This window comes from Bradyrhizobium altum (assembly GCF_020889705.1).
In the GTDB taxonomy this organism is placed as follows: Bacteria; Pseudomonadota; Alphaproteobacteria; order Rhizobiales; family Xanthobacteraceae; genus Bradyrhizobium; species Bradyrhizobium altum.
This window is the reverse complement of the sequence record NZ_JACMYP010000022.1, coordinates 1-57,458: the sequence shown is the minus strand read 5'-3', so window position 1 is coordinate 57,458 and position 57,458 is coordinate 1. Positions and strand designations below refer to the sequence as shown.

The 57,458-nt window shown below is 60.9% G+C and carries 51 protein-coding genes and 6 pseudogenes; 19 read left to right on the top strand and 38 right to left on the bottom strand.

Going from position 1 to position 57,458, the window contains the following annotated elements; translation table 11 throughout:
* Positions 1-713: 713 nt before the first annotated feature.
* Both H8B02_RS48860 and H8B02_RS48855 read left to right on the top strand, forming a co-directional pair.
* A pseudogene (locus tag H8B02_RS48860) lies at positions 714-842 on the top strand (Mu transposase domain-containing protein); the annotation flags it as partial.
* A gap of 34 nt (positions 843-876) precedes the next feature.
* Positions 877-1,194: a hypothetical protein gene (locus tag H8B02_RS48855; protein WP_376711628.1), complete on the top strand. Its 318-nt coding sequence runs from the start codon at positions 877-879 to the stop codon at positions 1,192-1,194.
* Positions 1,195-1,206: 12 nt separating this feature from the next.
* Here H8B02_RS48855 and H8B02_RS09155 read toward each other — a convergent pair whose 3' ends face one another.
* From H8B02_RS09155 to H8B02_RS09140, 4 genes are all read right to left on the bottom strand, one after another.
* A complete protein-coding gene (locus H8B02_RS09155; RefSeq protein ID WP_229165898.1) occupies positions 1,207-1,446 on the bottom strand; it encodes a hypothetical protein in 240 nt (79 codons plus the stop codon).
* Positions 1,447-1,499: 53 nt separating this feature from the next.
* Positions 1,500-2,297, bottom strand: a complete 798-nt coding sequence (locus H8B02_RS09150; protein ID WP_229165897.1) for an ABC transporter ATP-binding protein — start codon at positions 2,295-2,297, stop codon at positions 1,500-1,502.
* Positions 2,297-3,151 carry an ABC transporter permease gene (locus tag H8B02_RS09145; protein ID WP_229165896.1) on the bottom strand — a complete coding sequence of 285 codons (855 nt, stop codon included), beginning with the start codon at positions 3,149-3,151 and terminating at the stop codon, positions 2,297-2,299. The genes H8B02_RS09150 and H8B02_RS09145 overlap by 1 nt, the downstream gene beginning before the upstream one ends.
* Positions 3,152-3,302: 151 nt before the next feature.
* Entirely contained in the window at positions 3,303-4,328 is a 1,026-nt protein-coding gene (locus tag H8B02_RS09140; RefSeq protein ID WP_229165895.1) for an ABC transporter substrate-binding protein, read from the bottom strand.
* A 667-nt stretch (positions 4,329-4,995) separates the two neighbouring features.
* Here H8B02_RS09140 and H8B02_RS09135 point away from each other — a divergent pair.
* Entirely contained in the window at positions 4,996-5,541 is a 546-nt protein-coding gene (locus tag H8B02_RS09135; protein WP_229165894.1) for an L-2-amino-thiazoline-4-carboxylic acid hydrolase, read from the top strand.
* A gap of 183 nt (positions 5,542-5,724) precedes the next feature.
* Here the strand turns inward: H8B02_RS09135 and H8B02_RS09130 are convergent, their stop codons facing one another.
* The 8 genes from H8B02_RS09130 to H8B02_RS09095 form a co-directional block, all read right to left on the bottom strand.
* Positions 5,725-6,348, bottom strand: coding sequence for a helix-turn-helix domain-containing protein (locus H8B02_RS09130; RefSeq protein WP_229165893.1), 624 nt, complete (start codon positions 6,346-6,348; stop codon positions 5,725-5,727).
* A complete protein-coding gene (locus H8B02_RS09125) occupies positions 6,345-6,560 on the bottom strand; it encodes a hypothetical protein (RefSeq protein ID WP_229165892.1) in 216 nt (71 codons plus the stop codon). Before H8B02_RS09125 ends, H8B02_RS09130 begins: the two co-directional genes overlap by 4 nt.
* A 512-nt stretch (positions 6,561-7,072) precedes the next feature.
* Complete coding sequence (gene groL, locus H8B02_RS09120) at positions 7,073-8,698, bottom strand: chaperonin GroEL (RefSeq protein ID WP_229165891.1); 1,626 nt, start codon at positions 8,696-8,698, stop codon at positions 7,073-7,075.
* An 86-nt stretch (positions 8,699-8,784) separates the two neighbouring features.
* Entirely contained in the window at positions 8,785-9,072 is a 288-nt protein-coding gene (gene groES / locus H8B02_RS09115) for a co-chaperone GroES (protein WP_028340011.1), read from the bottom strand.
* A 250-nt stretch (positions 9,073-9,322) separates the two neighbouring features.
* A complete protein-coding gene (locus H8B02_RS09110; protein ID WP_229165904.1) occupies positions 9,323-9,541 on the bottom strand; it encodes a hypothetical protein in 219 nt (72 codons plus the stop codon).
* A gap of 31 nt (positions 9,542-9,572) precedes the next feature.
* Positions 9,573-10,526, bottom strand: a complete 954-nt coding sequence (locus tag H8B02_RS09105; RefSeq protein WP_229165890.1) for an amidohydrolase family protein — start codon at positions 10,524-10,526, stop codon at positions 9,573-9,575.
* Positions 10,527-10,594: 68 nt separating this feature from the next.
* Positions 10,595-11,611 (bottom strand): aliphatic sulfonate ABC transporter substrate-binding protein, encoded by a 1,017-nt coding sequence (locus tag H8B02_RS09100; RefSeq protein ID WP_229165889.1) that lies wholly within the window; start codon positions 11,609-11,611, stop codon positions 10,595-10,597.
* A 240-nt stretch (positions 11,612-11,851) separates the two neighbouring features.
* Positions 11,852-12,094, bottom strand: a complete 243-nt coding sequence (locus H8B02_RS09095) for a hypothetical protein (protein WP_229165888.1) — start codon at positions 12,092-12,094, stop codon at positions 11,852-11,854.
* A 130-nt stretch (positions 12,095-12,224) separates the two neighbouring features.
* Between H8B02_RS09095 and H8B02_RS09090 the strand changes: the two genes are divergently transcribed.
* Positions 12,225-12,386 carry a hypothetical protein gene (locus H8B02_RS09090; RefSeq protein WP_229165887.1) on the top strand — a complete coding sequence of 54 codons (162 nt, stop codon included), beginning with the start codon at positions 12,225-12,227 and terminating at the stop codon, positions 12,384-12,386.
* A 100-nt stretch (positions 12,387-12,486) separates the two neighbouring features.
* On the opposite strand, the gene H8B02_RS09085 is transcribed toward H8B02_RS09090, so the two are convergent.
* From H8B02_RS09085 to H8B02_RS09060, 6 genes are all read right to left on the bottom strand, one after another.
* Entirely contained in the window at positions 12,487-13,647 is a 1,161-nt protein-coding gene (locus tag H8B02_RS09085; RefSeq protein ID WP_229165886.1) for an LLM class flavin-dependent oxidoreductase, read from the bottom strand.
* A 52-nt stretch (positions 13,648-13,699) separates the two neighbouring features.
* The gene (locus H8B02_RS09080) at positions 13,700-14,761 is read right to left on the bottom strand and encodes an ABC transporter substrate-binding protein (protein ID WP_229165885.1); all 1,062 of its coding nucleotides are present in this window, start codon (positions 14,759-14,761) and stop codon (positions 13,700-13,702) included.
* A 31-nt stretch (positions 14,762-14,792) separates the two neighbouring features.
* Positions 14,793-15,632 carry an ABC transporter permease gene (locus H8B02_RS09075; RefSeq protein ID WP_229165884.1) on the bottom strand — a complete coding sequence of 280 codons (840 nt, stop codon included), beginning with the start codon at positions 15,630-15,632 and terminating at the stop codon, positions 14,793-14,795.
* On the bottom strand, positions 15,632-16,408 hold the full coding sequence (locus H8B02_RS09070; RefSeq protein WP_229165883.1) for an ABC transporter ATP-binding protein: 777 nt from the start codon (positions 16,406-16,408) through the stop codon (positions 15,632-15,634). Before H8B02_RS09070 ends, H8B02_RS09075 begins: the two co-directional genes overlap by 1 nt.
* Before the next feature lie 305 nt (positions 16,409-16,713).
* Positions 16,714-17,835 carry an amidase gene (locus H8B02_RS09065; protein WP_229165882.1) on the bottom strand — a complete coding sequence of 374 codons (1,122 nt, stop codon included), beginning with the start codon at positions 17,833-17,835 and terminating at the stop codon, positions 16,714-16,716.
* Positions 17,836-17,935: 100 nt separating this feature from the next.
* Positions 17,936-19,084, bottom strand: a complete 1,149-nt coding sequence (locus tag H8B02_RS09060) for a mandelate racemase/muconate lactonizing enzyme family protein (protein ID WP_229165881.1) — start codon at positions 19,082-19,084, stop codon at positions 17,936-17,938.
* Between the two features lie 264 nt (positions 19,085-19,348).
* Between H8B02_RS09060 and H8B02_RS09055 the strand changes: the two genes are divergently transcribed.
* The 3 genes from H8B02_RS09055 (at position 19,349) to H8B02_RS09045 (ending at position 22,387) form a co-directional block, all read left to right on the top strand.
* Complete coding sequence (locus tag H8B02_RS09055; protein ID WP_229165880.1) at positions 19,349-20,056, top strand: GntR family transcriptional regulator; 708 nt, start codon at positions 19,349-19,351, stop codon at positions 20,054-20,056.
* Positions 20,057-20,562: 506 nt separating this feature from the next.
* The gene (locus tag H8B02_RS09050) at positions 20,563-22,086 is read left to right on the top strand and encodes a sodium:solute symporter family transporter (protein WP_229165879.1); all 1,524 of its coding nucleotides are present in this window, start codon (positions 20,563-20,565) and stop codon (positions 22,084-22,086) included.
* Positions 22,087-22,096: 10 nt separating this feature from the next.
* On the top strand, positions 22,097-22,387 hold the full coding sequence (locus H8B02_RS09045; RefSeq protein WP_229165878.1) for a hypothetical protein: 291 nt from the start codon (positions 22,097-22,099) through the stop codon (positions 22,385-22,387).
* 81 nt (positions 22,388-22,468) lie between these two features.
* Here H8B02_RS09045 and H8B02_RS09040 read toward each other — a convergent pair.
* The 10 genes and pseudogenes from H8B02_RS09040 to H8B02_RS09000 form a co-directional block, all read right to left on the bottom strand.
* Positions 22,469-22,603, bottom strand: a pseudogene (locus H8B02_RS09040) (replication initiator protein A); the annotation flags it as partial.
* A 470-nt stretch (positions 22,604-23,073) separates the two neighbouring features.
* Positions 23,074-23,454 carry a DUF2285 domain-containing protein gene (locus tag H8B02_RS09035; RefSeq protein ID WP_229165903.1) on the bottom strand — a complete coding sequence of 127 codons (381 nt, stop codon included), beginning with the start codon at positions 23,452-23,454 and terminating at the stop codon, positions 23,074-23,076.
* A 22-nt stretch (positions 23,455-23,476) separates the two neighbouring features.
* Positions 23,477-23,656: pseudogene (locus tag H8B02_RS49350) on the bottom strand (DUF7012 domain-containing protein); the annotation flags it as partial.
* 278 nt (positions 23,657-23,934) lie between these two features.
* Positions 23,935-25,020 (bottom strand): dimethylsulfone monooxygenase SfnG, encoded by a 1,086-nt coding sequence (gene sfnG / locus H8B02_RS09030; RefSeq protein ID WP_229165877.1) that lies wholly within the window; start codon positions 25,018-25,020, stop codon positions 23,935-23,937.
* 16 nt (positions 25,021-25,036) lie between these two features.
* Entirely contained in the window at positions 25,037-25,828 is a 792-nt protein-coding gene (locus H8B02_RS09025) for an ABC transporter ATP-binding protein (RefSeq protein WP_229165876.1), read from the bottom strand.
* 20 nt (positions 25,829-25,848) lie between these two features.
* Positions 25,849-27,201 carry an ABC transporter substrate-binding protein gene (locus H8B02_RS09020; protein ID WP_229165875.1) on the bottom strand — a complete coding sequence of 451 codons (1,353 nt, stop codon included), beginning with the start codon at positions 27,199-27,201 and terminating at the stop codon, positions 25,849-25,851.
* A gap of 70 nt (positions 27,202-27,271) precedes the next feature.
* Positions 27,272-28,339, bottom strand: coding sequence for a branched-chain amino acid ABC transporter permease (locus tag H8B02_RS09015; protein ID WP_229165874.1), 1,068 nt, complete (start codon positions 28,337-28,339; stop codon positions 27,272-27,274).
* Between the two features lie 3 nt (positions 28,340-28,342).
* Positions 28,343-29,224, bottom strand: coding sequence for a branched-chain amino acid ABC transporter permease (locus H8B02_RS09010; protein ID WP_229165873.1), 882 nt, complete (start codon positions 29,222-29,224; stop codon positions 28,343-28,345).
* A gap of 7 nt (positions 29,225-29,231) precedes the next feature.
* On the bottom strand, positions 29,232-30,002 hold the full coding sequence (locus tag H8B02_RS09005; protein WP_229165872.1) for an ABC transporter ATP-binding protein: 771 nt from the start codon (positions 30,000-30,002) through the stop codon (positions 29,232-29,234).
* Positions 30,003-30,008: 6 nt separating this feature from the next.
* Positions 30,009-31,430, bottom strand: coding sequence for an LLM class flavin-dependent oxidoreductase (locus H8B02_RS09000; protein WP_229165871.1), 1,422 nt, complete (start codon positions 31,428-31,430; stop codon positions 30,009-30,011).
* A gap of 525 nt (positions 31,431-31,955) precedes the next feature.
* Here H8B02_RS09000 and H8B02_RS08995 point away from each other — a divergent pair.
* The 3 genes from H8B02_RS08995 (at position 31,956) to H8B02_RS08985 (ending at position 35,062) form a co-directional block, all read left to right on the top strand.
* Positions 31,956-33,179 carry an acyl-CoA dehydrogenase family protein gene (locus tag H8B02_RS08995; protein ID WP_229165902.1) on the top strand — a complete coding sequence of 408 codons (1,224 nt, stop codon included), beginning with the start codon at positions 31,956-31,958 and terminating at the stop codon, positions 33,177-33,179.
* 84 nt (positions 33,180-33,263) lie between these two features.
* Positions 33,264-34,631 (top strand): styrene monooxygenase/indole monooxygenase family protein, encoded by a 1,368-nt coding sequence (locus H8B02_RS08990; protein WP_229165870.1) that lies wholly within the window; start codon positions 33,264-33,266, stop codon positions 34,629-34,631.
* An 89-nt stretch (positions 34,632-34,720) separates the two neighbouring features.
* Positions 34,721-35,062 (top strand): hypothetical protein, encoded by a 342-nt coding sequence (locus H8B02_RS08985; RefSeq protein ID WP_229165869.1) that lies wholly within the window; start codon positions 34,721-34,723, stop codon positions 35,060-35,062.
* Positions 35,063-35,306: 244 nt separating this feature from the next.
* On the opposite strand, the gene H8B02_RS08980 is transcribed toward H8B02_RS08985, so the two are convergent.
* The gene (locus H8B02_RS08980; RefSeq protein ID WP_229165868.1) at positions 35,307-35,846 is read right to left on the bottom strand and encodes a GNAT family N-acetyltransferase; all 540 of its coding nucleotides are present in this window, start codon (positions 35,844-35,846) and stop codon (positions 35,307-35,309) included.
* Between the two features lie 468 nt (positions 35,847-36,314).
* On the opposite strand from H8B02_RS08980, the gene H8B02_RS08975 reads away from it, so the two are divergent.
* The 3 genes and pseudogenes from H8B02_RS08975 to H8B02_RS47990 all read left to right on the top strand — a co-directional run bounded on the left by H8B02_RS08975 (position 36,315) and on the right by H8B02_RS47990 (position 38,399).
* A complete protein-coding gene (locus H8B02_RS08975; protein WP_229165867.1) occupies positions 36,315-36,791 on the top strand; it encodes an Lrp/AsnC family transcriptional regulator in 477 nt (158 codons plus the stop codon).
* Positions 36,792-37,724: 933 nt separating this feature from the next.
* A pseudogene (locus H8B02_RS08970) lies at positions 37,725-38,162 on the top strand (autoinducer binding domain-containing protein); the annotation flags it as partial.
* A gap of 45 nt (positions 38,163-38,207) precedes the next feature.
* Positions 38,208-38,399: a helix-turn-helix domain-containing protein gene (locus H8B02_RS47990; RefSeq protein ID WP_312000741.1), complete on the top strand. Its 192-nt coding sequence runs from the start codon at positions 38,208-38,210 to the stop codon at positions 38,397-38,399.
* A 126-nt stretch (positions 38,400-38,525) separates the two neighbouring features.
* Here the strand turns inward: H8B02_RS47990 and H8B02_RS08960 are convergent, their stop codons facing one another.
* The 5 genes from H8B02_RS08960 to traA form a co-directional block, all read right to left on the bottom strand.
* Positions 38,526-38,846, bottom strand: coding sequence for a transcriptional repressor TraM (locus H8B02_RS08960; RefSeq protein ID WP_229165866.1), 321 nt, complete (start codon positions 38,844-38,846; stop codon positions 38,526-38,528).
* A 535-nt stretch (positions 38,847-39,381) separates the two neighbouring features.
* Entirely contained in the window at positions 39,382-39,999 is a 618-nt protein-coding gene (locus tag H8B02_RS08955) for a TraH family protein (RefSeq protein WP_229165865.1), read from the bottom strand.
* 11 nt (positions 40,000-40,010) lie between these two features.
* Positions 40,011-41,147: a conjugal transfer protein TraB gene (locus tag H8B02_RS08950; protein WP_229165864.1), complete on the bottom strand. Its 1,137-nt coding sequence runs from the start codon at positions 41,145-41,147 to the stop codon at positions 40,011-40,013.
* Between the two features lie 19 nt (positions 41,148-41,166).
* On the bottom strand, positions 41,167-41,700 hold the full coding sequence (traF, locus tag H8B02_RS08945) for a conjugative transfer signal peptidase TraF (RefSeq protein ID WP_229165863.1): 534 nt from the start codon (positions 41,698-41,700) through the stop codon (positions 41,167-41,169).
* A complete protein-coding gene (traA, locus tag H8B02_RS08940; protein WP_229165862.1) occupies positions 41,697-45,005 on the bottom strand; it encodes a Ti-type conjugative transfer relaxase TraA in 3,309 nt (1,102 codons plus the stop codon). The genes traF and traA overlap by 4 nt, the downstream gene beginning before the upstream one ends.
* 249 nt (positions 45,006-45,254) lie before the next feature.
* Here traA and traC point away from each other — a divergent pair, with 249 nt between their 5' ends.
* From traC to H8B02_RS08920, 4 genes are all read left to right on the top strand, one after another.
* Positions 45,255-45,515 (top strand): conjugal transfer protein TraC, encoded by a 261-nt coding sequence (traC, locus tag H8B02_RS08935; RefSeq protein WP_229165861.1) that lies wholly within the window; start codon positions 45,255-45,257, stop codon positions 45,513-45,515.
* Between the two features lie 4 nt (positions 45,516-45,519).
* Positions 45,520-45,735, top strand: coding sequence for a type IV conjugative transfer system coupling protein TraD (gene traD / locus H8B02_RS08930; RefSeq protein WP_229165860.1), 216 nt, complete (start codon positions 45,520-45,522; stop codon positions 45,733-45,735).
* Entirely contained in the window at positions 45,722-47,653 is a 1,932-nt protein-coding gene (gene traG, locus H8B02_RS08925; protein ID WP_229165859.1) for a Ti-type conjugative transfer system protein TraG, read from the top strand. Before traD ends, traG begins: the two co-directional genes overlap by 14 nt.
* Positions 47,654-47,853: 200 nt before the next feature.
* Positions 47,854-48,066: a hypothetical protein gene (locus tag H8B02_RS08920; protein WP_229165858.1), complete on the top strand. Its 213-nt coding sequence runs from the start codon at positions 47,854-47,856 to the stop codon at positions 48,064-48,066.
* A 282-nt stretch (positions 48,067-48,348) separates the two neighbouring features.
* Here H8B02_RS08920 and H8B02_RS08915 read toward each other — a convergent pair whose 3' ends face one another.
* From H8B02_RS08915 to H8B02_RS08900, 4 genes are all read right to left on the bottom strand, one after another.
* A complete protein-coding gene (locus H8B02_RS08915; protein ID WP_376711627.1) occupies positions 48,349-53,211 on the bottom strand; it encodes a shikimate kinase in 4,863 nt (1,620 codons plus the stop codon).
* Between the two features lie 1,178 nt (positions 53,212-54,389).
* Positions 54,390-54,710 carry a thioredoxin gene (trxA, locus tag H8B02_RS08910; protein ID WP_229165900.1) on the bottom strand — a complete coding sequence of 107 codons (321 nt, stop codon included), beginning with the start codon at positions 54,708-54,710 and terminating at the stop codon, positions 54,390-54,392.
* Positions 54,711-55,462: 752 nt separating this feature from the next.
* Entirely contained in the window at positions 55,463-55,657 is a 195-nt protein-coding gene (locus tag H8B02_RS48850) for an HNH endonuclease family protein (RefSeq protein ID WP_376711626.1), read from the bottom strand.
* Between the two features lie 489 nt (positions 55,658-56,146).
* Positions 56,147-56,593: a DUF262 domain-containing protein gene (locus H8B02_RS08900; protein ID WP_312000740.1), complete on the bottom strand. Its 447-nt coding sequence runs from the start codon at positions 56,591-56,593 to the stop codon at positions 56,147-56,149.
* 147 nt (positions 56,594-56,740) lie between these two features.
* Between H8B02_RS08900 and H8B02_RS08895 the strand changes: the two are divergent.
* Together H8B02_RS08895 and H8B02_RS08890 are read left to right on the top strand one after the other, a co-directional pair.
* Positions 56,741-56,982 (top strand): annotated as a pseudogene (locus tag H8B02_RS08895) (WGR domain-containing protein).
* 108 nt (positions 56,983-57,090) lie between these two features.
* A pseudogene (locus tag H8B02_RS08890) lies at positions 57,091-57,258 on the top strand (HU family DNA-binding protein); the annotation flags it as partial.
* Positions 57,259-57,458 lie beyond the last annotated feature (200 nt).

The window sequence follows — 57,458 nt, the reverse complement described above, 5'->3', positions numbered from 1 at the left end:
TGGGCGAGCCGTCACGGATATAAACTGCTGCTAAAGCACGGATGGCCTGTGTCAAACTGAGCAACACGGCCAAGCGTAAACGCTCCATAGGCATTCCGAGCACTAGACGCAGAAGACGCCTTTCTTGATTTCGTCACCAAAACCGCAGCGACAAGCGCTCTGCCCGCGAACCAAGCCAGATGTCTCCGTTGCTGTTGGCTAAGACGTTCAGCTCGACGACTTCAGGTAGGCGCTGATTGCGATCGGCTCCTTCGATGGCACGTCGTTCGACTGGGGCCACGCGCCGGCCTGGACTCATTTTGCATGTTCCTGGCCCGGTTCGCCGGGTCCGGCGATGTCCCGCTGGGACGGTGGTCGTGGTGACCTCGGTCAATCGGCTGGTGGCGGGGGCTCGCCCGCACGCCGTTGCAAACGATGAGGCACCCGATCCGGACATCATCATGAGGCGCTTGCGACCTCGGAAAGGACCATGACCCCCGCGACGGGCACCTGATCGCATTGAGATTTAGGTAACGGCTAATCGGCCCACGAATACGAGCTGGCTATCGATCTCACAGCCGCGCTCGCCCCGTCTCCGCAACCCCGACCCGCTCCGTCGGGCCGAGCGCTACCGTTTTGCCGAATGGCTTCTGAAAGAAATTGACATCAATCCGCAATTAAAGGGCCGATTGACAGACCGGCCGGCACTCAAGGCCTTGCCGGAGAGCCCTTACGTGTTTGCCGAGTGGCGGATCTGCCGGGTCAGCATCGACTATCACGTCGAGGTCGAGGCGCATTACTACAGCGTACCGCATCGCTTCGTCCGCGCCGAAGTTCAGGTACACGTCACCGCCCGCACCGTCGAGATTATCCACAAGGGTGAGCGGATCGCCGCGCATGAGCGGCAACCACAAGCACACGACCGTGCCGGAGCACATGGCCTCCAGTCATCAGCGCTACGCCGGCTGGACCATCGAGCGCATCCGCAAGGATGCCGCCATCATCGGACCTGCCACCGCGGCGCTGTGCGTTTCGCTCCTTGACGGCATCGGCGCCGGCATTTTCGGCGCGCCGTGTCCGTTTCCTCTGGTCGTCGCCGACGTGACGTGCCCAGTTAGCGTGCGCGTCGCCGCTTGCGATTCAGTGCGAACGAACGTACGGGCTGGACGTCTAATCAATCGCCAGAAGACTTATCCTATTGGAGGAGCTGATTAGGTACCGGGAACACTAAGACCGGCGCGGACCATGCAGCAGTAGGCTCGCCGACGCGAGGATGGCACCGATCCAGAAGGTGCCCCACCAATAGTTGATGATTGAGACCGGGTGCGCGCCTCGGCAAAGCGAGCGGGCAAGATCGCAGATGTCGGAACGACCAACGAGGCAACGCCCCGCCTCCGGGATCGAGAGGTAGGCGTACAGGATGACCTCCTGGTACGTAATCCACCACCAGACGATAGCGAATGCCAAGACAAGAATCCCGATCGGACGAAGGCCCGCCGCTGTCCGCGCCACCATTCGCATCAGGTCGGAAGGCCGAGGGTTGCGAGAATGCTGCGGCGGAGCGTCACCAAATCCGGATCATCGCGATGTCTCGGATACGGTTTGTCGAAACGGAATTCAGCTTTGATGTGTGCAGGACGGTCACTAAGTACGATGACGCGGGACGAGAGCAACAGCGCTTCCTCGACATCATGCGTGACCAGGAGCGCGGTGAAGCCATTGCGCTGCCACAAACCCACCAGTTCTGCTTGCAATGTCAACCGGGTCAGTGAATCGAGCTTGCCCAACGGCTCATCAAGCAAGAGCAGCGCCGGGTCGTTGACCAGTGCGCGCGCCAGTGATGCGCGCTGTGCCATGCCGCCAGATAGCTGGTGGGGATACGCGTCGGCGAACGCCTCGAGCCCCACGAGTGCCAGCGCACTGTCGACACGCTCGTGCTCCTCCCTTAGCCGGCCCCGCGCCTCCAACCCGGTCGCCACGTACTTCCACACAGAAGCCCACGGAAACAGCGTCGGATCCTGAAAGACCAGACCGCGAGATGGATCAGGACGGGTGATGGGTCGGCCATCTGCCAGGATGCTGCCGCTGGTCGGCCTCTCCAAGCCTGCGATCAGGCGCAGCAACGTCGACTTCCCGCAGCCAGATGGTCCAAGCAACGCTACAAAGTCTCCTGGTGCAATGCTGAGATCGAGCGTCTCGATCACTGGAAGTTGCGAACCCGTAAGGCTGAACCGATGGCTAACCGCATGGACGTCGATAGCCATACTGATAGGCCCCGAAATGCCAGGCTCAGCTGGCGCGAGCGCTGCGATGGACATCAGATAAACCCCTCCTGCCAACTCAGCAGGCGGTCACGCACCACAAACAGCAACGGGATGAGACCCGCGCACAATATCGCCATGATGATCAAGGCGGCATAAACATTCGCATAGCCGGAATAGGCAGTTTGGAACTGGATGTACCAGCCGAGCCCGTATTTCGCACCGAGCATTTCGGCCACCACCAGGACGGCAAACGAATAATAAAGGGCCATGAACAAGCCGACAAAAACATGCGGAGTCGATGCTGGGATTGCCACTCTGCGGATCAGGTACCAGTTGTCCGCACCGAGGATGCGGCCGACATCGTAGAATGTGCGATTCACGGAACTGACCCCAGACGCAGTCAGGATTGCCACCGGAATGCCGGAGGCCAGCGCAACGATGAAGACGCTGGCGCCAAATGTGGTCGGGAAGAAATAGAAAGTACAGGGTATCCAAGCAGTCGCCGGAACCGGGCCGATCAGCTTCAGAAACGGCATGCCCCAGTAACTGAAGCGTTTCGACCAGCCGAGCGCTACACCGATTGCATAGCCAGCGAGGATGCCGGAGAGGAAGCCAAGCGTCCACAGGCGCAGCGTATAGCCAATGCAGATCAGAAGGCGTTGGCCATCGGTCACGTAAACATTGAGCAATCCATGCGGCGGGGAGAAGAATGGCTTGGGGAGCCAACCGAACTTCGCGGTGGTCAACTCCCAAAGGGCGAGCCACACGCCAACGGCGACAAACCAAGGCCCGTAATGCAGGAGCAAGTCACGGGTGCCTCCGAGACGGGGCACAATCGGTGACAGAATCACGAACAACACCGCAACGCCACCGGTAATCGCGGCGAACAGGCCCGTACTGCCCCCCATGGCACAACATCGGGAATCCCTATGGTGATCACAGCGGCCGCCGCCCATGCGAGCGCCGCTAGAAGACCCTCGCGCCACAGACCTCCAAAAAACGCCGCCGGCGCCGACAGTAGCCGGCGGCCTATCTGAATCGTATCGGTCACCTCAAGCCTCACGCCAACAGGTTGACCGTGACCCGCTCTGCAAACGTTTTTGGGTCAGTGGTTGAATCGAGCACTTTCACGAGCTTCAAATCCTCTGCGGTAATGCGGATCTGATCGACTAGCGGCTGACCGATCGGATAATCGTGATAAACCAGCGAGCCGAGGATCTCGGTCAGGTCGGCCAGAGACAGGCCAGCCGGTTTCAGCGTCTCGAAATACCACTTCGCCACTTCATCGGGATGATTGGCGGTGTATTCGTGCACCTCAATGTTGGCCTCCGCGAGCCGACGAAGAGCGTCCTTATTCGCGGCCAGAAATGGCCCGTTTGCACCGAGGACACAGCATGTGTGCCCCTCGTATACGTCGGTTTGTGTGTCCGCGAGCTTGATGAAATTGAATTTCTTCTCGATCGAGTACGCCCATGGGTCGAGATGCGCGGCAACGTCCGCCTCTCCCCTGTTGACCGCCTCGCCAACCAGATCGAAGGGCACGACCTTCCACGTGACCTCCGTCTCTGGATCGATGCCGGCCTTTGCTAGCGTGACCTGGAACGCGACCTTCGGGGGTGATACAACATCGTAACTTGCGATCGTTTTTCCCTTGATCCCGGCAATGTCCCTGATGCCGGACGCCTGCGAAGCCAGCAAGCGCTGGCATCCGCCGTGCGACCCCACGAACAGCTTAACATCGAAACCCTGCTCCAGCGGCTTGAGCCAGTCTCCAACAAGGCCGGCGCCCGCATCGGCCTTGCCTGTTGCTAGTGCTTGGATCAGGGTCTGGCCACTGGCGCCCTGATAAAACAATTCGACATCAAGATTGTGCTTGGCATACAGGCCCTTTGCTACCCCGAAACCTAGCGGAGAATGACACGCGGCCACCTCGGTCCAGGCGAGCCGAATCTTGGGTGCCGGCCCGGCCACTGCAGGTGAATAGATATTGTTTCCAACGAAGCCAGCCGATGCCGCCAGCCCTGCCATGCCGGTCGCCTTCAGAACTGTTCGGCGCGAAACATTGTGAGTCCTCAATCTGCTCATACCAACACTCCAATGCAAAACGGTGCCTTACGACCAATGAGCTTGTTCGGGCCCCAGTCGCTGCTTGCGCTGCGGGCGCAACAAATGCGATCGATGTGGAATGATGCGTTCTTATCTCTTGAGTGTCGAGCCACTGTCAGAAATAACGATGCACGCTCTGCCGAGCGATGGCTCGGCATACCGTTTGTTTCCGAGCTATTCTTGATTGCAGTCCATTTTTTCCGGTTGCTTCGTGACTGTTCGCATTCAGCCCTGGTTTCGGTTGTCCGCTGGCATTTCCCTGACGATCCATGTTTCGGGCCATCGAACCGGACAATGGATTTCTCAGGTCGACCAGCGGTCATCGACCCTCTCGGACGGATCGGCGCTACGTAAGCTGGCGTCTCAACTGTCCATCGGCAACAAAAAGCTGCCCCCTAGCCGCCGATCTACGTAGAGCTCCATTGTCCACGGCTCGGAATGCGCCGAACCGAACCACACGTACTTATTTTGTAAACGTTCTTGACCCGCGTCCAAGGAGAATGGCTCTATCAGCCGATCTGATTATGCGGATTCAAGCAGCCTTTGCCTTGCATAAGGCTGCCAGGCCGCAGCCGCGCGTCAGACGACTTCTGTCCCGCCCGGCCCCCAATAGATCCACCGGATCGAGAGCTAAATGGAGAGTTGCATGACCGATCAAACCGAAGCGGCTGACGCAAAGCCGGCCGGTTCTCCGTCGGACAACGAAATTGGAATTCTTGAACGGCGAAAGATTGAGGCGGGCATTATTGCGCCCATCTACGCCGTCATGTGCGAGCACTTCGGCGAGGACCAGGCCAAAGCTGTCCTCAAGCTGGCGATCCGGCGCGCCGCCATCGCCAGCGGCAAGCATTTTGCCGCGCGCTCCCCCGGCGGCACCAACATGCAGTCGTTTCGGGAGCTCCAGCCCCTCTGGACGAAGGACGATGCTCTGACGATCGAGGTCATCGCAGCGACGGACGATCAATTCGACTTCAACGTCCATCGCTGTCGCTACGCCGAGACCTACCGTGAGATGGGCCTCAGTTCCATCGGCCATCTCCTATCGTGCAATCGGGACGGCGCGTTCTGCGGGGGTTACGATCCGCGGCTCAAGTTGACGCGTACCCAGACGATCATGGCCGGCGCCGACCACTGCAACTTCCGTTATCGTCTTGAAGAGGACAAAGAGGCACCTGCCTTGGAGCAGCGCTAGTTCCGGCCATGAAGGACATGTTCATGAAGTGCTGCGAGAGCATGATGAACATGATGCAAATGGGCATGCCGATGATGATGTGCTGCGGCGGCATGATGATGTGCATGCCGATGAAGGCCGCCTGACAGGTCACGCACTGACAAGGGACACAGCGGGCCGGCCTTGCGCCCGGCCCGCTTGCTTTCAGGCTACGGTCTCGGCGTAGGTCATGACGAGGTAGAGGACCGCCTCGCTGGCGACCAGGTTCCTGTACACGTGCGGCACGTCTGCCTCGAACAGGATGGCATCCCCTTCGGCCAATGTCTGCGGCTTGTCGAGGCCGGCCGTGATCTCAACCACGCCCTTGGCGATGAAGAGGTTCTCGCGCGTTCCCGCTGCGTGCGGCTCCGCCGCCTCACGGTGGAGCGGACCGATCCTCAGCTCGTAGAGCTCGACCTGCCGACTGCCATCGAACGGAAACAGAGCGCGCGACGTGAATTGCCCTTGGCTCGATGACAGCAGCTTGGCATCGCTGCTTCTCAGGACCATGGGTCCCCGCGCAACCTCGGTCTGAAGCAGATTGGCGAAAGGCACGCGGAGGGCGTTGGCAACCTTCCACAGCAACGCAATTGTGGGAACGCTCTTTCCGATTTCGATCTGGCCGAGCATCGCTCGGCTTACTCCGGACTGCTTGGCGAGCCGCTCAAGTGAATGCCCCCGGCTTGTTCGCAACCTCCGCAAGTTGCGCCCGAGAATGGCCGGCAGTTCCGGGTTGATGCCGGATGGACGGTCCTGATCCGGCGACGAGGCGACGCTGCCGCCGCTCATGAAGCATCCCAGCGCACGGCCGTCGCTGCCGGCACCGGCGCAGGAATCCACACCCAGGTCGGCCAGAACCAGAAAAGCGGCGTCGCGAAGCTGCCCATCGACGCAGCATCGTTCCGCCAGAATGGCGTGCCGGGTTCAGTCCGCTGCTGGCGTCGTATCGACCGGAACGCGGCCAGATCAATAATCCGCGCTGAGCTTGCTGCTTCTGTCACCTTTTCCGATCCGCATTCGGTTGCAATGTCGGCATCCTAATTCCCCCGCGGGGGCCGGCAAGCTGTCGCCAAACAAAACAACACGCGCACCGTAAAGTCCTGCAGTGTAGCAAAGACTTCTCGAGTCTGCGCTTCACGCAGCAGCCGGCGACCTCTCCCATCGACCCGAGCCTGCCGCTACGACTTTAATGGCCGATCTCGGCTTCATGGCGCAGCTCGGTGACAGCCGGAAAAACAAAACATACGGATGCTGCAGGGACATCAGCTGGACCAAGCGCTTGATTTCTTTAAGTGTACCACGGAAAGCTCATCGCGACAGGTTGAGTGGTTAATTCCGGCCTCCGTGTAACACCATCTCACTTTCTCAATATTCAGTTCAGGCCGTCTCAACGGCTGGTCGTCGCGACGAAGCGACCGTCGCGAGGGATATCCGATCAAAGCCGCCATTCGATCGCGTCCCTCGCGACAGTCCGTTCTGCTCGATCAACCGGCGATGCTGCCGGCTGGGCCGCTCAGAACTCTCCCCCCGCCCCCGGAGCCGCAATTCCCGACTTGTCCTTTGGAAGTTCGGCCACTAACGCTTCCGTTGTCACGATCAGCGACGCGACCGACGCTGCGTCCTGCAACGCAGTGCGCACGACCTTGGCCGGATCGACAATGCCGGCTTCGATCAGGTCGACATACTCCTCGGTCTGCGCGTTGAAGCCGAACGTTGGCGACCTATTCTCGAGGATCCTCCCGACCACGATCGAACCTTCGACACCGGCATTCTCGGCAATCTGCCGGATCGGACTTTCCAGCGCCTTGAGGACGATGTTGATCCCCGCCTGCACATCGGTATTGCCATGGTTCAGCCGGCCGATGGCGGTCTTCGCCCGCAACAGCGCGACGCCGCCGCCCGGCACGATGCCCTCGGCGATCGCTGCCCGCGTCGCATTGAGCGCATCGTCGACACGGTCCTTCTTTTCCTTGACCTCGATTTCGGTCGCTCCGCCGACGCGGATCACGGCGACGCCGCCCGAGAGCTTGGCGAGGCGCTCCTGCAGCTTCTCGCGATCATAGTCCGACGTGGTTTCCTCGATCTGCGCCTTAATCTGCGCGATCCGGCTGTCGATATCTTTCCGCTTGCCCGACCCGCCGACAACGGTCGTGTTCTCTTTGTCGATCCGCACCCGCTTGGCGCGGCCGAGCTGCGACAAGGTCACGTTCTCGAGCTTGATGCCAAGTTCGTCCGAAATCGTCTGACCGCCCGTCACGATCGCGATGTCCTCGAGCTGCGACTTCCGCCGATCGCCAAATCCGGGAGCCTTGACGGCCGCCACCTTCAGGCCGCCACGAAGCCGGTTGACGACCAGGGTGGCGAGCGCCTCGCCTTCGACATCCTCGGCGATGATCAGCAGCGGCTTGCCGGACTGAGCGACTGCCTCGAGCACCGGAAGCAGTGGCTGCAGCGAGTTCAACTTGGATTCGTGGATCAGAAGATAAGGATCCTCAAACTCAATCAGCAGCTTTTCGGAATTGGTGACGAAGTACGGAGAAAGATAACCACGATCGAACTGCAGGCCCTCCACGACGTCGAGCTCGGTATCCAGGCTCTTCGCCTCTTCGACCGTAATGACGCCGTCGTTGCCGACCTTCTTCACCGCGTTCGCGATGATCTTTCCGACCGCAGCATCGCCATTGGCCGAAATCGTGCCGACCTGAGCGACCTCTTCCGAAGACTGCACCTTTCGCGCCCGCTTCTCGATATCCTTGATCGCCTCCGCGACCGCGAGGTCAATGCCCCGCTTGAGGTCGAGCGGATTGAGGCTCGCCGCGACGGCCTTTGCACCTTCCCGGACGATGGCCTGCGCCAGAACCGTCGCGGTCGTGGTCCCATCGCCGGCGAGGTCGTTGGTCTTCGAGGCGACCTCGCGCAACAGCTGCGCGCCGATATTCTCATATCTGTCCTCGAGCTCGATTTCCTTGGCGACCGTCACGCCGTCCTTGGTGATGCGGGGCGCACCGAACGACTTTTCGATGACCACGTTGCGGCCTTTCGGGCCGAGCGTCACCTTGACGGCATTGGCCAGCGTATCCACGCCGCGCAGCAGGCGGTCGCGGGCGTCGACAGAGAATTTCACATCCTTTGCAGCCATGTGCATTGTCCTTCATGCAAAACTGTCCCTACCTCGCGCCGGACCGCGAAGCATGACATCGTGGGGAATAGGGTTGGTAGTGAGTCCTAGGCGATCACGCCGAGAATGTCGGATTCCTTGGCGATCAGCAGATCCTCTCCATTGATCTTGACCTCGGTCCCGGACCACTTGCCGAAAAGAACCCGGTCGCCCTTCTTCACGTCGAGCGGAAGCAGCTTGCCAGTCTCGTCCCGGGCACCGCTACCCACGGCGACGATTTCTCCCTCCTGCGGCTTCTCCTTCGCCGTATCGGGAATGATGATCCCTCCCTTGGTCTTGTTGCTCTCTTCAATTCGACGAATCACCACGCGATCGTGCAGGGGACGGAAGCTCATCAGGACAACCTTCGAAATCTTGGTGTGGAAGCTCTCATATCAATGTCGCAGTCGCGTCGCCGCTCGCAGCAATGATGTGGCCAAAACGTAATGGTCGCGACCAATTCGTGTCCATGGCAAATTGCGTCGCGATCATAGACGATTGCTACCGGCCGAAAGCGGCGCAATGAAATGTTTCGATCGGTGCAATCCGATAAAGCCGGCTGGCCCATCGCGTCGGTGAGAGCAATTCAAACCGTCGACGCGGCGCCTAGGCGGCTTTCGCCTGCAAGCTCCGCACGCGCGGAATCACGTGCTCGCCAAAGCGCTCCATGTTCTCGTCGACCGGCTGACACTGAAGCATGAACAGTTCGACCATGCGGCCGTTGTGGAATACGAGTACCCGGTCGACGAGATTCTCGATCACGCCGAGATCATGCGAAATGAAGAGCAACGCGGTGCCGAGCCTCGTTATCCGCGTGCTTGGCATGTTTCGATCCTGTAAGGGCGCGTCATCCACTTCAAGGGTTAGCACCTTGTCTATGTCGTTCCCATCTCGAGATCGCGACATCGTACAAGCTCAGCGCGGTCAGGCCGAACAATTGGCGCCTGATGTCCGGATCCTCGGTCGCTTCTTCGACGTTGCGGATTGATTTCAGCACCACCGGTGCAGGATCGCGGACGAACCTCCAGACCGGTGACCAATCCGTGCCAAACAGCAGCCGCTTCGGGCCAATCGCCTGCAAGGCTCGCCTCAAATGGCTCGACGACGACCCGGATATCTCCAGATAGACATTTTCGTTCCGCATCGCCACCGACAGGCAATTCTCGAAGTAGTGGTCTATTCCCCTGCCCATCTTGGTCAGGATAACGCGCGCCGAAGGATAGCGGCTCGCTACCTCGTCGACCCATATGGGATCGCCGTAGTAGAGCCCGCCGGGGAGCTGGGTCCACGCCGTGGGAATCTGGACACTGGCCTGGTGACGGGCAATCACCTCCATCATCGGAGCAAGGTCATCTGCAATGTCTTCGGGATGGAGTCTGCGTGTCAGGCGCCTCACGAAGATCTCCCCCACGCCGACCATTCCGAGATCGACAATACAACGCTCCAGTTCGGCGGCGACCCCCTTGGGGGACATCATGTTGCGCGGTTCGCGCGGATCATCGATCGGTGTCGGCCACGGCGTCGGGACGGCAATGGGGATGAGCCGCCCAGGATGACGCGCTGCGATCGCCGCCACCAGATCGTTGCCGACACCCGGTCGGCTTTGCACGATCGCCTTTCCAATCCCGAACCTGTCCATGTCGCCGATCAGCGTCTCGCCATTGTCGAGAGGCTCCTCGTGTGCGAACCGCTCGTAAAGCTCGCGATGACGCGTTCGAAACGCGACGACATCGGGCGCTGACGACAACAGATGTCCGGCGCTTTCGACGGAAGGAAATGTTCCTACGTGAACATGACTGTCGATGATCATCGTCGTCCTACTAACCAGCTGGCACGGTTCCAGCGCATAATCCGGCAAAATTCTACGTGGCGAGTGCCTCAGGCCTGCCAATTCCAGACGGCATCGCGGATCTTGATGGCTTTGGGAATGAGCCCAAGCTTGAAGAACAGATCGGCCACTTCCTGCTGGCTGTCGATGATGTCGTCGGTTAGTGGCGTGATGGCATAGTTGGCGCGCTGCGCAGCGAGGTGCTGGGTTTCCAGCTCGATTCCCGTTATTTCGGCGAGCTGTTGCGCGATTTCGTTACGATGATCCTGGGCCCAACTCCCGATCGGACGAAGTTGGGTGAGGACCTCCCTCAACGCTTCGGGATGCTCATTTGCGAAGCCGCGCCGCACGACGAGGAAATTATACGATTTGATGTCGGGGCCTAGTGCGTCAATGACCTGTCCGTTGAATCGTTGCTCGGCCAGCGCCAGATAGGGATCCCAGACCACCCAGGCGCTGACATCGCCGCGCGAAAGCGCTCCGGGCGCCTCAGATGGCGCGAGGAACACAACTGTCACGTCTTCATACCCGAGACCAGCCTTCTGGAGCGCTGCGACGAGAAAATAGTGAGAGCTGGTCCCCTTTGCCACCGCGACTTTTTTGCCTTTCAGCTCACCGACATGCCGGATTCCGCTCTGTGGAAGGACCACAATCCCCTCACCGCCATCTCCCGATCTTTGCGCCGCGACGTACTGCACATCGAAGCCGGCGGCCTGCGCAAAAATAATGGGAGTGTTCCCCGATGAGGAGAAGTCCATGCTGCCGACGTTGACGGCTTCAAGCGCCGGGTTGCCGTAGGAAAACAGCTTCCAGACAATCTCGGTCGCGTGCGGCTGAAAGAATTTCTCGAGCACCTTCTGCTGCTGCGCAACGACCAGGATGCCGCCGCGCTGGTAGGCGAAGCGGATTTCCTTGGGCCGAGCCCCGCGGCTTCCGCTCGATTCACTCTGCGCAAAAGCCACTCCGGCCGGGAGTGCCACGGATGCGGCCGCCAGGATCTGCAGCAGACGGCGGCGAGGCCAACCGGTCTTTCGTTCAGGAAGCGCGGGATATTGTGTTTCGGTCATGTGCTTCTCTCACTCAGACGTCAATCGAGACGAATTGCGAGCCGTCAGCGACTGGGTCGCGTGTCGCGTGATGTCATGCAGCAAACCAGCGCAGAAGAAGTCCCGCGCCCTTCCGGGGGGTGCACCACTCTCGTTGGGAACATGATATCCGCCCACGTGCGAATGTCCTTCCAAAGATGTCTACCGGTCTGACACGGTTCTGCTATGTTGCCGCTCTCGCGAGCGCTTTTGCATTCGCCTTCATGCACCGACGTTGTCCGGACGATAGTGCTCAACTTGCGACAATCGCTCTGCGATCGAATCACCTTTGAGCAACGGCGTTCTCTCCGACAGGTTCGCGCTCGAGCCAAACTCCGGCGGATTGAAACCGGACTTCTTCTGCATCAACGGACCTAGGATGTCCGACGTGCAGCGTGCGAATCGGCACTTTGCCAGGCGGCAGGCCTTCGAGGACAGAATGCAGACGTTTTCCTGCGTCGTCATCACATCCCCCATACAAGGACAAATAGAGACGGTACGAATCGCGGCGGATGCGGCGCACATTGCTACGCATCAACCTAACTGGAGCACTTGATGACACGATGGATTCCAAACCTCGACCTCGACCGCTTGCTTGAAGCACTGGGCCGAGGAAATCCTTGCCGCGGCCGATGACGACGTGCGAGAGACATCGGGCTTGCAAGGATGGAGCATCGCCAACACCGCCCTTAAGGGATCAGAAACGGTGATCAAGGCGGCGCACGGCGACGTGAGTAGGAGTCTCGATCGTCGTTGAGCGAACTTGATGCCAGGCTACTGCCCATTCATAGAGGCCGCGGCTCGTTGTACAGTCGGCGGCATTGAGCGAGGGGGCATTACTGATTTGAGGAGACTGATCATCGGACCCCGGCTTGGTGCAGCAGCGGCAACACAGATTTGCCGAAGAATTCCAGGTCGTCGCGAAAATCATAGAACGAGATCTGCATTCCGTCGCAGCCCGCCTTGTTTAGGGCAATCAGCCAATCGGCAACCTGCTCCGGGCTTCCAATCAGATGCACGTTTCCGCCGAGAATGCGCTCACGCGGCACATGGTTGGTCCAAGCCTTGGTGTCGCCGCTCTTGAAATGGTTGGCATAGCCGACAGCCGCTTCCATGTCCGCCAGGCGGACGATCTCGTCGTAATAGGCCCTCGCCTCTACTTCCGTCGGACGGCAAACGATCATTGGATTTATGATGGTGCGGATGTTGCGTCCGAAGCTTTGCGACTCAGCCTTGAGCTTGGCGGTATGCGCCGGCAGCGCCTCAATTGCACGCTGGACGTTAGCGCCGGCCGGACTTGTGATGAAGACGAGATCCGAGTGGCGCGCTGCGTAAGAGAAGCCCGCTGGTGACCCGGTTGCGCTCGCAAGAATGGGCCGCCCATAGCGCGGCTTGGGGCGCACGAACGCATCTTCAAGTCGCCAGAACTGGCCTTCGTATGTGAAATTGTGCTCCGATTGCCAAAGCTGCTTCGCGATCGACATGAACTCATCCGCCATCTCGTAGCGAAGGTCATGTTCCTGGCGACGCATGCCGAACATGAGCGGCTCTGTCGGAGAAAACCCGGTCACAACGTTGATACCGAAGCGTCCCTTGGAAATGTGATCGGCGGTGGCCGCGAAACGAGCCAGATGCATCGGGTGCCACGGGCCGTAAAGAATGTGGATAGTCGAGAGCAACAGCAATCGTTTGGTGAGGGCTGCGAGCGCCGTGACGGCCATGAACGGGTCGATCGAATCCTCCCGGAAACGGATCTTGCCGCCATAGCCTCCGGCACGAACCCATTCCGACAGGCCGAACACCAGATCGAAGCCCAGCTCCTCGGCACGAAGCGCGAGTGCCGCGTTGTAGTCGAACTCCCACGATGTCGAGCGGGGCGCAGCCGAGGCGGACCAGCCTCCACTTTGGGTGGGCAGGAACAGGCCGAGGATCATCGGCCGGCGCAGCACGCGCGCGAGCGGGCTCTCGTCGAAGTCCGCCGGGGATGGCGTCCCGTGGAAGCGAGGATCTCGATTCATTTCAGTTCCGATTCAGGCGGCGACGACGCTGCGGCCATCCCATTTCTCACCGTCAGCCCACGACCTTGATCTTGGCGGGATCCGGGAAATCGCCGGCTGCGATCTGCTTTTGCGCGACGGTCAGGGGCCCGCGGTCATAGTAGGATGCAGCCTCAAGGCGCGCTGTGAGCAGCTTCTGCTCGTGCAGGAAGTCAAGGACCTTTTGACTTTCCGAAATCTCAGCATCAGAGACGACAAAGTCGAGCGATTCGACGTCCTTTACTGGCGCGCGCAGATAACGATCGGCATCGGTTGCCGCCCGCAGCAGGCTGGCGTCGAGGCGCGAGGTTTGCGCAAACCATTCGTCAGCCTGGGGAAGATTGTTCGAAGTCCACCATACCGCTAAGATCCATGCCTTGAGAAATCGGATCGCCGCCTCTTCTCCATTGCGGGCGAGCCAGGGCCCACTCAATGCTTGAATCCCGGAGGCGCCTTTTGGATCGCGCCACAACTCCCTGCCGATCTTCTGCTGCAATAATCTTTCATAAGTCGGATCCCACGTGGTGACGGCATCGACGAGCCCACTCTTCAGGGACTCGGCCTGCTCGGCAATATCCTGGTTGATAATCGTGATGTCCTTGAACGGCTCCTTGATCCCGGCCGCGACGACCGCCTGAATGCTTCGGGGAAACACCGTGGTCCCGAACGCCCCTGACAGTTTCGCTCCCTTCAGGTCGGCCAGCGTCGTGCCCTTGAAATCGTTGCGGACGACGATACCAAAGCGCTGATCGTGCGTTCGGTGCAGCACCTTGGAGGATGGAATGCGAGAGATCGCGCGCAAGGTGGGCGCGTCCGCGGCATAGATGTTGTCGATGCTGCCAGCGACGGCCGCCTCACCCAGCGGTCCGCCAAAGGTGAAGGTCTTGAACTCGGCCTCGATCCCGTTGAGTTCGAGAATGTTCGTATGGCGTAATGCCTCGAAGATTTCGCCACCACCGGCCCAGAGGCTCTGATAGCCGAGCGTGATCCTGGTCAACGCCTTGCTCTGGGCCGCGACGATCGCCGGCATCGGGAAGCCTGTGGAAAGGCCGCCAATGGCGGTGCCCGCGCCGATCAGGAACGTTCTGCGTCTCATGACATCACCCCATCCAATGGTCTAAAGGAATTCAATCTGGCAGCCCCTGACGCACCGTAAGTCGGCGCTCGATAAGCAGCATCAGGCTATTCATGGCAAAGCCGATCAAGCCGATCACCAGCATGCCGGCGAGAACTTTCTCGGTCTCGATCGTGGTCCGCGCAAGCTGGATCATGTAGCCAAGGCCTGAGGTCGCCGAGACCAGTTCGGCGGCGATGACGCAAGTCCAGCCGGTGCCGAGCCCTATGCGCATTCCGGTGAGGATATGCGGTACCGTCGCCGGGAGCAGGACCTGGCGAATAAACAAGGCCCGTGGGGCTCCAAAGCAACGCGCGACGCGCACGTAGACATCGGCAAGCGAGCGGGCGCCATCGTACGTATTGGTGAATATTGGAAAGAACGCGCCTAGGGCGATCAGGAACCAGGCGGGTCGGTCGCCGAGGCCGAACCACAGGATCGCGATCGGGATCCATGCGATGACGGAGATCGGACGAATCACCTCGATCAGCGGAAGCACGTACCGGGCCAGCAACGATAGGCGCCCTAAAAGAAGGCCGAGACCGACTCCCGCGAGCGTTGCGATCGAAAAGCCGACCAGAACCCTGAGAATACTGGCAGAGGCGTCGCGCCACAGCATACCGGCGCGCGCGAGATCTATCAGCGCGGCCCCGATCGCGGATGGCGGCGGAAACAGATTTGCGTTGATGATCGCGGACCGGACGCCGATCTCCCATAGAAGTGGCACCACCAGCAGCGGGAGGAAATATTTCGCCTCGGCAAACGGGAACGTGGTCGGTCTGGTTTGGCCAACATCGGTCGGTGCAGCGGCTCCGCGCTCTGGTGAGTGAGCGTTAGCTTGCAACAAGGACATCAATGACGCTCCACGGCCGGAGTGACGCGGCCAAGCAAATCCAGCACCTCGTGCTTGATATCCAGAAATAAGGGATCCCGGACGCGGATCTCAGGTGCGCGCGGCCGCGGGATCGCGACGTCAATGACCGAGTGTATGCGCCCGGGCCGAGACCCCATCACGACGACCCGATCGCTTAGGAACACGGCTTCCTCTACATTGTGCGTGATCAGCACGAATGTCTTCTGGGCGCGGGACCAGATGGCGAGCAACTCCTCCTGAAGCCGGTCGCGTGTCAGCGAATCCAGGGCGGCAAATGGCTCATCCATCAGCACGACGTCAGGATCGGGGGCAAGGGCGCGTGCAATGCTCACCCGCTGTCGCATGCCGCCTGACAATTGAGACGGATACGCTTTCTCAAATCCATCCAGGCCGACCAACGAAATGAAGTGACGCACACGCGCGTCTCGCTCGGATGCCGATAACCGCTGCGCTCCCAAGCCAAAAGCGATGTTGTCGGCAACCGTGAGCCAGGGAAACAGCGCGTAGTCCTGAAACATCATTGTGCGGTCGGGACCGGGACCGACGATTTCGGCGCCCTTCTTCAGCACGCGGCCAGAGGTCGGTTCGATGAAGCCGGCGATAAGGTTCAGCAGGGTTGTCTTCCCACAACCGGACGGACCAATGATCGACAGGAATTCACCCGCTCCTATTTCAAGATTGACCTCTTGAAGCGCAGGAAACGGCTTTCCGCCTCGCTTCTCAAAATGCTTACAGATAGATTGGAGGGCGAACATCCGATCGGCTTATTTGATCTCGAACCAGGATCTTCATTATCCATGGAGACGCGCGACAGGTGTTTTCAATTTTTGTTTGCCGAGCATGACATCCATGCTGAACGGTGGTGGTAGGGAAGCACGAACGCACTTGTTTCGGAAGTACAGCCGAAATTGCTCGACGCTGGAATACGGCAGTGGCCGCACTCGGACCGGCTCGCGCGCGAGCCGGTCCTCCGCGAGCGGGTCCTCTTTACTTCGATTGATTTTCCTGATGTTCATGTAGCAAGCTGCATCGTCTGCAGCGACGGAGCGATCATGTCGCCTCAAATTGAGTCTCCGGACTGCTCGAACGAAAAGAAGATTGTTTCGAGACGTATTCGCAATGGAAGTGAACGCGCTTGGACGGCGGTTGAACGGCACAAACTGCGAGGGTTGATTGGTTGTTTTTCCGCCTCATGCGGAAGCTGGGCCTTGCTTGAAATCCAGGTCGTGACATAGCCGTCCCACATGCCGTCCCAATCGCAGATCGAGGTGTCGTCAATTTCTTCCACGCTGTGGCCAACCTTATCCAGTAGAGCGCCCACAGTTTGTACGCGCTCCGACACCTCGGTTATCGTCTCCGTGCTGCGTCCCCAGCGCCCATTCGATAGGCCGATGCGGAGCGTGCCCGGATCGCGGGAGGTCAACGACAAGTAAGATGCGACGGGGGCTCCCATGGGTATGAACGCGCCGCCATCGGGGATGCGCGTGAGGTAATCATACATGGCCGCGGTGTCGCGGACGCTACGCGTCAGAACGCCGTCTATGGTGTGTCGGCTCATATACTCATTTTGTGCGAGCGGCTGGGGCACTCGCCCGCGGCTTGCTTTGAGCCCCACCAACCCGGAGAATGATGCGGGAATGCGGGTTGACCCTCCTCCGTCCGACGATGTGCCGATCGGAACGATCCCTGCTGCGACTGCTGCTGCCGACCCTCCCGAGGAGCCTCCTGGCGTTCGATCCAAGTTCCACGGATTACGGGTGACCACGACCTTCCCGAGATAATCGGTGGTGGTATCAAATGAATTTCCGAATTCAGGCGTGGTCGATCGCGCGATTGGAATCAGCCCAGCGCACAGGTGGTTCTCGACGACCGGATCGGTCGATGTCGCCACGCGGTTGCGATAGAGCTTCGACCCTGCCTCCTGCTTGCGTCCCTTGAGGCTAGAACCGAGGTCTTTGAGAAGCATCGGCACGCCGTAAAGCCTGCCGTTCTTGTCTGGACCGTCGACGTGGATATCTTCAAGTGTATTTTCATAGACTTCGAGCACGGCGCCGAGCTGAGGATTTAGACGCTCGACCGCCGCCGCTCCCTGCGCCACGATCTCCCGTGGATTGACCTGTTTGGTTCGAATCAGCTCCGCAAGAGCAATGGCATCTTGTTTGATCCACTCTTCCCAACTCATGGCAAGACGTATTGGTATTGTCATAGGCAACCTATGCGACAAGATCTGCTCGCCGGGCGGGATCGAACTTCAACGCCGTGTCCAATCAAATGTGTGTCGATCATTTGACGCGGTAACGTTCGATGACCTCGGGGTCGGGATCAATTCCAAGTCCCGAGCCCTGGGGAACGAATAGCTTGCCTTCTTTCGGGATGGTAGCGCCTCCAAAAAGTTCGGCTTCGAAGTCGCAGTAAAGTCGTTCCAGCAAAGGCACATTGCGTTGTGCGGCGTTAATGTGAAGGGTAGCGATCATTCCCGGGCCAAAGAGGGCGCAGTGCGGCACGAACTCGACCGCGCTTGCTTCGCATAGTGCTGAGATTTTCAACAATTCCGTAACACCGCCCGTCTTGGCGACGTCGGGCTGCGCGATGTCGATCGCCTGTGCATCGATCATCGCAGCGAAGTCGTGAAGTGAGCCGGCATTTTCTCCAGCGGCAATGCGGTGGTTCTTTTCGGCGCGAATGCGCGAAAGGCCACGATAGTTCTCCGGTGGCCAGACGGGTTCTTCCAGCCAGAGAAGACCGAGGTCCGCAAGACGAGCATCCATCGCAAGAGCCTCGGCCACGGACCAAGGACAATTCACGTCCAGCATGATGGAGGCCTTTCCCTCGGCCGCCTGGCAGGCTGCTGCGATCTCCGGGTAATTCACTTCGTGTAATTTGATATATCGATATCCACGGGAGATCGCTTGACGGGTCGCAGTTGCCACGCCTTCCTGGCTGTCGTAGCGCAACAGACTGGCATAGACATTCACATTTTGCGCAAATGCCCCGCCAAGCAGGTCCACCAGCGGCAGTCCGGCTGCCTTACCCGCGATGTCCCACAAAGCAATGTCAACCGCGGAGATGGCATACATTGTCGGGCCGACGCGGCCGAAATTCTGCAGCCCGAACTCCAGCTTGAATTTGATTTTAGAAATTGCGGCCGCATCCTCGCCGACGATCAGAGGGAAGATCTTGGTTTCGATGAGGTTTTTGAGAGCGACATCCTCCGTCCGTGAGAACGCCTCTCCCCAGCCGACGAAACCGTTTTCGGTCTCGATTCTGACCAGCATGGTGTCGAACGTATTTTTTGGCGCGCCGGTAAAATTCCAAACCGGCTTTGCATCGCTCTGAAAAGGAATGGCAACGAGAACGGCTTCGGCTTTTACGATACGACCAGCTTTGAGAGATACGTGGCTCTGGGGACTGAGGATGTGATCGACGTTCAAACGGCTCTCCATGCAGGTCCCACCAAAAACTAGGGAGGCCAAACGCGAAATGGTTGTCTATGGCGCGATGGCGAAAAGCCCTGATCCGCTCTAGGCAGGAACGTCAGAGCTAAAGGTTCACAGCCAGGGACCTCTCTGATTTCTTTATCAGACAAAGTTAATTGTTGACAATTGACAGTTTTGGCGATTTTCATAGAAAAAGTCGACTGAAAAGTTGATTTCCATGGAAAAAGGCAACTGAAAAAGTGGACGCGGGGGAATGTCATGAGTGGAATTGCAGACCTGGAGCCAGCGACGAAACAAAGCCTGGACCGCGTTGCTGCGAACAGATTGCGCGATGCGCTCGTGTCTGGCCGAATAGCTGCGGGCGCACGTCTTACCGAGATCAGTTTGGCTGAGCAGTTCGGTCTGTCACGCGGAACCATTCGGGCCGCCTTGCAACGGCTGGTTTCTGAAGGACTGATCGTGCAGCGACCCTATACGGGCTGGGAAGTAACAACTTTGTCCCCACACGATGTCTGGGAGCTGGGTACCTTGCGCGCGAGCCTTGAGGGCCTGGCGGGACGTCTCGCAGCCGAGCGAATTGATGATGCTGGAAGAACCGCTCTCATGAATGTCTTCCGTGCTATGGAAGATGCTGCTCGCGATGAAAATCAATCCCTTTTGGCGGCTGATCTTGCTTTGCATAGGATGATCGTCAGCTTATCGGGTAACGAGCGGCTTGCTCACCACTATGACCTCATCACCAATCAATTGAGACTTTATATCGCCTCATCTAACCGTCTTGTCGGAATCGAGGGTGGTATCGTCGCACGCCATTATGAACTTATTGAGCCAATCCTGAAGGGCGACGGGGATGCTGCGGAGCAAGCGTTTCGGGACTTCTTCCACCGTTCTAATAGCGAGCTCGCCGAATTCCTTGCAGTGGGTGAGCGGGAGCCAGTGGAAGCCGCTCCTACGTCAAAAAATTAAGCCGAAAGATTAGAGAGCTCCCGATCTTGAGGAGCCGTGACCAGCGCGCGGCTTAATTCGATGGCCAGACGGGCGGGGGTTGTTCGAACGACCGCACTGCGTGTGCGCTCGGACAGCATTTACTCTTCACGTCGGATGATAAGACTCAAGCCCGACCTGCGATTCAATTCGCGGACATGTCTGGGGTCGCTATCCCCAAGTAGATCTGCGTTGCAAGTGGCCCAAAGCCCCCCCCCCGGCGGTACTAGTCCCGAACTACTTGGTATTCCAAAGAGGGGGCCAAGAGTGCGGCGGCCAAGAGCTCCACAAATGCCCGACGCGCGACGGCGCAATGTCAAATAGGACGGTATGAGCCTGCCCTTGACAAACCCATCCATATTGTAGAGCTTTAATTGTTAACAATCATCTGTTGGCAATCTGCCGGTCCCTAGGGGCCGAGCCGGCCGCGGCTGGCTGCGCACATCCGCACATTCTGATTGGGCCAAACCATGTGAGAAGAGGGACGCATGAATAAGGGATTGTTGGTCTCGGGGGGCCTCCCCCAATTTTATGGCTACTTGGAAATGATCGCGCTGGCATTGGTCCTTTTGGCGCTGTCCTACATGATCAAGCGCATCTTCGTGCGAAACACTCATGGTTTCATCATCGCCAATAGACAAGTGGGGTTCGGCTTCGGAGTGGGTGCCGTTATCTCGGCTTGGACCTACGCGATGGCGGTCTTGATGAGCGCGGGGATGACGTTCCAGTGGGGCTTGTCAGGGCTACTCTGGTTCGTCGTTCCGAACGGCTTCGCGGTCATGGCCATGATCCCGTTTGCGCGCATCCTTCGCCGGAGCATGCCGAATGGGTACACCATTGCAGAATTCATCAAGCATCGTTTTGACGACTCCAAGCTTGCGTCTGGCGTGGTGACCTTGTCGGTCATTCTCAGCATTCTGCTGGCGATACTGATTAACCTCAAAGGCCTGTCGATTGTGATGTCTGTCGTCTTTGGGATTAAGCCCGAATTCGCCGCGACCGCCAGCATCCTTTGCATATTAGCGTATTCTTACTTTGGCGGTTTGTGGACCAGCGTCATCACCGGAACATTGAACACGCTGATGCTGACAGTACCGTCCGCCATTGTGGTCGTTGCCGTGTATCACTTTATACCCGGGGGAGCGGACGCAGTGTTTTCTGCTGTGGGTGAAGCCAATCCCCAGAACCTGAGCGTACTGCGAGCCGATGCCGCCGCTGGATTTGGAATCACCTTGGCATTCGGTCTGCTCACTGCCGTCGGGGACCAGGCTCTCTGGCAGAAAGTCTGGTCGATCCGAAGCCGTGAAGTCACACGGGTATTTTTCTGGGCAGGAGCACTCTTCTATCCCATCCCTATCGCTGCGGGCATGCTCGGCCTCGTTGGCATAGCGTACGGTTTGACACCTGCGGATATCGGCGGCGACATCGTTGCAATCGGCCCGCATATCGTGTCTCACCTTGGGTTACCCGTGATCCTTGTCCTTCTTTATTGCCTGACCATCTTGGCCGCATCATACTCCAGCGTTGATGCTGCGAGTTCTGCACTCTCTTCCGTCGTCGCAGTCGACATCGTTCACAGGCTATGGCCGGACACGAACGAGCGCCGCTTGTTCCTGATTACAAAGGTTTCGATCCTTTCCGGTGGAGCGGTCGGCTTGGCAATCTTGCTCACCGGCATTGACTTCACCTCGTTGGTGTTGACGGAGTCCTCCCTACGAACGGCAATCCTGGTGCCATTCGTTCTAGCAATCGTCTGGCCCCCTACCAATACAATCGGCTTCGTAGCGGGTGTCGTGCTAGCGATCGTAGTCGGTCAAACGGCACGCTATTTCCATGGCGAGCTCTGGGGCACCCTCACGACTTTGGGAGTGAGCGGCGGGACGGTTCTTATCGCAGGCCTGCTGGATGGCCGGAAATTCGATATGGCGTCGCTACGAAATGTCCGAAGTGAAATCGGTGGCGATAGCACGGCTCTTGCTTCCGATAGCCAATTCGAAACAGCAAGAACGTAAAGGAGCGGCAATGTCGATATATCACATCGTATTAGCATTGGGCGCGGTCGCGACCCTCCTCTTCTTCATTGGCCTTAAGCAAGGAGCCGTCGCAGCTATTCGAGACGCCGACAAAACTTCCGAGAACGAAACCGTTGAAGATGGTGGTTACGCCTGGACGGCTATCGCGGCCGTAATAGCATCCAGCACAATCATCACATTGGCGGGGACAAGCCCGATATTCATCTATTTGGGGCCTCTTCTGGCTATCGGAAGCGCAGCCGGTATCGGCACCGCGTTCCTCGTTGGGGATCGAAAGTAAATTACGGTCAATTGTTCAGCACAGACTCACGGGCTTTTCGCAATACCCGTGAGTTGCTCATTGCCACCAACGCCGTTTGCATTTGGTTTTGGCGAGCGAGAAGAATGGCCACTCGATCAGACCGCGCTGATCGCGCGGGCTGGCGTCGCCCGTGGCGATGACGAACGGATCGAGCTTGCTTCGCTCGCTCGGCGTGATGAGGCGGCGCGACGACATGAGCAAGCGCAGCCTCAACGATTTGCGTTGCCGGCGGCGCGCGCCTCGACGTGGCGCGGGTCCGACGTTGAGCTGCAAGCAGCCTGATCAGCCGAGGTTTCGCGGTCGGCGATCGCGTAGACAACCCCGCCACCGAGCTTGCGGAAGGTCGGTCCGTTGCGGTGGCAGCGGAGCTTCTCGAGCGCACGCGCGAGAGGCCAAGGTGGCGCGCGGCTCCGGGGGTGCGCACATAGCGCGTCGTGAGCTGCGCGGTCTGGTCGAGCATAGGAGATCTCCGTCTTGCCTTGAAGCGCCGCAGCCAAGTCGCGGCATGTCGGGGCCAGAGTTGCGTAGAGTTTTGGCGTTGGGGATGGACGAAAATTCGGCCTTCGATTGTGTCCCCCCACAGCGCAACCGGGCGAAGCCGAGCGTTGCCAGCGAGGCGCGGGTTGACTCATTGGGCGCACGAATTGCAGAGATCGAAGTGCTGGTCAGAGGCCGCGCAGGAGTTTTAGATAGCCGCGCTCGACGAGCGCGATCGAATCGTGAATGAGCCGGTTCGCCCTACGGCGGGCGTGCGAATCCTTCCAGTCGACCAAACGACGATGGGCGTGGTCTGAGGCGAGCACCTTCGCTGCCACGTCTCGCGGACCGCCGCCGAGGTCGTGGACGTCGAAGGCGTGAAGCAGCTGAATCAATCGCCGCTTCTGAAACGCTGTCAGCCGCAAGGCCGCCGGTAGAGAACCGGTGCGCTGGCCGGCAAGGCAACGCGCGAAATGTAGCGCCACGTGCGCCCGCAGCGCGCCCATGCTGTCGAGCGGTACAAGCACGGCAGGCCGGCGGGGCGGCCTGCTCGTCGCGCAACCGGACATGTAGCTCACCCGAGCAGTCCGCGATCACCAGCTCGCGACGGTCAGCATCGGGCGGCTCGAGGAGCGACTGCCCGAAAACGCTGCGATCAACCGAATGGGGAGTATCGAAGCCCGGCGGCGCGGGCTCCAGGCTCAATGTTCCCGGTGACGCCTCGGCGGAGCCAGATGGCTGGCTCTGGCGCAACCGGAGAGACTGGGTCATGGGCGACACCGCAGCCTCCATCGACGTGCGAAACTCGTTCGGATGGTGTCGGGATCAGCGCCCTCGCGCGCGATCTGGCGCTCAGGCGGCGGCTTCATCGTGCAGGTCGCGCACCGAATCGAGGATGCGGGATCATGATGCGTCGTGATTTCCAGCGTGTCGAGCAAGCTACGAAAATAGCGACGCATGCTCTGCCGATCGCCGTCTCTGCGAGCGCTTCGTTTCGGATTGGCCCGCGATCGCAGCTCATTCCTTTTCCAAATCTTGATGCAGTCGTCTCAAGCAGGCTCGGACTCGTGGACCCAGTCGGCTTTGACCGACTTCAAAAGCGGAATCACCTCGCGCCCGAACGCCGGCAGTTCGTCAGTGAAATTCAGGAAGGCGCAAAGGATCATGTCGACGCCGATCGCCTCATAGGCACGGATACGCTCCGCGATCAGCTCGGGGGGACCGAACAGACGGGTCTTGAAGCCGTCATTGGGCTGAACCAGGTTGGCGTGGCTCGAGTCCGCCCACATCCCGATCCTCTCGGCTGTCGATGCGCCAGCCTGCTTCACCTGGTCGGCGAAGGCCTGCACGATCTCGGGGTCGGCGCCGGCGATGATCGCCTCGAGTTGCTCGAGCGCTTCCCGCTCGGTCGGCCGCTGGATGATGAAGCCGTTGAGCCCGAACTTGACGGTGCGGCCTTCCGCCTTGGCGAGCGCGCGGACCTCGTCGATCTGCTGCTTGGCGCCCTCCACCGTGGTGCCATTGAGAAAATACCAATCCGAATATTTCGCGGCCATCCGGCGCGCGGCCTTGGAATTGCCGCCCTGGAAAATCTCCGGATGTGGCTGCGAGATCGGCCTCGGTTTTAGCCAAGCGTTATTAATCCTGTAGAAGTCGCCCTTGAAGGTGAAACGGTCTTGCGTCCAGAGACCTTTGAGCACCTGGATGAACTCCTCCGAGCGGCGATACCGTTCGTCATGTTCCAGCCAGGGCTCGCCAAAGGCGCGAAACTCGTCCTTGAACCAGCCAGTGAGGATGTTGATGGCAAACCGCCCCTTGGAATAGACGTCGATCGTGGCCCCCACCTTCGCGATCATGGCCGGATGCCAGAAGCCGGTGTGAATCGCGCTGATCAGCTTCAGCCGCTTGGTCTGAGCCGAGAGCACTGCCGTGCAGGTGATGGCTTCCTGCTGCAGCTCCCAGCCATGGCTCGCGATGAAGCGCGCCGGCGCCAGGCCATATTCGAAGCCGAGCGCTTCGGCCTCACGCGCCAGAGAAGCGTTGTAGTCGAGCGTCCAGTCGGTGCGCTGCGGAACGTTGCTGATGACGAAGCCGCCGCTGCCGAGCGGCATCCAATATCCAAAACGAATCGCCATGACGCGCAGCTCCTGCTCATACAGTCGTGGTCTGGACCGGCTCCACGGCCGCCGTTCCGGCCGCTGCGGCACCGAGATAGAATTGGGCAACATCGTCCCGCTCGGCGAGATCAGCTGCCGTGCCTGACGCAGCGACCTTGCCGTTCTCGAGGACGTAACCGTGATCGGCAAATTGAAGGACAAGATGGGCGTTCTGCTCGGCCAGCAGAAAGCTGACGCCCTCGTTTCTGTTGAGATCGCGGATGATGTGGAAGATCTCCTCCACGATGATCGGCGCCAGGCCCATCGAAGGCTCGTCGAGCAGCACGAGGGTCGGACGCGTCATCAGTGCGCGCCCGATCGCAACCATCTGCTGCTCGCCTCCCGAGGTCAGGCCGCAACGCACGCCGCGGCGCTGTCTGAGCCGCGGAAACCAAGTGTAGATGCGTTCGAGATCGTCGGCGAGCGCACGACGGCTCGGCCGGCGCACAAACCCGCCGCTGCGAAGGTTCTCCTCGACCGTGAGCTGAGGAAAGACGTGACGACCTTCCAGAACCTGGACCACTCCCCTGGCAACAAGGTCGGCCGGATCGAGCGCTCTGGTGATCTCGCCGCGCCAGTTGATTGCGCCACGGCTCAAGTGTCCGCGCTCGGACGCGAGCAGGTTCGAGATTGCCTTCAGCGTAGTGGTCTTCCCGGCGCCATTGGCGCCGAGAAGAGCAACGATTGATCCCTCTTCGACCCTGAACGAAACGCCGCGCAAGGCCAGAATCGCCTGACTGTAGAGGACCTCGATGTTATCGACTTCGAGAAACTGCGACGCGGTCATGACGATCCTTCAGGGCAACATCAGTTGGTTGCATCGCGCGGTGTGATGCCCTTTTCCTTGGCGTAGGCGGCAGCGCGCTCATAGATCAGGGGCAGCAGCAAGTCCCGGTCGGATTTCACCCAACCGTTGGACACCACGTTCCACTTCTCACCGTCCCACTGCAGCACCTTGCCCGCGCCACCGCCCTCGTGGTCCTTCGCCGAGAGCTTCAGCGGCTGCTGGAGACCGGTGGCGCCGATTTCCGCAAGGCGCTTCTCGGAGAGGTCGAGATGCTCGAGGCCCCACTGCGCTTCCTCGCCATTGATCGGCCGCACGCCGAAATGCGCCTGTGCCGTCCGGATCGCCTCCACCGCGACGATCGCCTCGTCGACGCCGGAATTGTAGTAGACCGAGCCAAAACTCTTCGGGTCCTTGAGATCGCTGAGACCCTTGTCGAGAATGTATTTCTTGAGCTTCTGATGGATCTCGAAATTCGCGCCGGCGGGGAATGGCGTGATTGCGAGATAGCCCTTGGCCACGGCGCCGGCAGGGCGAACGTCCTCCTCGGAGCCCGACCAGATCCCGCCGACGATATGATCGACCGGAAAGCCCACCTTGGCGGCGGTCTTGATCGCAACCGGCGTCATGACGCCCCAGCCGCGCAAGAATACCCAGTCGGGCTTGAGCTGGCGGATCTTGGCCCATTGCGCCGATTGTTCATTGCCCGGATGCGGCACCGGAATCTGGATGTCCTCGAAGCCGTACGTCTTGGCAAGGTGGGCAAGCGGGACCTGCGTTTCCTTGCCGTAAGGCGAATCGTGATAGACGGTCGCGATCTTGAGGCCCTTCAGCTTGTCCTTGCCGCCGACCTTCTCCGCGATGAAATTGACCGCCGAGGAGGCTTCGCTCCAGAAGCTGAAGACGACCGGGAAGCTGTACGGGAACACCCGCCCGTCGATCGCCTCGGTGCGGCCATAGGCGATCGTGACCAGCGGAATCTTGTCGGCCACCGATTTCTCGGTCAGTGCCTTCGAAATCGGATCGCCATGCGGCAGGAAGATCGGCACCGGCGAACCGTTCTTGCCTGCCTTCACTCGTTCATAGCATTCGACGCCCTTCTCGACCTCCCAGTTGGTCTCGCATTCGTCCCAGACCAGCTTGATGCCGTTGATGCCGCCTTCGACCTCGTTGATGTAGCGGAAATAATCGATCTCGCCGGCCCAGACCGGAATGCCGCTCGATGCATAGGCACCGACGCGAAACGTCGCGAGCGGGAAGTATTGCGTTTTTGCGTCTTCCGCCGAGGCGGTGGTGCCGATGGCCGCCGCCGACAGAACGAGGGCAGCCAGGCCGATCGCCCTGCTCATGATCCGCTTCTGTTTCCGTAAAGACATCTGCTTACCCTCCATTTGATGCAGAATTCACGTCGGGGCTCACGCCCGCATTTGATGGTTTCGTTGCTTGCTAGCGGCCGAGGCGCGCGGCCAGTTGCGTCCATGCGCGCGACAGCAGTGCTGCGAGCCCTCTCGGCTCCTTGATCAGGAACCAGACGATCAGCGCGCCGAACAACGCCTTCTGAAGATTTTCGAGCTGTCCGGGATCGATCGCGCCTCCGAACAACCCGCCGCCGACGTGATCGAGCAGGATCGGCAGCAAGATCATGAAGGCGGCGCCCAGATAGTTGCCGCTGATGCTGCCCATGCCGCCGATGATGATCGCAAACATCACCTGGAACGAACGATCCAGGTTGAAGCTGCGCGCATCGACCGTGCCGAGATAGGCAAAGGCCCAGAGCGCACCTGCGATCCCGATCACCAGCGAGCTCACGAAGAACGCCTTCAGCTTTCCGGCGGATACCGGAACGCCGATCACCGCAGCCGCGGTATCCATGTCACGGATCGCCATCCAGGTCCGGCCGGTCTGACTGCGAACCAGCCGCGTTGCGACAACAGTCACGACGACGACGGTGGCCAGCGTCAGGAAATAGCGACCGGTCGGGCTCGAGAGATCATGGCCGAAGATCGCAAGCCGTGGCGCCGAGATCGAGCTTGAGGTCGAATAGTTCGAGAACCAGCCATATTGATTGAACAGCCATTCGAGCAGAAACTGCGTCGCCAGCGTCGATGCGACGAGGTAGAAGCCCTTGATCCGCAGGCTCGGCAGCCCAGCGACGATGCCCACCAGCCCGGAGATGACGCCGCCGAGCAGCAGGCTGACCGGCAACGGCAGCTCCGGCAGGCGCAGCAGCAGATTGTATGTCGCATACGCACCGACCGACATGAACCCGCCGGTGCCGAGCGAGGCCTGCCCGGCGTAGCCCATCAGCAGGTTCAGCCCCAGCGCGGTGAGCGACATGATCAGGAACGGGATCAGGACGGCATTGAGCCAGTAGTCGTTGGCCACCAGGGGAATGCCGACCAGTGCGGCGAGCAGCAGAACCGCCGAGCCGACGCGCAGCCGATCCCGCGTAACCCGGGCGGTGTCACGCGTAGCGCTGAACCCTTCGATGGCATCGGTGCCGATCGCAGACATGCGTCAAATCCTTTCGATCGGCGCTTCGCCGAACAGGCCAGCCGGGCGGACCAGAAGAAAAGCGACCGCCAGCACATAGGCGAACCAGGTCGACACGCTGCCTCCCAGCAGGCTTCCGAGATAGATTTCAGCGAGGCTGTCGCCGGCGCCGACGATCAGCCCGCCGACGATCGCGCCTGCCATCGACGTAAATCCGCCGATGATGAGCACCGGCAGTGCCTTGAGCACGACGAGGGTGAGCGCGAACTGCACGCCCTGGCGCGCACCCCACAGCAGACCAGCAACCAGCGAGACGAAGCCCGCGACGCCCCACACGATCTGCCACAAGGTCTGGAGCCGGATCCCGATCGAGAGTGCGGCCTGCGGATCGTCGGCGATCGCGCGCAGCGCGATCCCGATGCGCGTCTTGTTGAAGAAGATCGAGAGCGCGATCACGAGAATGCCGGCTGTGCCCGCCGCCGCGAGGTCGAACTGGCTGACCTGGACTCCGCCGATCTCGATCGGGGTATCGACGATGCCGAGGTCGAGTTCATGCACGCTCGCGCCCATCGCGATCTGCGCGACGCCCTCGATCATGAAGGACACGCCCAGCGTCGCCATGAACAGCGTGATCTGTGGCCGGTTGACCAGCGGCCGCAACACGACGCGTTCCACCGCGATCCCGAGCACCACCATGACCGACAGCGTGATCAGCGCGGCCAGCCAGAAATCGAGGCCCTTGTCACGCAGGGTTACGAAGGTGAGCGCCGCACACAGCACCATCGACCCTTGCGCGAAATTAAAAACGCCGGATGCCTTGAAGACCAGCACAAATCCAATCGCAACCAGCGAGTACATGACGCCCGCAAGCAGGCCGCCGACCAGCGTTTCGACGAAGAAGCTCATCTGGACCTCAATGTGCTGTGCCCAGATAGGCGGCGATCACGTCCGGGTTCCTGCGCACCTGCTCCGGAGAGCCATCCCCGACCTTGCGGCCGTAATCGAGCACGACCACGTGATGCGAGAGCCCCATCACGACGCTCATGTCATGCTCGATCAGCACGATGCTGGTGCGAAGGCGCGTGTTGGTCTCCAGGATGAAGCCGCTCATCTCCTGCTTTTCGTCCTGGTTCATCCCGGCCATCGGCTCGTCGAGCAGCAGCAGGCTCGGTCCGCCGACCAGGGCCCGCGCGAGATCGACCCGCTTCTGAACGCCGTAAGGAAGTGTCGCGACCACCTTGTCACGGTGCTTGGTCAAGTCCAGAAAGGCGACGATCTCATCGACCCGCCGGTTGAACTCGCGCGCTTCGCGCCGGTCGCGGCCGATGCCGAAGGCGTGCTCGACAATGGTCGCGCGGCAATGCCGGATCAGTCCGGCCAGCACGTTGTCGAGGACGCTGAGATGCCGGAACAGCGCATTGTGCTGGAAGGTCCGGCCAACGCCCAAATGCGCGGCTCGCGCCGGGCGAATCCGGACAAATTGCTCGCCATTGAAAGTGATGCTGCCACTGTCGGCCCGATAGACCCCGTTGATGATGTTGAGCAGCGAGCTCTTGCCGGCCCCGTTTGGCCCGATCAGCGCGCAGATCTCGCCTCGCTCCACGTTGAAGCTGAGCGCATTCAGCGCCTTGATCCCCTTGAACGAAAGCGAGACGTCACGCAGTTGCAGAACCGGTTCGGCCATCGCACATCACGCCTCGACGGGCTGACGCGGGGCCAGACTGGCCGTCTCGCGCTCGCGGCGCTTGACCGCCTGGATGTCGCGATAGCTTGCTGCCGGATGGCTCGACGGCAGATACGGGCCGTCTCCGAACAGCTTCTCCCGCAGGGTGCCGGGACGATAGCCGGTCGGATAGACGCCACGCTTCTGCAGCTCCGGAACCAGCAGATCGACAACGTCCTCGAAGGTCTCCGGCGTCACTGCATAGGCGAGATTGAATCCGTCGACGTCGGTCTCCTCCACCCATTGTTGCAGGATATCGGCTACCGTCGACGCCGAACCGACGAACACCGGGCCGAGCCCGCCGATGCCGCCCCAGCGCGCAAGCTCCTCGATGGTCCAGGACTTGCTGCCGCTGGCGAGATGATCGACCACGGAAACGATCGCATTCGTCTCGACCTTCCTGACCAGATCGGTCGGTGCATACTGTCCGAAATCGATGCCGCTCCATCCGGACATGAACACGAGCGCGCCGTCATAGGAGGCGTATTGCTGATACTCCCTGAACTTTGCCTCCGCCTTCGCGTCGGTTTCATCGACAATCACCGTGACCAGATTGTAGGTCAGCACCTTGCGCGGATCGCGACCGGCCTCAGCCGCGAGCCGCCGCACCTCGGCCACATAGGACTTCAGGACCGGCTTGATCGGAGCAGCGACAAACACGCATTCGGCGTGCCCGGCAGCAAACGCCTTGCCGGCACCGGAGGCTCCGGCCTGATACAGCACCGGCGTCCGCTGCGGCGACGGCTCACAGAGATGATAGCCCGGCACGTCAAAGTATCGGCCCTTGTGGGCGATCTCATGAACTTTCGAAGGGTCGGTGAATATCCGCTTCCCGGCATCGCGCAGAACGGCCCCCTCCTCCCAGCTCCCCTCCAGCAACTTGTAGAGCACCTCGGCATATTCGGCCGCCACCTCGTACCGGTTGTCGTGACGGCGTAGCCCGCCCTGGCCGATGTTCTTGGCTCCACTCTCCAGATACGAGGTCACGATGTTCCATCCGACGCGGCCCTTGCTGTGATGATCCGCGGTCGAGAGCCTGCGCGCGAACGTGTAGGGATGCTCAAATGACGTCGATGCCGTGATGCCGATGCCGAGATGCTCGGTTGCAAGGGCAATCGGCGCGACCAGTTGCAAGGGATCGTTGACGGGGATCTGCGCCGCCTGCTCGAGCGCATGGAACAGAGAGTTCTTGTAGACGTCATAGTAGCCGATCACGTCGGCGATGAAGATGCCGTCAAATATCCCCCGCTCCAGCGTTCGCCCGAGATCCTGCCAATAATCAAGATCCTTGTACTTGTAGGAGCGGTCTCGCGGATGCGCCCAGACACCGGGAGACTGATGACCGACACAATTCATGTCGAATGCATTGAACCGAATCTGTCGCGCCATTCACACATCTCCGTGGCGTCGCTCAGCGCGACACCGTTGGCTCTTTCGCGCGACATCTCGCCACAACACGCGATCCATCGTCCATCGCGTTTATCGATCTTTTTCGACACGCATCTTTCGTGGTATCCCGTTGCAGGATGAAGAATTCGCTCTTGGCTCCTTTCAGCTTTGCGTCGCAGGTTCAGATCATGCGGCACACTCGATGTAAGCTGCGACAACAACGTGCTTCGATCGATCGCGTTTCGACACGATCCGACGCGTCGATCGGGGGGTCACGGAGAAGACTTCATTCGCGATCGATATAACCGCGAGCATCGCAGTCTTTGTCGCCGACCGTTGCGTCACTTCAGGCGACATCGATCGGCAAGCTCACACAGCAGATTTTCCTTCGCGCGACGCGAAGCCCCAAACGATTGTGTTGCATCCGAACAGAAATTCAGTCTGGCCCTCGCACGCGAGCGGGGTATTCTTCGAGACAACAATTCCATCCATCCAAGAACTCATGTAACCAGCAAACGCAGCACGATGACCATTCATCCTGGCAGACCGAGCATCAGCGACGACGCCCTTCACAAGCGTTTCGCTCCAATTTTCGAGACGATCGCGGCAGGTGCGGTCGCGCGCGAGCGAAACCGCACGCTACCGATCGAGGAAATCAGGCTGTTGAAGGAAGCCGGCTTCGGAGCTTTGCGTGTGCCGATCGAGTTCGGAGGGCTCGGCGCGACGCTCCGCCAGACGTTCGAGCTGCTGATCGAGCTCGCGGCCGCGGATTCCAACCTGCCGCAGGCGTTACGCGCACACTTCAACCTGGTCGAAGACTTGCGGCTGAACAAGGATGAGGCAGTTAAGGCACGATGGCTCGGAGCTATCGCGAACGGCGCGCTTGTCGGGGTCGCCGTCACCGAGCCAGGCGTTGGTGCGGTCGATCGCTACCGGACCGCCGTCACATCGGAAGAAGCCGCGCTGCGGCTCAACGGGCTGAAGTATTACACGACCGGCACACTCTACGCCGACCACCTTCTCGTCGCGGCCGACCAAGACGGCAAGCGGGTTACTGTTCTGGTTGACACCAGCCAGCCAGGCGTCAACGTTGAGGACGACTGGGACGGCTTCGGCCAGCGGCTCACTGCAAGCGGCACGGCGGAGTTCAAGAATGTCACGGTCACCCCGGATCGGATCATCGGTCCCGGCTACGGCACGGAAGGCCGGGTATTTGGAACGGCCCATGTTCAGCTGATCCTGCTCGCCACGCTCGCAGGGATCGCGAAACGCGCCGCGGCGGATACGAGCGACTGGATCAAAGCACGAACGCGCACGTTCACCCATGCCGTCGCCGACCTGCCACGCAACGATCCCCTGGTGCAGCAGGTCATCGGCCAGCTCCTCAGCGCCGCGTTTGGCGCGCGAGCAACGGTTCTCGCCGCGGTCGACGAGCTCGCGCAGACGCTTGATGGTCGCCACCAGGACCCGCAGCAGCTCGATGCCTCCGAACTTGCGGCGGCGCAGGCGCAGGTGACGGTCATCAAGCTCGTGCTCGACGCCGTGACCACGCTTTTCGAGGTGGGCGGTGCCTCCCTCAGCTCGGAGAAGCTCGCCATCGATCGGCACTGGCGAAACGCACGTACCATCGCTTCCCACAACCCCGCGATCTTCAAACTCCGCGCAATCGGTGCGTACGAGCTGAATGGCGCGGCGCTTCCATATGCCTGGAGTGCCGGCGTTCGTTCCACACGACAACACGCCAGTTAGCAGGCGCTCGTTTGACCGCTTTACGCCGTGCCGAGAGGCACGCCCCCCATCGCCACCAATCCATTATTCCATCAGGAGAGCCAAGTGTCCAACAAGCGGACAGTCGCAATTATCGGAGCGGGTCTAGCCGGAACGACGGCCGGACTTGGCCTCGTCAACGCAGGATTTGACGTCACCATTTACAGCGACCGGGACCGCGCGTCGCTACGCAACGATGTGCCTCCTACGGGAACGGCTGTCTATTTCGGCAAATCCCTCGAATACGATGCCGAGGTCATCGAGGACCTCTATGACGCCGGAACCAGCACAGGGATGAGCGTCCGGATATTCTCCGGCACCGGCGAAACCCGAACACCCGTTATCGAGTTCGACCGTCCCTTCAACTATCGGGCGCAGGCGGTGGATACGCGGCTGCGTGCCGACGACCGCCTCGGTCGCTTCCTGGCGCGAGGCGGAAAGTTCGTCGTGCGTACGGTCACGACGGAAGATCTGGACGCAATTGCAGCAGACGCCGATCTTACCCTCGTTGCGACGGGCAAGGGCGGATTGTCGACCCTGTTCCCGGTTGACCCCGATCGCACTGTCTACGCCGAACCGCAGCGGCACCTGTTGCTCGCAACATTCAAGGATCTGGATCGTGCCGATCATCAGTTCGCCTATCGCAGCTCGGACGGCGCCAGGCACAACTGGTTCAACATCCATGCCGATTTCGGGGAGACGTTCTTCGGTCCTTATCTGCACAAGGATCTCGGCGCCACCCGGGCGTTCATTGGCTTCGCCAAGCCCGGCAGCCCCTGGATCGACATCTTCAACACCGTAAAAGATCCTCAGAGCGCGCGCGACGCCGTGGTGAAGCTGTTCGCAACCTATTTCCCGGAAGATGCGGAGCTGATCGATCAGCTGAAACCCTTGCACGAGGATCCACACTCCTGGCTTCTCGGCGCGGTCTCACCGACTGCTCGACGCGCCGTCGCCCGCACCAAAAACGGACACGCTGTTGCAGCAATCGGAGATGCGGCAGTCTCCTTTGATCCGCTCGGCGGTCAGGGCGCGCAAAATGCAGTTGTCCAATCCGTGCTACTGATCCGCGCGCTGAAGGAGCACAAGGACAGGATCACCTACGAATGGCTGCAGGATCAATTCGACAAGCATTGGGACCACCGCGCCAAGGCCGCGACGGAAGTTACTCGGCTGTTTCTCGGCGATAAGAAATACGCAGCGCATGCGGAACTGCTATTTCCAGCCGCTGCTGTCAACGCAAAGATCGGAAGCGCGTTCTTCGATTTTCTCTCGGAGCCACAGCCGTTGCTCGGTATCCAGAGCCGACAGCAAATAGTCAAGTTCATTTCGGATCTGGCGGGTGAGCCAGCGGACAAGGTCTTGGCAACGTTCAAACCGCCGGAGCAACTTGCGCACGCGCAAGCGGTCGAGCCCGCGCTCGTCTCATCATAAGCGACGGAGTCCACTACCTGGGCGATGTCGGTCGCTGCCAGGAGATGGACATGGTCCATCATCACGCATCATGAGCACACTCCGTCGCAATGGCCCGACGTGCGCGGCACAATATCCTCAAGCTCAACCCCCGCGGCGGTAGCGGCGTGAAAATAGGCTCGTATGAGGCGGTCGCTCAGTATTATTATGAAATCGACAACAAGGAGCGCGCTATCGAATTGGTGGAGCTGTCGCTGGGGTCGCTTGGCACTCTGGATGTGATCGAAGAGGACTGGAAGGAGCGTGCGGCATCGCAATTGGTTCAAACGCTGGCCAACTACAAGGGTAAGAGGGTATGCCATGGCCGATTTTGCGCAACTCCGGAACAAGCGGTTACGGAGGGTAACCGGCGGGCAGCAATACCGATGGAGCCCCATGACGCAGGACCATGACCACGCGATGGTCTACCCATTCCGTCGGGCTTTCGGGTGCAAATTTCAAATTGAGGCAATCTGCAGTTGCGGGCCCAGCAGCATGAGCGCGCGCTGCATCGCCCTGACCTCGTCCCGGGAGCGCGCATCCATAGGTATCGAACGTCCTGGCCGCCCGTCAGCATAACCGGCGTCGGCTGACCGGGCCTCGTATCTGATCAGGTGCCCCGTGTCGTGGCAATCCGGCCGCGTGGTGCGTCGAAATTCACAGCTCCATGTATATGACCTCAATAGGCATGCCGCCGAGACCGTGAGAGAACGAGCCTCGGCCCACGCTGCGAAAGCCGCATTTTCGGTAGAAGCCTTCGGCGTTGATCGTCGCCTCAAGCCTGATTGGCCCGCTATGGCCCAAGCGCGCTTGCGCTATACCGATCTCGAGCAACCGCCGGCCAAGTCCGACGCCTGCTGCCTCGGGCAGTATGAACAATCTGGTTACCTCGCCAGGCTCGACGTCGACAAATGCAACCACGACGTCTCCGCGCTGACACACGGTCATCCGTCCCTTGGCAATAAGGCCTTCGTAAAATATCGGCGTACGCTCCCCCATCCAATTCTCGATTTGAGCCCGCGAGTAGGATGCGCCCGCAAGCCCAGCGATCGACGCCTTGGTGATGTTGAAAACCGTTTCCGCATCTTCCCGACGTGCGGGCCGAAAGGAAAATTTGCCGTCGGCTATCATGAAAACCCGCGTTCCAAATCGCTTCGTCTGCCTTTCAATCTGCGAAATCGCCGTGGCGTCAGTCAACAGTGCGCGTCAGCCGGTGGTGATGTTCCGATCCGCTGAGAGCGCGAAGTGCCAGAGGCGCTAACGGCCCCGACCAGCGAAGTCGAAGCAATTGTCGACATCGGAACCGTTCGCCGAAGACCGAAGTAAAATTCTTGAACGGCGGCGCATCGAGGCGAGCATCCAGCGTCCACTTTTGCTGTTAACCGCGAGGTGTTCCGGCTCCGTCGCAAGATCATCTGTGAGCTTCTTGTCTCACCAAGTTGACATGACCTGATCGACGTAGAAGCTGCGCACGTTGGTGATGCCCTGCCCGCCTTACGCCAACGGCAACCGTGCTCCCACGGCTGTTCCAGTCTCGCCCGCACCATCCCTGCTCGTTAGCTTGCTGTTCGAGCGCAGATTTTCGTCGTATTATTCTATCTTGGGATGATTTTCTGCTTCTTGGCAAGTTTTCAGAACTAAATCCACCTTAGGCTGGAGCGGATTATGCCCTACGACCGAATAGATGCCCGTATCCTCCAGATCGTGCAAAGGAACAACCGTCTAACCTCCGATGCGATCGGCGAGATGGCGGGGCTTTCTGCCACCGCGTGTCAACGACGACTGAAGAGACTTCGTTCCGAAGGTATCATCGAGGCAGACGTCTCAATCGTTTCGCCGAAGGCAGCGGGAAGGCCAATTCAAATGCTTGTGCTGGTGACCTTGGAGCGCGAGCGTTCAGACATCATCGACAGGTTGAAGAAGGCGATCAAAACGAACGATGAAATCGTCAACGGGTTTTACGTCACCGGCGATGCCGACTTGGTCCTGTACATGACCGCCCGCACCATGGAAGATTATGAGGAGTTCACCCAGCAATTCTTTTACAAGAACCCAGACATTAAGGGCTTCAAGACGATGGTTATCCTGGACCGCGTAAAGTCCGGCTTTGCCATTCCAATCGAAGCTCCAGCCCAGGATTGATCACCCCCCGCGACCACGAGAGCCGGACATCTCACTGTCGGACCAATCGCGAGCGACGCCTCGAGACTACGTCCTCGCCGACTGCAACGCTCGTCATCCAGCCGACGGACGTCGGCATTCGTGGCGAGTCCGAGAGGCCACCGTCGCAAAACAGCCATGGCATGGTTATCTGACGCCGCGAAGTCAGGACCTGTTAGCGAAGCCGACAGCCCTTCCCGGTAAACCCAACTCCGACCGGCATCAACATCAGACCAAGATGACCACGGCAACATTTCTGATTGGATCGCCGCACAGCCAGCTCCCTGAAGCGCGCATCCTCGTGCTGCGCTCCAGCTCGCGCAGTTCGTCTGTCGCCGGTGATGCTCCATGCAGACTCGCATTCCGCCGTCATATCCATGTTGAATGTGTTAGCCGATCAGGACCCATAAGGCGGCTGCAGGATGCGGCCATCTTCGGCGGTCATCCGCCATCAGCGCCACCACCGAGACATTCCCCATAGGCTTCTCCTATGACCGACCCAAAAGTGCCTATTTGTCTGTCCGGGCAGCGCGCGTTACTGCTTCAGCACGAAATGGTCGCGTGGTGTTGGCACCCGGCTCGTCTGCACGACGCAAAGCGCTATAGCCTTCACGCCGAGGACCAACGCAGACCCGAGCGTCCGATCCGCGGCAACCATTGAGCCTTGAGTTGAAGAGCCAGGTTTGGGGCTGCGGCCGGATCAGAACGCAGAGGGCCGGGACGCACGATTAGATGCGGGGTGAATAGTAAGCAAAGCAGGGAGGTTGAATTCCGTCGAGTCGCTCAAAACGGTCATCAAATCAGAACAATGACAGAACCGTGACGCTCATCCGACGAGCAAGGTCGCCATCGCGCGGACGCTCGGAAGATGAAGACTGGGAGGAACTTAAATTGGATGGGCAATTGCAGGCGTTAATGGACGCCATCGATCTCGCACGCGACGAGCGTTCCATTCGCAACGCGATCAAAAAGTTCACTGTCTCATCTGGCTTCGATCGCTATGCCTACATTCATATCAACGCCGATGATGTGGTCGCTTTGAGCGATTATCCCGCGGAATGGCAGAACCTCTATCTTCAAAGCATTACACGATCATTGACCCTGTCGTAACGACCGCCAAACGCAGCATGCGGATGTTCGCCTGGTCAGGAACGCGACGTGCGCAAGAGTTCGCGCGAGGTCAGGCAATTCTATTCCGAGGCAACTGACTTCGGCATTCGCTCCGGCGTTTCCATTCCGATCAGGACAAGCTATGGCCGCACCGCGATGATCACGCTCGCATCAGATCGTCGGCGGGTCGAGGTTCCGCCATGGGACCCGATGCAGGCGGCATTGGCGCTCGCCTACATTCATGTTCATCTTAGCCTGGCGTCTGCGTCGTCGTTCAAAACGGGGGATGTGACGTTGTCGACGCAGGAAGCGATTTCACTCAGCTGGTCTTCATATGGCAAGTCGATGAACGTGATCGCCGACTTGCTTGGGATCAAGCCACGAACGGTCCAATTCTATCTGGATAACGCGCGCGACAAACTCGGCGCCAGCAATCTCCAGCACGCCGTCCGCATCGCCATGGAGAAAGAGTTGATCTAGATCCGGCGTGAGCGCCCCGGGGCAGCACTCACTCTCATGTTGGGTAATGCCCCGAGCGAGACAAAGACGGAAGCCACGACGCCCACACCGGTGCGCGCTGATTCACGAAGTCTGCGAGTTTGCCGATTATCCGGCCGGTACCTTTGGAACGTAGCCGAGCCGATCGATCAGGTTGTTCAAGACAAGCTGGCGCGCCCGATGTTCGGCTTCCGCGTGTTCATGAATTCGTTGGAGTTCCGCCCGGCGTTCTGGGCCACAGTTTGTGTCAGTCTCTGCGGCTGCCCAGTCCAGTCGGGCGGTCTCTGCGAGCGCGACGCTAACCCGGTATTCGCGAATAGCATCGACGGTCAGGTGTTCAATCTCCGGTTGCGTCATTCCGCCAAAGATGCGATCGAGATCGCAATTGAGCCCGGTGCCGGGCGATTCATCATCCTTGATCGATACCATAACTCTCACACGGGCCTGGTCCGCGGTGCGCCCCCGCCGACGATAATCCTTTGATCCCTAGCCGGGGGTTGGAAACTGTGTCTAGACAGCCCTGCGACCTTTAGCACCGAGGCACCTGGACATACGTCACAGGCCCCCGGCCAATAGGTCAGAGGATCCTGATGCCGTCACGGCCGGCACCAACCGCTAGACAGAGGTTTCCACACCTCCAGGCAGTGCGTACTGCCCTGTGATTCCTTATAGATCGATCGGGGGTCTGGCGCCAGCCGTGGAGAATATGGCGGATTCAATCAAACCGGCTCAGTCTGAGCCGGCCAACAGCCGACCGAGATGAAAGGCGAGCCGGATGATTGACGGCGTACGACACCTGCTGATGAGCATCGGAAAAGAGTCCCCCGCGCCGGAACAGAATTGGCTGGATCGCCGAGCGGCTGCATCTCAGCATTACGGAGCTGATGGGCGATAACGCTGCTTTGCAGCTCCCCTATACCAGGCTTGGCTGTCCAGCCCCCATTGTCGCGACCCGCAGGCCGGCCTATTTCGGTTTGCTGACACCAATGCCGGTCAGATCGATCCGGATGCCCGCCTTGTTTGGGTTGTCCGGCTCCTGCGGGGTCCCATTGACCGGACCGCTCGCGGACCTCGCCGCGTCATTCCCGTCCACGGGCTCGTCGCCAGAGTCCGGCTGAGGCTTGCGGACCGGCAGACTACCGGGATCGGGTTCGTCGAACACGTATTTCCCGTCGAAATAACCGGTCTTCCACGCGTCAATCGCATCGCCGAACGCCTCGTCGACCGGTGCGCCATACCACTTCGTAACGATGCGATAGACCTTGCCGAAGAGTGCGGTTCCCATCCTGAGATTGGCACAGGCATCGATCAGATCTGGTTTGAGTTCGGCGACGTCGCTGATGCCGAGCCCGGCCGGATATTGGGTCACGCCGACGCGGACCATCGCTTGGCCGACGTAACGGCGGACCAACTCCATGGCGTCGTCTGGCGTCTTGGGCGGCGTCACGAGGATGACGCGGTTTCCAGTGCGGATGGTGACGGCAAGCGGATCGAGCGATCCGACGGCGCGGATGAACTTCTCGACGATCGCCGGCTTCAAATCTGGATCGGCACATTGATGAATGGTGGCGGCATCGATCATGATGAACCCCTTCAGGTGTTGAACGAGAGCACGAGCGGCAGGGCGAACAGGCGCGCCCAGGCTTGGGTGGTCGCTCTTTGAATCGGGAGGATGCCTGTGCCGGCTGTCCACCAATCGTTGCCGATCGCGACAAGCACGTCGGGCGAGTGGAGCATCGACTGCAGGACGGGCCAGACGAGCAACTGCTCGTAACAGATCAGCGGCGCGACGCGCCGGCCGGCCGACTCCACGATGGGGTTGCCGAAGAACGTGGCGCTGGCGCCTCCGCCCTGCCCCGTCCATGCGAGCCAGGGTTGCCACATCGAGATCGGCACCGGCATGCGCTCGCCATAGAGCCGGCGCGCGCGACCGGCGCTCATCTCCATCATGGTGTTGTCATAGCCTTGGCGATCGACGATCGCGGCACCGGCGATCACCGTGATGTCGGTGCCGCGAAGGCCGTCCATCCAGAAGGCGCTCGTGGTCGGCGTCCACAGCCCGGCGGCACTCTCGGGAAGCACGACAACGCGGGCTTCGACCGCGCCCACTTCGCGCACGCGCTGGAGAAGCGCTTGGGATTGCTCGAGGTCCGGGGCCCGGCCGAGCCCGCGTCCAAGCTTGGTATCGAGACCAGTCCATCCGTCTGGTTGGGCCGGCGCAATCCAGTGCGCCGCCGACCAAGCCCAGAAGCCGGCCGCGAGGATCGCTGCGGCAGGCCATGTGCCTGTCGTCATGGTGAGCAGGATAGCCACAGTCGCCGCCAGTCCCCACCATCCCCATCCGGGAAACAGGACACCGGCCGCCGTGATCGGCTGCGCCCATCCGACGACCCCGAAAGGCGGCACGCTCATCAAGACCGCCCCGAGCCCAAACCAAAGCGCCATCCCCCATCCCGGCCGCCTTTGCCACAGCACGGCGTGGACCAGGGCGAAGATCGCCGCCGCGCCGATCCACAAGGCGATGCCAACACCAAAATCTGTATCGTAGAAATTGACGACGCCTTGCGGCAGCCCACGCGAAGCCGCAAGGAAATAGGCCGCGCTCACTGCCGCTGAGATCAACCGCGACGGCGCGAACGCCCAAAGCGTCGGGAAGGCGCAGGCGAGCGGCAGAGCGAGTGGGTGACCGCACCAGGCAGCAGCCCCGACTGCGGCCGCGGCGCCGGCCATCGCCCCGCCGCGCCAGGAGCTATGGGCCGATGGCGAGGACCGGCCGGGCGAGGCCGAGAATGCCCGATGATGGGATCGGGCCAAAGTAGCGGGAATCATAGGAGCCTGCGAAGTCGGAGTGGAGATAGAGCTCGCCGGCGGGAATGACGCCGCCGGCAAACGGCGCGAGAGGACGGCCGGCGGCATCGGTATGCCGGACATCGGAATCGGGGAGCTGACGGCCGTCGATCGAGACCTGATCAGCCACATCGAGGCGTTGGCCGCCGATCGCGGCGACGGTCTTGATGAGGGGGCTTAAGCCCCCGGCGCAAAGTCCGCGCCGGAGGTAGCCGCGCGCAAAGGCGCGCTCGAACTCGGCCGTGTCCGGCGGACAGATGAAGACGAGATCGCCGACGGCGGCCTCACGATCCAGCGGCTCGATCCGCCAGAGACCCCGCGGATAGCTCGGCGTCATGTTGATGCGCAGTCCGGCGCACCAGCCAGCGCCCGCGAAGGCAGCGACGAGTCCGGCGCCCGCCGCCAGGATCAGCAAGGGGAGGTGCCGAATGCTCATTTCAGGGTCTGCCCCGGGCTTTCGGTTAGACGCTGTGCCTCGGCCTGCTTGAGGGCCTGCGCGGCACGCTCCTGGGCGGCGAGTTGCTGTGCCGCACGCATCGCAGGCCAGGCTTCCTTGAGCTGGTCACGACGCGCTGGATCCATGCCAGCCGCCGCCTTCTCGAAGGCCTGCCCCTTCGCCTCCCCGGCCGCGTTCGGCAGGAATGTGCGATCGCCAAAACGCTCTGCGACAGCCTTGTTGAAACCGTCGATTTCCGCTTTCACCATCCTGTCCGCGAGCGCGAATTCGAGCGCGCTGGGCAGGTCGTTGCGGTCGATGGCATCGCGCACGCGCTCGAGTACGCGACGCGCGTCGCGTGACAACGCGGGGATGTCGATCGCGACCCGCTGCCGGGTCGCGCATTCCTCGGCTTCATGCTTGTGCTCGGCCTCGGCCCGAAGACGTAAGTAACGCTCGATGTCGCGCTTGAGCGCCGGCACATTGGCCTCGGCGCGCTGGCGCTCCTGTTTGTCGGCCTTGCCCGCCAGCAGGCCGGTCTTGCCGCGCAGCGCCCCGAACGAGTCAGGGTTCGAGGCGAGCAGGGCGAGCGTCGAAGTCGCCGCGGCGGAATCTTTCAGCACGGCGTCGAAGTTCGTCGCGCGGAACGCGCGCTCGGGATTGGCAAAGACGAGGCGGAAGCGAGTGGAGACTTGCTCCCACTGCTGCTTGATGGCGGGATCGGCGAGGATCCTGTCCTCGACGGTGTCGATGAGGGATTTTGGAAACGTCATCACGCCGGCGACCATGGGCTTCTCCTCCTTGTGTGCGGTGCTGATGATGGGTTTGCGGCTGTCGATGAGGCCTAGTTTTTCGCCGAGCGCGCGCAGCCGACGGCCGACGTCGGCAAGGCGCAGCTTCTGACGAACCGTCCAGCGCAGGCGGTCGTTCAAGAGCGTGCGCGCCACCTTGACGATGTGCAGTCCGCGGTTCGCGGCGAAACGCAGCGCATCGCGATAGAGACTGCCGCGTTCGTAATCGAGCGTGGTTTCTTTCGCGCGGCGCTGCGACAGGATCGGGATCAGGCCGCCTGCCTTCTGGAACGAACGCCGGCCGTAGTAGAGCGCCACATCCTCGCGGTGGCGGGTCAGCGCGACGTAGCTCAGGTGCTTGTCGAGGGACAGCGTTGCCAGCACCTTGACCCGGTCGACCGTCGCTCCTTGCGCCTTATGCACGGTCGTCGCATAGCCGTGGTCGACATTGCGATAGAAGCGCTGATCGACCTCGACGCGGCGGCGGCCCTCGCCCTCGCCGATCTCGGCGACCAGGCGCGCCGGCTCGGCTTCCACGACCCTGCCGATCATGCCGTTTTTGACGCCGAGCGAGCCCTCGTTTTTCAAGAAGACGATCTGGTCGCCCGGGGCAAACCTGCGCCCGCCATCCTCGGTCCGGAAGGCATGTCCTGCTCCGACCAGACCGCGCTCGACGAGTTTAGCCCGCGCCATTTCGTTCAGCGCGCGGACGTCGCGGCGCAGATGCGCCAGGATCAATGTCGACTTGGACGGATCGTAGTCGCGATTCCAATCGGCGATCAGATTGTCGATCGCCTGCGCCTTCAACTCCGAGCCGAACAGACGTCCATGGTGACCATAGGCGGACAGGGCCTGCGCCGTCCGGCCACGGGCAAGATCGAGCGAGGCGTCGCGCATCCATTGCTGGCGCTGGCGATAGATCGTTTCGAGTTCAGCATAGCCGACGCGCTCGACGATCGCGCGGAATGCCGCCCCCGCTTCGATCGGCTGAAGCTGCTCGGGATCGCCGACCAGGACGAGCTTCGCTCCTGCCTTTGATGCTGTTTCGACGAACAGCGCCATCTGCCGCGAGGCGACCATGCCGGCTTCGTCCAGAACAAAAACCGTTCTATCATCGAGGCCGTCGCGCCCGTTCTTCCAACGCAACTCCCAGGAGGCCAGCGTGCGCGACTCGATGCCCGCCTCCTTCTCCAATCCCTCGGCCGCCTTGCCCGCCAAGGCGCCGCCAACGACGCGGTAGCCGGCGGCCTCCCACACCTCGCGCGCGGCCCGCATCATCGTGGTCTTGCCCGCCCCAGCCCGGCCGACAACCGCCGCGATCCTCTCTCCGGACGCCAGATGCTCGATGGCGGTGCGCTGCTCGACCGAGAGGTTGGTGTGCCGCGCGGACACGGCGGCGATGATTGGTGCCTTCACCGCGAATTCCTCCCTGCCCGAGAGGTGGACCGCGCGCCGCGCCATCTCCGCTTCGAGCCGGATCAGCTCGCGTGTCGTATATTTCGCCGGTACCCGCGCGCCCGTGGCGAAGTCGATCGTCTCGCCTTCCAGCCGCAGCGCATCGGGGCTTTGCAGCACCCGCGCCATCAAGTGCTGGAAGGTTCCGGCATCGTCGACATAGCGATGCAGGAGCTTGCCGACATCCCGCTCATCGAACACGCTCTTTTCCCGCGAAATCATGTCGAGCACGATCTCCGGACGGCGCTGGATTCGCCTGAGAGTTTCGGCGCGGTTCTCCTCGAAGACGCGCAGCCGTTCGAGGTCGGGATCGCGCCCCTCGCGCTCCGCCCGGCGCTGGATGGCTTTGGCCGCAACGCCGATATGGGTGGTTGGCACGACATCGATCCCACGCTCGGCGTAGGACCGCCCATCGACCCGAATCTCGTGACCGTTCAGGGCGAGATGCTGGTTCTGCAACTCGAGCCAGCCGTTGCGCTGCTCGAGGAACTCCTGTTTCTCGCCGGCCCAAAGCCGGTAGACGATCTTGCCGGACTTCATGCGCAGCGGCTGCCCGTCCTCACCGATAACCGCGACCCGCTTTGGCCCGAATCCACCCTCGGTGAGAGGCCGCAGCGTTGTCATGAGGTGGACATGCGGATTGCCCGGCTCGTCATGATAGACCCAGTCCGCAACCTGTCCGCGCGACAGCACCTGCTCCGCCACGAACTGGCGCATCAGCGCGATGTTCTGCTTAGGTGTCAGTTCGACAGGCAGCGCGATGATGAACTCCTTGGCGAACTGCGCATCCGCGCGCTTTTCGAAGGCCTCGACCTTGTTCCAGAAGGCCTCCGACGCACCCGCGATGGAGCGATCGGCGATCATCGTCCGAAGCCAGGCGGGCGCGTTCGGCGGAACCTGGAATTCCTCGTGGATCATCCCGCCCTTGTTGGAATAGTCGACGGTGCGGCCCTCGGCCTCGAATTCCATCTTCGCGCAATGCCGGTAGGCGGCAGCCAGCACGGCGCTGCGGCCATCGCCGCGTCCGATAAGCTGGGGCGTGAAATGGGTGATGGCCACGGCTGGAGCGATCCCGAAACGAGTGAACATGCTGTTCGTCGGAACCGGCCGCCTGTTCGAGGCGGGAAGCAGGACGTCGCGTCAGCGACGTATTACTGCGCCCTTGGGAAGCCGCTCCTTCGGAACGGCGGGATGATCTTCCAAAGCGTCGGCTTCGCCGACCCCGTTAATTACCCGGGTCGCGCTTCGCGCTCTCCCTGGCTTTCTTGTCACGCGCTTCGCGCAGTTCGATAGGAAGGGTCTTCCGGAATGAAAAAGCCCTCGCGGCAAATCAGGGACGAAATCGCACGGCTCCAGGACCAGCTGAAGCAGGCTGAGACGCGGGAGGCCGAGCGCATCGGCCGCATCGCGCTCAAGGCTGGGATGGGAGAGATCGAGATCGAGGAAGGCGCGTTGCTGTCTGCATTCGAGGAGATCGCTGGCCGGTTTCGCAAAGGCGGGAGCCGACCCGCCGAGGCGGCCACGGCCGTCCCGCCTGGCGCGTTTTCGGGCGTGGCTGAACAGGGCTGAACGCATGCGCCGCTCCGATGCCAATGACGCCCGCAAGAAGGACACACGGGAGAAGATCGAGCTCGGCGGCCTGATCGTGAAGGCCGGGCTGCGCTACGAGAAGCGCGCGCTGTTGCTCGGCCTGTTGCTTGATGCCGCCGATCGTTTGCGCGGCAACGAGGCGGAACGCGAGCGCCTGATGGCGATCGGCGCGAAGGCGTTTGGCCATGAGAACAAATAAGATCGCGCTGGCGCTCGCGCCGGCCGTGCTGATGGCGGGCTTGTGCCTTGCCCTCACCGGCATCGAAGCGTGGCTTTCGAAGTTCGGAAGAACCCCAAACGCGCACCTGGTGCTCGGCCGGATCGGCATCGCCCTGCCCTACGTGATCGCTGCGGCGATCGGCGTGGTCTTCCTGTTCGCGGCGGCTGGTGCGACAGCGATCCGCTGGGCCGGTTGGAGCGTCGTGTTCGGCGGCCTGCTGGTGGTCGCGATCGCCGCCTCGCGCGAGATCGCCCGCCTCCATTCCTTTGCCAATGCCCTGCCCGCTGGAGACCGGCTTGTCGCTTATGCCGATCCCTCGACCATCACTGGAGCGACGATCGCTGCGCTCGCGACCGTGTTCGGGCTGCGGGTGGCCATGAAGGGCAACGCCGCCTTTGCGGCCACAGCGCCGCGCCGCATTCGCGGCCAACGCGCCATCCATGGCGAGTCGGACTGGATGACGATGACCGAGGCTGCGCGGCTGTTCCAGGAGGCGGGTGGCATCGTGGTCGGGGAGCGCTATCGCGTCGATCGGGAAGCGGTCGCCGACCAGTCCTTCCGCGCCGACGACCCTGAGACATGGGGCAGCGGCGGCAGGTCTCCCCTCCTCTGCTTTGACGGGTCATTTGGATCGTCGCACGGCATCGTGTTCGCCGGTTCCGGCGGCTTCAAGACGACATCCATGACGGTGCCGACGGCGCTCAAATGGGGCGGCGGACTGGTCGTTCTCGACCCCTCAGACGAGGTCGCACCGATGGTCACGGGACACCGGCATGGTGCGGGTCGTCAGGTCTTCGTGCTCGACCCGCGCTCCTTAGGCGTCGGCTTCAATGTGCTCGACTGGATCGGCCAGCACGGCGCAACCAAGGAAGAGGACATTGCCGCCGTCGCCTCATGGATCATGACCGACAATCCACGCCAGGGCTCGGCGCGGGACGACTTCTTTCGTGCCTCGGCGTTGCAGCTGCTGACGGCGTTGACCGCCGATGTCTGCCTGTCTGGTCACACGGAAAAGAAGGATCAGCACCTCCGCCAGGTCCGCGCCAATCTCTCCGAGCCGGAGCCGAAGTTGCGCCAACGCCTGCAGACGATTTACGAAAACTCCGGCTCTGGATTCGTGAAGGAGAATGTCGCGCCCTTCATCGCCATGACCCCGGAAACCTTTAGCGGCGTCTACGCCAACGCCGTGAAGGAAACCCACTGGCTCTCCTATGCCAACTATGCCGCGCTGGTGTCCGGCTCGAGCTTCACGACGGCCGAGATCGCGGAAGGCCGGACGGACGCCTTCATCAATCTCGACCTGAAGACGCTGGAGAATCATGCCGGCCTCGCCCGCGTTATCATCGGATCGCTGCTCAACGCCATCTACAATCGCAATGGCGAAGTGACCGGCCACACCCTGTTCCTGCTCGATGAGGTCGCCCGTCTCGGCTACTTGCGCATTCTTGAAACCGCGCGCGACGCGGGTCGCAAATACGGCATCACCCTCTTGATGCTCTACCAGTCGATCGGCCAGATGCGCGAGGCCTATGGCGGACGTGATGCCACCAGCAAGTGGTTCGAGAGCGCGTCCTGGATCTCCTTCTCGGCGATCAACGACCCTGAAACGGCGGACTACATCTCGAAGCGCTGCGGTGACACGACCGTCGAGGTCGATCAACTGAGCCGATCCTCGCAGATGTCGGGTTCCTCCAGAACGCGGTCCAAGCAGCTTACGCGCCGGCCGCTGATGCTGCCGCATGAGGTCCTGCGCATGCGGACGGACGAGCAGATCATCTTCACGGCCGGCAATCCGCCGCTGCGGTGCGGACGCGCCATCTGGTTCAGGCGAGCTGACATGAGAGTGTGCGTCGGCGAGAACAGGTTCTACCGGAGAGAAGCTGGCGGGCGTAGCTGATGATCGTAGAATACGGCGACGAGGCAAAGTCCCTGGCGGGCCGTACAAGATCGGCTGGCTCCCAGGTAGCCCCTGATGTTTTCTCGCTTTTTCGCCGTGGGCGGGCGTCTACCGCGCCCAACTTGCACGCATTCAGCGCCCCAGAACCTAGCGCCGGGTTCCTTGTTGCCGTATTGTCATAGCTCTCCGGGAGCGGGATCATGGTCGAGCGGAACGGGATTGCGAGGACGCCGCGCGAGCATTTCAGGCGAACTGCAGAAGACGAACTCGAGAAGTTTGTCCGCAAAGAGATTGCATTCCAGCAAGCCGAGCGCATCGAGCGCGCAAGGGAGCTGCGCCTTCCTGTTCAGAACGAGATCGTACCTTCCGGGTCTGGACCGAGTTCGAAATTGATGGCACGACGATCTCCCTGACTGGGTCCGAGCTCAAGCTGGCTGCCGTGGGCGCACGGCAGCGTACGTGATCGTTGCAGTCAAGGACTGCTCGGGCACACGCCCCCCCCCCCCCCCCCCGGCGCAATTCCTTTCTGGGGGCAGAGCCGTCTTCTGATCTGCATCATCGACGGCACACTGTTGACTGCGCCCGCTGTTCTGCGGGCCGGCGACGAACATCGAGGAGCGGCGGCGTTCCCCTTCACTCCGATGGTGCCGCCGGATGGGTTCCATGACGCCGCCCCAATCGTAGCCTTCTGATGATCATCGTGCATGCGATGATGGGGACATGCTGATGGCGGCGCCGGAAGTACCGGAGACATTTGATATCTCGGCAGCGGGCAGAGCGGCTTCTCTGTCGCTGCACAGGAAAGCGTAGAGTTCCTTCACGCAAATGCGGGCGTCCTTCTTTTCTTTTTGAAAGGGCGGGACGATGGGCAACCTGATATCGGCCTTTTGGTAGAACGGACTGCGCTCTTCGTACAGCTGGTTAACCTTCTGCTCGATGTCGACGCCTTGCAGCAGCGGCCGGGTGGTGTCCCCCTTGAGGCGCCTGCGGAGCTCTTTCGGCTCGGTGTCGAGCCAGATCGACCTCGCCTTATCAAGGATCAGGGCTTGATTGGTTTCCTTGGCAAAGCAGCCGCCGCCGGTTGCGATGACGATGGGCCCTCTCTCCAGCTGCTTGGCGAGCTCTTTGGTCTCCAGGTCCCTGAAGTGCGCCTCGCCGCGGCCAGGGTCGTCGAACATCTCCTTCAGATTGCCGTGCGCGGCGACGATTCGCTTATCGATGTCGACAAACTCCACCCCCAACTCCTTGGCAAGCTGGGCGCCGATGCGCGACTTGCCGCTCGCCGGCATGCCGACGAGCACGACCGGCCGCGTACCGAGGGCCGCGAGGATCTCGCCGGCTTGCGGCGAGCGAGCGATTGCAATCTGTTGTCTTGCGACGGTGCTCGACCTGGAGGTCCCTGCCGCCCTCGACCTGCTTTCTCCTGACGAGCCCCAGTGTAATATGTCAAAGGCACCGCGCGGAATGGGGACCAGCTCGCATTCGCTCTGCGCGCGCTGCGCGAGCTCGGCCCGGTAACTGGCCGGCGTATGGAACTCGACCACGAAGCGATAGTTCTGCGCGGTTCTGAACGCCGTGTGAACGCCGCGTAACCGCGGCGTGTCCATCCTGATGAACCAGTTGGTGGTCTCGACCTCGTCGCAGTCCCGCTCCTCGAAGGCCACTTGCGCCCTCCTGAAGCCGCGCGTAAAATCCTCCTCCGGGATCTCGAAGACATGGCGCACGGCATTGGTGACCAGTTGGGCCTCCGGCGCCGCGCTCACGCTCTGGCCGGTCAACTCGTCGGCTACCGAGACCTGCCCGCGCGACCGTTGGTCAAGATGCGGCACCTTCACTTCGATGCCGTTCTGCCGCAAAAGCTCGGCAACCGCATGCACAGTTTCGGTAATCGCGCTTTCTTGCGCTTCGGCGGGGGCGGCTTCGAGCCTGGCGCGCTCCAGGGCCTCTTCGACGCTCAGCGTTATCCTGCTGGCGGGGTCGTCGTCCGCCGAGGTTGCTAAGGCGCTGGGCAGGATGCGCTTCTCGACGGCGAGTCGGACCGAGGCCTCCATGACCGAGGCTGCCAGCGTGGGGTTCTCCTTCAGATCCGCCAGGCTGCCAATGACGTCAAACCGGCCCTGGTGGAGCTTTGCCGCCTGCGCCTTGACATAGGGCGCCGGCCTGAAGCCCGGCCTCCGCTCCAAGAGCCGCCGCAATTCGTTGGCTTTTTGCGTGAACACCCGCGTACCGGTATCGGACTTGTAGGCATCCGTGCCGACCTTAATGCCGACGCTCAACAGATTGATGGCGCTTTCACGCAGATCGTCCGGGTTGTAGCCGTCGGGCCGCGGATCGATGCGCGGCTGGTAGTGGTTGAGCAGGAAGTCGATACGCTTCCTGGCGTCAGCGGCTGCCGGATAGGATTCGCTGAGTTTCGGGAAGAGCGCGCCGGCGTCGGCGCTGACGGCAGGCTTCGCGCCGGTTGAGGCCACGGATCGCGCTAACTGCTGCTTGACGTCCGACTGCTCATGAGCGGGCTCGCTATTGAGCTGCAGGTTCCAATCCTGGAGCTCGGCCACTAGCAAGGCGGCCAGTTCGCAGGCCACCGGATGCCTGGCGGCCTTGCTGTCTTCCCCCGCCCTGGCGATGAGCTCACGGAGAGTCTGGCCATCCGGCCGATCTTCCTGCAACAGTGCGAGGATGTCGGCCTTGAGCTCAGGATGAATGCCCTCGTAGGTGCCGAACATGGCACGCTCAGCAAACCAGCGTTGCGCCTCCAGCGGCTGCGCCAGCATGTTGCGCTGCAGGCAGCTGTAGGTCTCCAGCACGGGCCCGGAGGCCGACAGGATTTGCTTGGACCGGCTGAACTGGTAGCCGCCTTTCTCAATGGCCGGCGTGTGCGACTTCGGCGGCTTCAGCGAGGCGATGTCGCGCGCCTGCAGCTGCGCGTCGAACTGGCGCACATGCTCGTAAAGGCGAGGCCGGTCGCCGACGATGACGACGGCGTCGCCGTCAAAATCGCCGTCGAGCTTTTTTTGTTCGGCGCTCGGAATCGCAACCAAAGAGCCGGGCGCGAACACCTCCGTCGCCTGCAGGATCCCGACGCACTCGAGCGCGGTGTCGGCCTTGACCCGGTCCTTTTCCCCCAGCCAGCGCGAATGGCACTTTACGTCCTCGGCAGACATCACCACCCCGCGCTCGGCGAAGTCCGCCGGCCACATTTCGTCGGGCACAACGATCAAGATGCCCTTGGCAAAGAAAGTCGGATCGTCGGCGGCAAGCCCAGCCCCCGACCTGTGCGCGACGTTGAAGCTGTATTGGAAGGCCACGCACCGATCCAGGAATGCCGCGGTCCGATCGCCATCGCGCGCCGACCTGACCCGGTCGGCAGCGAACGGGCGCAGGTTGGGCTTGTCATAGGGAGAGCGTCCGACAAGCACGCCAGCGTCACGGGTCAAGGTCTTGCTCTTGGCCGTCGGCACATGCAGGTATTCGTCGCTGGACGGCACGGCGATAGCGCCCGAACCCCCAATATGCCCGCCCGTGACCGTCCGGAACAGCTCCTCGGCGGTGAGGCTTTGATGGGTTTCGAGCCAAGCCAGAGCCTTCTCGCGGGTCTCCTGTGCCACCTCGACGCTGCGCGGATAATGTTGCAGCGCCGAGGGCGGTACTGCCGATTGCCTTTTATCCGCAAAGGCCGGCATCCGCTCGGGAGCGTCGTGGCGAGCCCGGGCAATGGCCGGCATGCGCTCGGCCAGTGAGGCCCTGATGAAGCCGCAGCCGTCATGCGGCCGCAAGGCGATCTCGCCGTCTCGCCCCTCGAACCGGAAGGGATGCACTGCGCCTGCGGGGCGGTCGGGCAGAAGGGACAGCCTGAAGCGCCCTTCCAGCGCATAATCATGCGGGCCAACGTCGGAGATGCCCGGCGGCGAGGCAAATCCGCGGCGCTGGGTATAGTAATAGGCTTCTTTGAACGGCGCCCAGGCCCGCGACAGCTGCTCAAAGGCCGTACCCGGAGCCGTCTCGGCATAGGGGATCGCCAGAAGCTTGCCGCTTGGGGCCTCTTCGGCCGCGAAGGGCAGCTGAGAGGCAAGCTGGTTCAGGCTCTTTTCCGGCGGCTTCAGTTTGCTGCCGCCGAACAGGTCCATGCGGTAGGGCGCGCCCTCCACGATGAGCGTGCGTGTCAGCATGGCGCCAGTCGGAGCTCCCTTTAGCTGCACCGCCACCACCTTCACCGCGCCCGAGGTCAAGCGGTGGAAAATGGAATAGCGCAACTCGGCTTCGCCGACCAGCGGCCGACCTTGCATGTCAACCACCGGCAGCCGCATCAGTCCGGCATCGCCTTGCGGCGGTCTCGGCTCGTGGTCCATGGCTTGAAGGACCCGATGGACATCGAAGCTGGCGGCTGCATGCTGGGCCTGGACCATCGATGCGTTCTGCGCCATGAAGGTGTCGAGCGCTTCGAGCGGCTCCTTCGCCTCGATCTCGGCGATCACGTTCCAGCTCTTGTAGGAAAGGTCGCCGTAGATCAGGGCGCGGGCACTGTCCAGGATCTGCCTGGTCTTGCCGTGCAGCTCTTCTTGCCTGGCCTGCAAGGCGAGCTCGTCGCCGTCGACATAGGGCCGCCGGTAGAGCGTCTCCAGCACCGCCCGGCTCTTAAGCACCTGATAGATCGAAAGTGCCGGGAAGCGGCTTGCATTGGCGGCGTTGGTGCGCTCGGCCTGGTCTGCCTTGAGATGAGCATCGATCTTGTGTTCCACCACCGGCTGGATGGCGTTGAGCAGGTTCAGCGCCTGCCTGCGGTGCCAGCGCAACACCGGCTTCGGGCTGCGAGCCAGTGGCAGCAGGGAGGCGCAAAGATTGCCCATCGTCTCGAGGTTGTTGTCGCGCTTAAACTCGGGAGCGGCACGCAACTCCTCGAGCCTCTCCAGCCCCGGCTGTGCCAGCGCACCGAGATCGTCCAACAACTGCGCCTTGCCCAACGCCTTGAATATAATCGCGATGGCACGGACATCGGCCTGCTGCAGCCGATCCTCGGCATTTTGGAGCTGGTGCGCCAGCCGACGCAGCCGGTCCTTCAGCAAGGCGGGTTCGGCGACCTCGCCGGCGGCCTCTCCCTCCTCGATACTCCGCGACAGACCGTTGGCGACCCTGACTAGCGCAGGCGTGCTGAAAGTGCTGAAGCGACGGCCCTCGGAACCGAGCTCGCCGGCGATGGCAACGATCGCCCTGCGTGCTTTTTCTTCTTCCGGCCACTTGCCGAAACCGCTCACCAGATTGCCCAATTCTTCATCCGAGAATCCGTTGCCGTCGCGGGCAATCACCGCGCCGGCGATGGCAAGCGTCGCTTCACGCGTCTTCTGCTGGTTCGGCCATTTGCTGAAGCCGTACACCAAATCGGCCAACTCTGGATCCGAAAATCCGTCAAGATTGCCGTCGCGGGCAAGCACCGCCTCGGCGCTGGCAAGCGTCCCTTCGAGCGTCTTCTGCTGGTCCGACATTGCGTCGGAGATGCGGTGCGGGCCTCCTTCGCTATCAGGACGCACCGCTTGTCCGACCAACTCTCCGCGATCCAGCAAAACGCATCTCAGGGCCTGGGCGCCTTGATGACGCACGGGCTCGACGGAAAGTGATGAGCCGGCTTGCTGAACCGGGGTGGTCGGTTCACGGCCATGATCACGCTCGGCCGAAGCGGACAAGGTCAATGGATTGGCTTCCTGCCCGCCGCTGGCCCAATGACTGCGAGTGTCCATCTCCGAAGCGATACCGCCCGAGGAATCCAAGATGGCGTTGCGGTCGATGATCTCCGTAAGGCCGTCAGTAGCGCGTCCCTGTGACGGATTTCGCAAAAGGCGAGGGCCGTCAAACAATGCGGACTCACGATAGGGGCGATTCAGGCGAGGATTCGGGCAACGTTCAATCTCGGCCAGCACCTCGATGACGCCCGTAAGGCCGTCAGAAGTGCGCTCCTGTGACGGATTTTGCAAAAGGCGAGGGCTGTCAAGCAATGCGGACTCACGATAGGGGCGATGCAAGCGAGGAGGCGGGCGACGTTCAATCTCGGCCAGCACCGCGCCTAGCCGCGGCGACATACTACCGAGCGAATTGTCTTCCCGATCGGATGATTCCACCGAGCTCACTACGCTTGGCTGCTCCAGATTGTCAGTTGCTGACGGAGAAGCTTCCGTGCTCGCTTCCTGCGTAGCATTGGTCCACTCGCGCTGCTGGATTTCCACATCTTCTTCGATGATGGTATACAAAGCACGATCAGCCCGGCCTCGCTCGACAAAATCCATGCCTAGTCTCCCGTTTTAGAAGCCCCGCCGGCGGTTCTGATCACGGGTATAGCGGATTGCAGCTTACGAGATGCTGACGATCGCGACGAGAATCCCCGCGTCAGGGCGTCTCGTCACAAGACCCCAAGCTCGCCGAATAGCAACTATGGTTGGAAGCTCGAGATTTCCAAATGCAGCACGGCCCCAGCATCGTTTCTCGAGTTCGGTTGGGTGGCCCCTTAGCAGAAAGTAACGCGTCCGGCTAAGCTACCATCAGCCTCGCGTCATTTGCCGGCCGCTGAGGCCGCCTTCTCCCCGTTTCAGTTCCTGAGACTCGACCCGTATCGTCGTCTGGACAGCGGGAGCCTGGCTTTTCTCCGTCCAAGCAAATACCTAACCAACCAAGAGCCACTGATCCGTACGAGTGGAAATCAAGCGGCTACGCCAGGCCCGCGCCAATAAGACTAATTGAGAGATATCGATCAGGCAGCGTTCGAAATCCAATTCAAAAGAGCTGTTTTCGGTTTGGCGCCGACCGAGAAATCGGCCACCTCGCCGCCCTTGAAGATCGCGAGCGCCGGAATGGAGCGCACGCCCAATTGGGCGGCGAGTTCCGGGTTTTCATCGATGTTGAGCTTGGCGACCTTGATCTTGCCTTCCATCTCGACGGAGATTTCCTCGAGGCTCGAAGCAATCATCTTGCAGGGATCGCACCATTCGGCCCAGAAATCGACGAGGACGGGTGCTGCGGATTCCAGAACTTCCGACTGGAAGTTATTGATATCGACTTTCACGGTAGCCATGACTGCTCCTTTTTGAAGAAGATGTTGAACCAATGTGACGGTGCGGCGCAGAATTTTCAACTGTCAACCCGACCATGGTGGCTGTAAAACTCACGCGCGAACCGCTGCTGCCGGCTGTCCTTTGACAGCCAGCCTTACCACTAACACGCGGTTGCGTGCGCAAGTTTTTCAGGTTCATCCGCTAGTCGTCCGTTCTTTAATCGCAGGCACGGTGTCAACCCCGATCGACAAAAATGATCCGCTGCCGGGTTCATGGTTCTTTCCGCGGGTGACCCGAGCGCTCATTGATCGCAGCACCGCCCGAGCATCGGCGAGATAATCGAGCGCTTGAGTGAGCGACATGGGACGATTGAGCCGGCGTTCGGTGAGGCAGTGCGTAGCGCGGGTGTACCATGGGCCGTTCTTCACTACTAAAAGTGCGTCCCGACCATACTCGGCCGACGCGCGTCCCGCGGGTCACGCCACCTTGTAGCCGCCGGCATAATCGCGGTTGGCGCTCAAGACTTCAACTTGGGTCATGGGTCATCTCTCAGAGGGCGCCGGAGGCCTCTCCTCCGTTCTTCAACCCTTCACGGCGAAGCCGCAGGGGAAGGCTTTTCCCTCACGGCGTAACGTCGGAGTTAAGGAAGTCGGATCGACGTCTACGCGACGCCGGTTGAGCTCTGGTGGATCCTCGAGCTTATCGCAAAGCTGCTTTTGGCGAGCGGCAACAATGGAAGGAGTCCAATCGTTGTGCTCCAAAACCTGCGTCGTCAACACGAACGGCGACACGCCGTCTTTTGCGAAGTACGCCTTTTCTTGCGATCGAAGTCCCAATTGCTGGCCGAGGCATTTTTCTTCCTCGTCAGAAGAGCCAAATTTCCGAGCGAGTGAACGATGTCGAGGCGCTTCTGCGCGTCCGGAAACCACTCGATCCACTTGCTGTCTGCCCTCGGATTCTGCGGCATCACGTGCTCAGACGGTGATGGTATCGTAGTCGTAACTTGCGCCCCCGCCGGACATCAATGCGTCCAGACGAAGCAACACAGCGGACCGGGCGCGAGCGGCTAGTGTATCGTATAGAGGTCCGCTCAAAACCTTGAACGTCGCTGCCTGTTCGGCCTGCGAAAGCTGTAGCGCGGATTTCTCGCTTGCCAAATCATCACCGCTCTCGACTTACTTGGTGAGCCGTGAGAATTTCTCTATGCGGTCATTGAAACTGCTCTTACGGATCAACATGGAGTACGCAAGGCGCTCCAAGTCCCGGAAGAACGTCTCCATTTTCTGAGGCTGGCTGCGGTGGCGCACGGCAAAGGCTTAGGCGGGCGGTAGCCAATCGTCAAATTCGAGGCGGTTTAACCAGTTCAAAATGCTCGTTGACAACTTCCGCCTTTTCCGAGCTGACGTAAGCGGAATCGGTCAATTCAGCAAAGACCTTGCCGGTGGGAACGATGACATCATCGATCAGTTGCTTGGGTTTGTAAGCTTGCGCAACATGGTCGCGGAACTCTTTGAGGACCGTGCCTTTCCGGTTTCGCTTTGCGATAGATCATGCGAATGAGGCTGAGAAGCTCACTGAACTGATCGCGTCCCAAAGATTCTTCCAGATCTTCCCATTTCTTGGTGTAGGCGTCCCGTTGCCTGTCTTCGATCGCACCGACAATCTCGGCCTTTAAAATGTCGCCAGGTGCGAGTGGTAGACCACGGCTATTTAGAATCGAGAAGATGCGATACGCAGAGTCAAGGTCCCGGGTCGAGACAACGACGAGGAAGCAGCGCGTGACCATGAATTGTGCGAGTGTCAAGCGCTCCGCGACCGTCATCTGCTTAAGCCGCTCGTCAAAGTAAAGAGCGTTGCGGCGCAGGTTTTGGCGACTATCAGAATTTTGCTCGCCGAGGGCGATGAGCTTGGCTAAGCCGGAAACCTGCGGACAGAAGTCGGGAGCGGCTCACAGCGAAGAAAGCGAGGTATCGAGAGATTGAATCGTTTGGCCCCTATCGATTCATAGAAAGCATTGGGCCTCACTTCCACAGGAAGCGAGAATCCGCCTATGCCGAACCTCAAATTAGAACCGCTTCACCTTCGCCGCATCGATACCACGCGCAACATGCGGCGGTTTTACTTGCTTTCCATCCAGCCGACCTTGTTCGGCGGGATCTCGCTGATCCGCAACTGGGGCCGGATACGATGGTGTAAACCTTTGACGGCAGCGATGAAGCGGGCGACGCATTCGGACGACTGGAACGCGCCAAGAGCTGCCGCGGATACGCTGCTGTGGAGGAGAAGGCCTGATAGCTCGTCAGTTTTCCGTGGATTGTGGCTCCGCCTGTGATATCTGCCCTACCCGTCCGGCACTCTTCATGTCAGACGGAGGAAAATCACAGCAAGGGAGCCCATTCCCTGACGACCGCGAATGAGATTGCCGAAAACATCGCCGCCGAGTACAGCATGACAAAGACACGGGCGAAGGCTATCGTGGACGGCGTCTTCAAGGCGATTGCCGACGCAGCGGTGAGCGGTGCGGAGACAAGCATCCCGGGCTTCGGCAAATTCAAGGTCAGTGCGACGTGAAAGTCGCCTAAATAATTGTTTGTACAGGAGTTGTCTCATGGAACAAACCTGATGTTCCGTCATCAGTAGCCTACCGGCACATGCGGGACTGGTAACGGTCCGGTGTGAAGCTGCCGGGACAATGTAGCCGGGCCTTCGGGCCATGCCGATGCCGTGAGGCAGAGGTATCTTCTGCGAGCATCATTGCGGATGGGGCG

Coding starts and splice junctions, on each gene's coding strand:
- H8B02_RS48855 (WP_376711628.1), top strand. CDS start 877: ATGAGCGGCAACCACAAGCACACGACCGTGCCGGAGCACATGGCCTCC.
- H8B02_RS09150 (WP_229165897.1), bottom strand. CDS start 2,297: ATGTCCATCGCAGCGCTCGCGCCAGCTGAGCCTGGCATTTCGGGGCCT.
- H8B02_RS09145 (WP_229165896.1), bottom strand. CDS start 3,151: ATGGGGGGCAGTACGGGCCTGTTCGCCGCGATTACCGGTGGCGTTGCG.
- H8B02_RS09140 (WP_229165895.1), bottom strand. CDS start 4,328: ATGAGCAGATTGAGGACTCACAATGTTTCGCGCCGAACAGTTCTGAAG.
- H8B02_RS09135 (WP_229165894.1), top strand. CDS start 4,996: ATGACCGATCAAACCGAAGCGGCTGACGCAAAGCCGGCCGGTTCTCCG.
- H8B02_RS09130 (WP_229165893.1), bottom strand. CDS start 6,348: ATGAGCGGCGGCAGCGTCGCCTCGTCGCCGGATCAGGACCGTCCATCC.
- groL (WP_229165891.1), bottom strand. CDS start 8,698: ATGGCTGCAAAGGATGTGAAATTCTCTGTCGACGCCCGCGACCGCCTG.
- groES (WP_028340011.1), bottom strand. CDS start 9,072: ATGAGCTTCCGTCCCCTGCACGATCGCGTGGTGATTCGTCGAATTGAA.
- H8B02_RS09110 (WP_229165904.1), bottom strand. CDS start 9,541: ATGCCAAGCACGCGGATAACGAGGCTCGGCACCGCGTTGCTCTTCATT.
- H8B02_RS09105 (WP_229165890.1), bottom strand. CDS start 10,526: ATGATCATCGACAGTCATGTTCACGTAGGAACATTTCCTTCCGTCGAA.
- H8B02_RS09100 (WP_229165889.1), bottom strand. CDS start 11,611: ATGACCGAAACACAATATCCCGCGCTTCCTGAACGAAAGACCGGTTGG.
- H8B02_RS09095 (WP_229165888.1), bottom strand. CDS start 12,094: ATGACGACGCAGGAAAACGTCTGCATTCTGTCCTCGAAGGCCTGCCGC.
- H8B02_RS09085 (WP_229165886.1), bottom strand. CDS start 13,647: ATGAATCGAGATCCTCGCTTCCACGGGACGCCATCCCCGGCGGACTTC.
- H8B02_RS09080 (WP_229165885.1), bottom strand. CDS start 14,761: ATGAGACGCAGAACGTTCCTGATCGGCGCGGGCACCGCCATTGGCGGC.
- H8B02_RS09075 (WP_229165884.1), bottom strand. CDS start 15,632: ATGTCCTTGTTGCAAGCTAACGCTCACTCACCAGAGCGCGGAGCCGCT.
- H8B02_RS09070 (WP_229165883.1), bottom strand. CDS start 16,408: ATGTTCGCCCTCCAATCTATCTGTAAGCATTTTGAGAAGCGAGGCGGA.
- H8B02_RS09065 (WP_229165882.1), bottom strand. CDS start 17,835: ATGAGTTGGGAAGAGTGGATCAAACAAGATGCCATTGCTCTTGCGGAG.
- H8B02_RS09055 (WP_229165880.1), top strand. CDS start 19,349: ATGAGTGGAATTGCAGACCTGGAGCCAGCGACGAAACAAAGCCTGGAC.
- H8B02_RS09050 (WP_229165879.1), top strand. CDS start 20,563: ATGAATAAGGGATTGTTGGTCTCGGGGGGCCTCCCCCAATTTTATGGC.
- H8B02_RS09045 (WP_229165878.1), top strand. CDS start 22,097: ATGTCGATATATCACATCGTATTAGCATTGGGCGCGGTCGCGACCCTC.
- H8B02_RS09035 (WP_229165903.1), bottom strand. CDS start 23,454: ATGTCCGGTTGCGCGACGAGCAGGCCGCCCCGCCGGCCTGCCGTGCTT.
- sfnG (WP_229165877.1), bottom strand. CDS start 25,020: ATGGCGATTCGTTTTGGATATTGGATGCCGCTCGGCAGCGGCGGCTTC.
- H8B02_RS09025 (WP_229165876.1), bottom strand. CDS start 25,828: ATGACCGCGTCGCAGTTTCTCGAAGTCGATAACATCGAGGTCCTCTAC.
- H8B02_RS09020 (WP_229165875.1), bottom strand. CDS start 27,201: ATGTCTTTACGGAAACAGAAGCGGATCATGAGCAGGGCGATCGGCCTG.
- H8B02_RS09015 (WP_229165874.1), bottom strand. CDS start 28,339: ATGTCTGCGATCGGCACCGATGCCATCGAAGGGTTCAGCGCTACGCGT.
- H8B02_RS09010 (WP_229165873.1), bottom strand. CDS start 29,224: ATGAGCTTCTTCGTCGAAACGCTGGTCGGCGGCCTGCTTGCGGGCGTC.
- H8B02_RS09005 (WP_229165872.1), bottom strand. CDS start 30,002: ATGGCCGAACCGGTTCTGCAACTGCGTGACGTCTCGCTTTCGTTCAAG.
- H8B02_RS09000 (WP_229165871.1), bottom strand. CDS start 31,430: ATGGCGCGACAGATTCGGTTCAATGCATTCGACATGAATTGTGTCGGT.
- H8B02_RS08995 (WP_229165902.1), top strand. CDS start 31,956: ATGACCATTCATCCTGGCAGACCGAGCATCAGCGACGACGCCCTTCAC.
- H8B02_RS08985 (WP_229165869.1), top strand. CDS start 34,721: ATGGCCCGACGTGCGCGGCACAATATCCTCAAGCTCAACCCCCGCGGC.
- H8B02_RS08975 (WP_229165867.1), top strand. CDS start 36,315: ATGCCCTACGACCGAATAGATGCCCGTATCCTCCAGATCGTGCAAAGG.
- H8B02_RS08960 (WP_229165866.1), bottom strand. CDS start 38,846: ATGGTATCGATCAAGGATGATGAATCGCCCGGCACCGGGCTCAATTGC.
- H8B02_RS08955 (WP_229165865.1), bottom strand. CDS start 39,999: ATGATCGATGCCGCCACCATTCATCAATGTGCCGATCCAGATTTGAAG.
- H8B02_RS08950 (WP_229165864.1), bottom strand. CDS start 41,147: ATGGCCGGCGCCGCGGCCGCAGTCGGGGCTGCTGCCTGGTGCGGTCAC.
- traF (WP_229165863.1), bottom strand. CDS start 41,700: ATGAGCATTCGGCACCTCCCCTTGCTGATCCTGGCGGCGGGCGCCGGA.
- traC (WP_229165861.1), top strand. CDS start 45,255: ATGAAAAAGCCCTCGCGGCAAATCAGGGACGAAATCGCACGGCTCCAG.
- traD (WP_229165860.1), top strand. CDS start 45,520: ATGCGCCGCTCCGATGCCAATGACGCCCGCAAGAAGGACACACGGGAG.
- traG (WP_229165859.1), top strand. CDS start 45,722: ATGAGAACAAATAAGATCGCGCTGGCGCTCGCGCCGGCCGTGCTGATG.
- H8B02_RS08920 (WP_229165858.1), top strand. CDS start 47,854: ATGGTCGAGCGGAACGGGATTGCGAGGACGCCGCGCGAGCATTTCAGG.
- trxA (WP_229165900.1), bottom strand. CDS start 54,710: ATGGCTACCGTGAAAGTCGATATCAATAACTTCCAGTCGGAAGTTCTG.
- H8B02_RS48850 (WP_376711626.1), bottom strand. CDS start 55,657: ATGCCGCAGAATCCGAGGGCAGACAGCAAGTGGATCGAGTGGTTTCCG.